This is a genomic window from Epilithonimonas sp. (genome assembly GCF_032055105.1).
Classification (GTDB): Bacteria; Bacteroidota; Bacteroidia; order Flavobacteriales; family Weeksellaceae; genus Epilithonimonas.
Window position 1 is genome coordinate 9,923 of sequence record NZ_DAMBRK010000021.1, and the last position, 42,713, is coordinate 52,635.

Sequence of the window (42,713 nt, forward strand, 5' to 3'; positions counted from 1 at the left end):
AATAATTATGATGAATAATTGTATGCTCAAAGTCAGGAGACTTTGCGCAGCGGGAAAAAGCTCATCATTTTATATATTCATCAGCAAGTAATTATGTAAACGGCAAAGGATTATTAGAAATTGAACTGGCTGATAATCCTATAATTGATGTAACAAAAAAGAACGAGTTTTGGAAATATAATAATTATGATGAATAATTGTATGCTCAAAGTCAGGAGACTTTGCGCAGCGGGATTTATATTATTGGTATAGAAAGGTTCTCGATACATTTTTCTTCCGCTTTACTACGAAAAAACTTGAACTGACGAGAGATTGCTTCGCTTTGCTCGCAATGACAGATTAATTCAAAAACTCAGAGGCAGGGATTCTGACACAATATTCACTGCCTAGAAATAAAGGATTGCCGTGTTTCTCGGACCAGAAGCCATCTAAGGTATTGGGGTTGATGAATCGATAGACTGCTACGCCTTTGTAAACTTTGCCTTCATCGCCTTCATAGTTGAAATTGATGACCAAGATATCATCTTTGAAGAAACCGGTTCCTTTCTGGATATGATCACCGATAGTCCATTTTGCTACAATTCGGTTGTTTTCATCAAGGTTTAGGGTTAGTACACCGTGATAACTGATTCCGTTCCCGTCTTGATTGCCACCTTCCACAGCGTAATTGCCCACCAAGTCTTGTATTGTCATTGTTTCGTCTTAAGTGCAACAAATTTATAAAATCTTAACGAGTCTTTTTTATAGGCTAACCTCATTGATGCTGAGTTGTTCCATTAGTTTCTGAAGATTCTCAATGTCCTTTAAAACCTTTTGATAAGAAGCTTTCGCATAATCTGCAAAATTGGCTTTGGAAGATGATTGTTGGTCTTCTGTGTCGAACGCGTTATTGATTTGTGGATTCTCTACAATATCGTCTTTGTAATTTTCTAAGCATTCTTTGATAGCGCGTTTTTTCTTTTTGCAAGTGATATTCTTCTTCAGTTTTTTTAAAGAACTTAGCATATACGGATTGTCATTGTAAGGCGTACTGAAACCAGCATCAGTGTTGTCTTCGTGGTAAACAAGATAGCGAATATCATTATTAGGCTTGAGGTGGTTTTTATCAAATATCATATTGCAGAAGGTATTAGAGTTAAATCAAAAAGAACATTATATTTAATTTCTAATATCAATTTTAAGACCAATAGATTACAGAGAAGTCGCTTCCGGAACTGTGTAATAGTTATCAAAACTTGTATAGACTCTGGTTTTCTTCACTTCGCCATTTTCGTAAATCTCAACTTTGGTGGTAGTTACAGACTTTTTATCAATATAACGGACTTCATCTAGCTGTTCTTTTCTGTTGTAGGATTCAGTTTTGACATTTCTGCCGTCTTCCATATAATGAACGCTGTTTAATTTGCCATTGTCTCTGTATCTGTAACTTTTAGAATTGTAGAAATTTCCTTGTTTGTAGACTTGACCTTCATAAGTATATTCGGAATCGTAGCGCCCTTCCATAAACAACTTTTCTTCGTTATCATAGATGTAGTAATATGCACCGTCAATTGGAGCTTTCAATTCATAAATCGTAATAGGTTCAGGTCTTTGTCCGGGATTGCCAGACATCACTTCTTTCTGAAGAAAAACTTTAGAATCATTTTGTGAAACCCAAAGTGTATCAATGATTTTTGAATTCGGTTGGTAATGAACTTTTGAGATGATGATATTCTTCTGCTCTGTTCCTTTTGTATCGCAGCTCATCAGAATCAGTATCAAGAAAAAGGGTAGAAGTAGAGTTTTCATTTTAGTTTTTTTAGAATTAATTTTGATCTTCAATCTGTATATGATTATTGTTAATCAGATGCTTGTTTTGTTTTAGATATTCAACTTCTTTGGAATCGCTTTTATGACAAATTATTTTAGATATTAAGGTTTTATCCTGATAAAGATAAACAGAGCATCTTCTGAAACGTCCAATATCCACACGTTTGATTTATAAAACAAATGATTGCTGGAATGACTTTTCCTCTAACAAAGAAAGAAACGAAAGGTAGAAGAATGGCTAATAACATTGATTTATTTTATAATTAAAGTAAAACTACTGATTAATTAATAAAACAAAAAAGTCGAAAGAATATTCCTCCGACTAAAGAAAAAAAATGAAAATATATGTGATCATTATTTATAATCAATAAAAAGGCGTTTGGTCTTAAAAAATAATAATTTAATCCATTATTAACTTTTAAAACAATATTTTAAGTTAAATTGAGTTTATAATTTATCTGTCTGTTAAATGCTAAAATCGTTTTGCTTTTGCGTATCAATTTTCTGTTTTTTTAAAATTGCAGCGCAAAATAATTTGAGCTATTCTAATGACATTTATAGCGGGATTAATTCAGCCACTTTATCTCCAACTCAGCCGTTTCTCAATTCAAATCCTTGGGATATTAATCTAATGTCTGCTGATGTTTTTCTACAGAATGATTATGCTTATATTTCTAAACAAAGCCTTCTGGGATTGACAAAGTCCAAGATTCAAACGGCTAATCCAAAGGAGAATATTACTGGAGAAAACACAGCCAATGTTCTGGATTTTTACAATAAAGATAATGCTAATCTTTTGCTGTTGACAGACGTTATGGGACCTTCGTTTTCTATGACAACCCATATCAAGGAGAAGAAGTATGTTTTTGGATTGTTCAGTAGACTTAGAACTCAAGCTTCTGTTTTAGATTTTGATAATTATCTCCGTTTTGGGAACGAAAGAATCCCTCAACCAAACGAATATCTCATGCATCCTTTTGCAACACAAGTTATGAATTGGAACGAGATAGGTCTCAACGCAGCAACAAGCATCTTTCCTTATTCAGGAAAAAAATGGATTTTTGGACTTAATTTGAAATATGAAATTGGTTTAGACGCTGCTAACATCGTGAATCACGATAATATGTTATTGACTACCACAAATGCTGGACAAAACCCTAACAAAAAAAACATCTACGCTTCCAATTATAATCTTACAGCAAGTTATGTTACCAATTATAATTTTGAAACCGACCGCTACGAATATAAACAAAACGGTTCGGGAATAGGGCTAGACCTTGGAATTACAATGTTGGATCAAGATCCAAGAGAAGATGAATATGATTCTAAGTTTTCCTTCAATGTTTTGGATTTGGGATATGTGAATTTCAAGAATGGAATCAACCATCAGTTTGTGAACGGAAATACAGTTAAGCTTCAGAATAATCCAAATTTAGATGATGTAGAATTTGAAAGTCCTGAACAATATCTGAAACTACTAAGCCAAGAAGCTTATGGCGATGAGAACAAATCGTTTGCCGGCAATGGTTTCAAAATCGGATTACCAACAAGCATTAATATCAATTATAGTCAAAGAGTTAAAGAACATCATTTTATCAATGTCAATTGGATCCAGCGTGTTCCGGTTTTTGAAAATTCTTTGAAACGAAATAATATCCTTAATGCCAATTATTCTATTCAGAAAGAAGCAATTGGTTATGGCGTTTCTACCACTTTGTCAGAATATAATAATCTTCAATTCGGAGGTTATGTGAGACTTGGACCTTTGATTTTGGGAAGTGAGAATGCTTTTCCACTTTTATTCAAACATAAAAAACTACACGCTGCGAATGTCTATTTGGCAATCAAACTTTATCCGTTTTGGGATAATGCTTTCAAACGCCATAGAAGAGAACAATGTGATTGTGAGAAGTAGAGCTTATGCAAACTCAATTATTTTTTTAATTTTATCTAAGAGACTATACTTGTAATTAGTGTAATTGATAAAGAAGTCAGATTGCCAAAGTTTGGTTTTTTCTGCTTGTTTATTATTGGGGAAATGCCAATCTGTATAGATTCTGAAACCTCGTTTTCCTGTTTTGATTTTGCTTGATATTAAGTTTTCTTTTTCTAAAACTGTTTTTGGAAAGATGAAAAATCCAGAATGATGATTTTCTTCGACAGCAATAATGTAGAAATCGAAGTTGTCATTAATATCAAAAGGAATGGTTTTTCCTTCAGCGTTTCTTTTCCATAAAGTTACAAATTGCCCCATCTTTTTAGGTGTCAGCTTAGATTTCCTAAACTTGAAATTGATTTGATTAATTTTAAAATTAAAACCAAAGTACTCTTCGCATTCAGAATCTTGAGTAATTTCTGAGAATGGCAAATCAAAGTGTTTTTGTAATACTTTTTCTACTTTTTCTATTTCCTTATTCATTGATAATATTCTTATTGAGCATTAGACTTATAAAAAAAAACTTTGTCAAAGTTCTGGACTCTGACAAAGTTAATTTCTTAAACTAATTAAAAGATTACTTTACAATCTTCATCTCGTTCAATAGCCATTTTGCATCCGCATATTTATCGATTACGAAAAGAATATATTTGGTATCAACCATAATATTTCTACATAATTTAGGATCATAATTGATATCACTCATTGTGCCTTCCCATTGTCTATCGAAGTTAAGCCCGATGAGGTTTCCATAAGCATCTAGGGCAGGACTTCCTGAGTTTCCACCAGTTGTGTGGTTGGTTGCTGTAAAGTTAACCGGAACGTCGCCAGATTTATCTTTGTAGATTCCGTAATCTTTGGTATTGTAAAGATTGATTAATTTTTTGGGTAGATCAAATTCATAATCTCCCGGAATATATTTTTCCAACACACCAGCAAGATGCGTCTGATAACCATAATTAACAGCGTCTCTTGGATTAGAACCTTTTACTTTTCCATAAGTCACACGAAGCGTAGAATTGGCATCTGGAAAGAATTTTCTGTCTTTATCCGTTTCCATTTGCTGAGCCATAAACAGCTTCTGTAATGCATCTATTTCGGTTTGATAAGATGTCACCTTCTCATGAGTCGTTTTCACATAAGTTCCCTTGATAGAGGCATAAAGCTGAACAATGGGATCGTTTTTAAGAGCTTGAATTAAAGCATTTTGATCTGCAAAAACTTTATTGATGTCAGAATAAACTGTAGCACCATTCACTTTTCCGCTTCCCATTACTACAGAATTTTTCGCCCAATTTTCTAAAGTTGCAACATTTTGATTCACATCTTTATATTTCTCAAAACCTGCTGGTAAAAATTGTTGAGGGGTTTTGTTGGCGTAAAGTGCAACTACTTTTGCTGTCACTTTAGCATCCAAACCACTTTCATAATCTTTGTACATCTCAGTCAATCTAGATTTCAGTTGATCCAAAGATTTCTGAGAAGATGTACCGTTTTCCACAGCTTCTACATAACTCCCAAATAAACTTCCGAGAGCCAATGTTTCTGAATTTCTAGGTAACTCGCTGTAGTAAGCTCTGTTCAATGCGTAAGGCGCTTGCTCGTTGTAAAGTTTGTTTAATCCATCAATGGTTGTTTTGATGGCTGGATTTTTTGAAATCAAAGATTGTTCATATTGTTGTTTCTTTCCAACAGCATTAGACTTTTTAAGACCTTCGATTTCGCCTTGCCATTTTTTCCAAGCATTGGATATTCTTGCATATTTAGAAGCATATTTGATTCTTGTCGCATTGTCCACTCTCATTTTTTCATCAAGAGTTTTCAATGTCACATCACGCACAGAAATCATCGCTGGATCAATCTCTGTCATGATTTTCTCAACCGCTACTGCGGGAAGATATTCGGTTGTTCTTCCTGGGAATCCAAAAACAAAAGTGAAGTCGTCTTCTTTTTTATCCTTGATAGAAATTGGCAAGAAATGTTTTGGTGTGTAAGGAATATTATCTTTGGAATATTCTGCAGGCTTGTTGTTTTTATCAGCATAAATTCTGAACATAGAGAAATCGCCTGTGTGTCTTGGCCAAACCCAGTTGTCTGTATCAGAACCATATTTTCCAATGGCCTGAGGCGGAGCACCAACCAAACGAATATCTTTGTAAGTTTCTATGACATAAGCATAATACTTATTACCATAATACATTGATCTTACAGAGATTTTCTGATAGCTTTCTGGTTTTTGAGAAGCAATGTATGCCTCTGTGTTTTGTTTGATTTTAGCATCCAAATCTTTTCCAGTCAAACCTGCTGTTCCTGCAAGAATGTCTTTAGTTACTTCTTTAATATCTGTGATAAAATCTACAGTTACGCCAGGATTTGGTAATTCTCCATTCATATCCTTTGCCCAGAATCCGTTGGTTAAAAGATCATTTTCTACAGTAGAATGAGATTGGATATTATCATAACCACAATGATGATTGGTTAGTAAAAGTCCGCTAGGAGAGATAACCTCAGCAGTACAACCACCATCAAACTGAACAACCGCATCTTTGATACTTGCTTTTTCAGGATTGAAAATATCTTTTGCAGAAATCTTCATTCCCAGTTCTTTCATTTCTTTTTCATTGACTTCTGTCGGAATCCACATTCCTCCGTATTGCTGAGCAAATGTCATCATCGTAGACAAAGCAAAAGCTGATAAGAGAATTTTTTTCATTTATAAATTTTAAGAGGCACTAATTTAAATAAAATTTTAAGAATGGAGTAAATTAGATTTTAGCATCAAAACAAAAAAAAGCTGTCTCTTTTTATTGCTAAGATTTATAATATTTAATATTAGCAGGTTATTACGAATCGCTACAGCAAAGTTTAGGTTCTTACGGACTGACAAGCTTTACGTTAAAAATAGTTTTATATTTATTGTAACCAATCAAAAGTAACAATCCTCAATTTTTTGTGACTAATAAAATGTTGCGTAAATTACGCCCCCAAAATAAAAATTAAGAAAAATTAAAAGTATAGTATGAAGAAAATTTTTATTTCAGTTTCACTATTATTTATGATGAATGCTATGGCACAGAAATTTGAAACACAATCTGCTACAGATAAACAAGGTTATACTTACGAAACCATAAAAAATGATCAATCAGGTGTTAGAGTTTACACCCTGAAAAACGGACTGAAAGTCTATCTCGCTAAAAATGATGATGCTCCAAGAATCCAAACTTATATCCCTGTAAGAACGGGTTCTAATAACGATCCTAGTGATAATACAGGATTAGCGCATTATCTGGAACACATGGTTTTCAAAGGAACTTCACATTTAGGAACCAGCGATTGGGCAAAAGAAAAAACATTACTAGCTCAGATTTCCGATTTATACGAGCAGCACAAAGCAGAAAAAGATCCTGCAAAGAAAAAAGCATTATACAAGAAAATAGATGAAGTCTCTCAGGAAGCTTCCAAATATGCGATTGCTAACGAGTACGACAAAGCGATTTCTTCTCTTGGTGCAACAGGAACCAATGCCCACACATGGTTAGACGAAACAGTTTATAAAAACAATATACCATCCAACGAATTGGAGAAATGGCTTAAAGTAGAACACGAGCGTTTCTCCGAATTGGTTTTGAGATTGTTCCATACAGAATTGGAAGCAGTTTATGAAGAGTACAATCGTGCTCAGGATAACGACGGAAGATTGGTGAATTATGCCATGATGGAAGCGCTTTTCCCAAAGCATCCAAATGGTCAGCAAACGACAATCGGTACTTCGGAGCATTTGAAAAGTCCCTCTATGGTAGCGATTCACAAGTATTTTGATACTTACTATGTGCCTAATAATATGGCGGTAGTTTTGGTTGGAGATTTGGATTTTGATAAAACGATCAAAATGGTAGATCAATACTTTGGAACGTTCAAGTACAAAGAATTGCCAATGAAGAAAATGGTTTCCGAAGAGCCAATGACAAGTATCGTTTCCAGAACCGTAAAAAGCCCTTCTACACCAAGAATGACAATGGCGTGGAGAACAGATTCTAACGGAACTCAGGAAGCTAGATTAGCAGATGTTGTCGCTGAAATATTAAGTAACAGCGGAGACGCAGGTTTAATTGACCTTAATATTAATCAAAAACAAAAAACACTTGGTGCAGGTGCTTACGAATCGCCTTTTAAAACTTATGGTGCTTTTGTTTTAAGCGTTGTTCCAAAAGATGGACAAAGCTTTGATGAGGCTAAGAAATTGTTATTAGACCAAATTGAATTGGTTAAAAAAGGACAATTCCCAGATTGGATGCTAAACGCAATCGTGAATGATTTGAAAGTTCAGAGAATGAAACGTTGGGAAACGGCTGACGGTTTGGCAACAACATTATATTCAACTTACATCGGGGAAAGAACTTGGGAGCAGGAATTAGATGAAGTAAACCAATACGAAGCGATCACTAAAGCGGATGTTGTGAAATTTGCTAACGATTTCTTCAAGGATAATTACGTAGTTGTTTACAAAGAAAAAGGTGTGAATGATAAATTGGTTCGTGTAGAAAACCCTGGAATCACACCAATTAAACTGAACAGAGAAGCGCAATCACCTTTCCTTAAAGATATTATTAATACAAAATCTTCTGACATCAAGCCAGAGTTTGTTGATTTCAAAACAGCAATTGCAACTTCAACGATCAAAGACAAGAAAGTAAGCTTCATTAAAAATAAATACAATGAAGTGGCTCAGGTGAACTATGTTTTCCCTTTCGGAACAGATAATGACAAAGAATTGGCACTTGGTGTAACAGTTCTACAATATCTAGGAACGGATAAATATACACCAGAACAATTGAAAGAAGAGTTCTACAAATTAGGAATTACGAATCAATTCAAAACGTCTAATGACCAAATGATTATTGCGCTTAGCGGATTGGAAAGCAATATGAAAAAAGGTGTAGAGCTATTGAATCATTGGATTAATAATGTGAAAGCAGATCAAGCAATCTATGACCAAACGGTGAATACAATCCTTGAGTCCAGAGAAGTTGCGAAGAAAGATAAGAATAGAATTATGGCGGCTTTAGCTAATTATGCTAAGTTTGGAAAAGATTCTAGATTCTCTGATGTGATTTCTAAAGATCGTTTGAAAAGCATCAACGTTTCTGAATTGATTTCTAAAATCAAAACGTTAAACGAATATCCTTACGAAGTTTTCCTTTACGGGGAAGATCAAAAAGGATTGGAAAAAGCAGTGAAGCCTTATATTGTTAATACAAAATTACAGCCTGCAACTGCGAAAGAATATGCAGAGCCTGCAACTGCCGGAAAAGTATATTTTACACCATACGATATGGTGCAAATGGAAATGTCTAAAGTGGCAAAAGCCGGCGATGTGAATGTGGCAAACTTCGGGAAAGCAAGTGTTTTCAACGAGTATTTTGGACGTGGATTGTCTTCAATCGTTTTTCAGGAAATCAGAGAAAGTAAGTCTTTGGCTTATTCAGCTTACGTTTCTTATGCTAATGCGACTGAGAAAAACCATCCGAATTATGTAACAACTTATATCGGAACTCAGGCGAACAAATTGCCTTTGGCTGTAGCTGCAATGACAGATTTGATGGCAGAACTTCCACAGATTCCGGCTCAATTCGAGAATGCAAAAGGTTCAGCGCTTAAGCAAATTGCTTCTAACAGAATCAACAGAACTGTGACTTATTACAATCAGTTATCTTTGAAAAAATTAGGAATTGATCACGATGTGAGAAAAGATATCTATGCAGAGATCCAATCTTTGACATTGCCTCAATTGACTAATTTCTACAACACCGAAATCAAACCATTGCAATACAACACAGCAATCATCGGTAAAAAAGAAAACCTGAATATGGAGTCTGTCAACAAAATGGGGGAGTTCCAAGAAGTAAGTCTTGAAGAGATTTTTGGATATTAATCTGAATTGATTTATAATAAAACCCTCTTGGAAATTTTCAAGAGGGTTTTGTTTTAGTATCCTGGATTCTGTTGCATATAAGCATAACAGTAGTTGTGCTTTGTGATATGGGTAATACTAGGCTTGGCTGCAATTGTTAGAGTTGCAACCGTTACTTCTCATCATATTTTTGTAACTTCTTCCTTCAGCTTCTTTGTACATAAGTAGGGGGAATTAGTATCTATCACTTTTCCAAAGTTCAGAACCATTGATTCCATCGTTGGTATTAAACATTATTTTGTTATTCTCAAAGAGAAGCATTGGAATTTATAATTAAAAAATACTATCATAAATCAATTATTTTCTGATATAAACAGAATACATTTGTAGTTTTAAAATTTAAACTAAAATGAAAATATTAGCATTTGCAGGAAGCAACTCTAGAGAGTCTATCAATAAAGTATTAGTAGAATACACAGCAAAACAATTTAACGGTGCAGAAGTAGAAGTTCTTGACTTGAATGATTACGAAATGCCAATCTTCAGTGTGGATAGAGAAAAACACGACGGAATCCCGACTTTAGCTTTGAGATTTGCAGAGAAAATTGATGATTCGGATTTGTTGATTATTTCTCTTGCAGAACATAACAGCACTTATTCTGTGGCTTTCAAAAATATCTTCGATTGGGTTTCCAGAATCAAAGACAGAAAACATTTTGGAGAAAAACCTGTATTCCTTTTAGCAACTGCGCCTGGTCCTGGAGGCGGGAAAAATGTTATCGCACATTTCGAGGCTAGAGCTCCTTTTAGTGGAGCAAATGTTCTACAGAGTTTTTCTTTACCTAAGTTTAAAGACTCTTTTGATATCGAAAAAGGGATTGTAGATGAAGAAAAGAATGCTGAGTTTCAGGAGAAATTGTCTGCTGTTAAGAACTTTTTTGGTTAACATTTTGGAATGTTGTGTTAAGAATGCTTAACTTTGCTACAAAGAAAAATGAAATTTAATCCGATGAAAATCCCACAACTTCATTTCCAGCAATCTATTAATTCTTGCAAAAAGAATTATACAATTGCCTCCGAACTTGTGAGCTAAAATAACGGCCGACTATCTTAATAAGATTGTCGGCTTTTTTATTGGAATAAAACTGAAAGTAAAGTTTGAAATAAATCTAATGAATTCCAAGATTCTTTCAGGTTTTCAAAAGCCTGAAAGAATCGAAAGAATCGCAATTCTGAAAATCTAAAAATGAGCAATACCTACAAATCAGCCGGCGTTGACAAAGAAGAAGGTTACAAAACCGTTGATAAAATCAAATCTGCCGTTGCAGAAACCCATAACAAAAATGTTCTGAACAATCTGGGAAGCTTCGGTGCGTTCTATGAGATTGCAGGCTATAAGAATCCGGTTTTGGTCTCTGGAACAGACGGCGTTGGGACCAAACTCAAAGTAGCTTTGGATTCCAAAAAATACGATTCTATCGGTATCGACTGTTTTGCAATGTGTGCTAACGACATCCTTTGTCACGGAGCAAAACCATTGTTTTTCTTAGATTATTTGGCTTGTGGAAAATTGGATTCAGACATCGCAGCAGAAATCGTTCTTGGAATGGTAAATGCTTGTAAGGATAACAATTGCGCTTTGATTGGTGGTGAAACTGCAGAAATGCCAGGGATGTATCAGCCGGGCGATTATGATGTTGCCGGATTTTGCGTAGGAATTGTAGAGAAAGACCAGATTATAGACGGTTCCAAAATCAGAAAAGGAAACAAAATCATTGCGATTCCAAGTTCTGGATTTCATTCCAACGGTTTTTCATTGGTGAGAAAGATTTTCCCAAATTTTGAAGAAGAATTTGAAGGAAAACCATTGTATGAGACTTTGCTTGTGCCAACAAGATTATATTACAAAGACATTCACAAAGTGTTGGAAGAAGCGCCGCTTTACGGGATTGCGCACATCACGGGAGGCGGATTGTACGAGAATGTTCCGAGAATCATTCCGGAAGGACTTTGTGCAAGTATCGATGAATCTAAAATCAAAGTTCCAACCGTGATGTTAGAACTAGAAAAACGAGGAAACATCGACAGAAAAGAGATGCACGGGACTTTCAATATGGGTGTGGGAATGGTTTTGGTAACCGATGAGAATCACGTTGACAAAATCCTTGACCTTTTGGAAGATGCTTATGTTGTTGGCGAAATAACAGAAGGAAGCGAGAAAATCGATTTAAAATTTTAGGAGCTTAATCCCGCTATCCGCTATATCTTTTTTGTTTTTTAGACGTTTTGTCATTCCGAACGAAGTGAGGAATCTAAAAAAACAAAAAAGGATGTCGCTACTATCGGGGCTAGGTAAATATTGTGATTAAAAGCTCTTTGCTAAGTAAAACGCCTTTGCGAACTTAAAAACATTGAGTATTAAAGAAAAGCTTTGCGGACTTTGCGTTTAAAAAGCATAGCATTAAAATGAAAAACTTAGTCATACTAATTTCAGGTTCAGGAACCAATCTTCAAAGAATCATTGACTGCATCAGCAACGGCGAAATCCGAAATGCAAAAGTGAATCTGGTGATTGCAGACAGAGAATGTTTCGGATTGGAAAGAGCAGAAAAACATAATATTCCGAATCAATTAATCAAAAGAGGAAAAGACTTTTCTGAGAACTTAGAAAAAGCAATTCCGGAAAATACAGATTTGATTATCTTGGCTGGTTTTCTATCCATTTTGAAACCTGAATTTTGCCAAAAATGGGAAGGTAAGATGATTAATATTCATCCAGCGTTGTTGCCAAAATTTGGAGGAAAAGGAATGTGGGGACATCACGTTCACAATGCAGTGATTGAAGCTGGAGAAAAAGAAAGTGGAGCAACCGTTCATTTTGTGACTTCAGGAATCGATGAAGGCGAGATTATTATGCAGGGTAAATTTGATGTTGAAGAAAATGATACAGCTGAAACATTAGCTCAAAAAGTACATCAGATTGAATATGATATTTTCCCAAAAGCCATTGATTTGGTTCTTAATAAATAGAATTTATTTAGTTAAAGCAAAAATGATATTTTAATTCATAAATTATTTTAATATAATGATTTATGGATTTTAATTAAAATTAACTTTAATTAATAAAAGATAAAATCTAAAGTAAATAAAAAGTAAATCCGGAGGTGAAAGAACCGGTAAATCACAGTTTGAATAAAACTGTAAAAAGTAAAATTTGAAAGAAAAAATGAGTAAAAAGAGAGCACTTATCAGCGTATCTGATAAAAGCGGTTTGGTAGATTTTGCCAAATTTTTGGAAGCTAACAATTACGAATTGATTTCCACAGGCGGTACTTTCAAACATCTGAAAGACGCTGGTCTTAATCCAATTCAGATTGATGAAGTAACCGACTTTCCAGAGATGCTGGACGGAAGAGTGAAAACGCTTCATCCAAAAGTTCACGGCGGATTGTTGGCAGTTCGTTCCAACGAAGAACATATGAAAACAGTTCAAGAGTACGAAATCGGGCTGATTGATATGGTGATTGTGAATCTTTATCCGTTTTTTGAAAACGTGAACAAGGATATTTCTCTTGACGAAAAAGTAGAATTCATCGATATTGGTGGTCCTTCTATGTTGCGTTCTGCAGCTAAAAATTTCAATTCAGTTACGGTTTTGACAGACGTTAATGATTATCAAATCGTTAAAATCGAAATGGAGCAAAACGGTGATACTTACATTGAAACCAGAAAAAAACTTGCTGGAAAAGTATTCAACTTGACTTCTGCTTATGACGCAGCGATTTCCAGTATGCTTTTGGATGAGGAATATCCAACTTACTTAAACGCTTCTTACAAAAAGGTTTCTGACCTTAGATATGGTGAAAATCCACATCAGTCGGCAGCTTATTACACTTCGACTTTCGAAAACGGCGCAATGAAAGATTTTGAGATTTTGGGAGGTAAAGAATTGTCTTTCAATAATCTTCGTGATATGGATTTGTGCTGGAAAGTGGTTAATGAGTTCAAAGAAGAATTGGCTTGTTGTGCCGTAAAACACTCTACGCCTTGTGGTGTTGCCGTTGGAACTACAGCTTTGGAAACTTATACCAAAACTTTTGAATGTGACCCGGTTTCAATTTTCGGTGGCATCATTGGAATGAATTATAAAGTAGATGCTGTAACAGCTGAGGAATTAAACAAAACATTCCTAGAGATTGTAATGGCGACAGATTTTGATGAAGATGCTTTGGAAATTCTTAGAAAAAAGAAAAACCTTAGAATCATCAAAATAAAAAATGCAGTTACCGACAAACAGGTTTGGGTAAAAATAGATGGCGGAATGCTGGTTCAGAATGCAGATGACCAATTCTCAGAAGACATCAAATTGATGACAGAAACTGCTCCTACAGAAGAACAAAAAAAAGCCTTATTATTCTCTCAAAGAGTTGTGAAATATGTGAAATCTAATGCGATTGTGGTTTCAAACGGCGTTCAGGCAATCGGAATCGGTGGCGGACAAGTGAACAGAATCTGGGCAACGCAGCAAGCAATTGAAAGAGCAAAAGAGAAATTCGATGGTGAATTGGTTTTAGCATCGGATGCATTTTTCCCTTTCAGAGATGTTGTTGATTTCTGTGCTCAGGAAGGTATTAAAGCAATCATTCAGCCTGGTGGAAGTATGAGAGACGACGATTCTATCGAAGCAGCTAATGAGCATAAAATCCCGATGCTGTTTACAGGAATGAGACATTTCTTGCATTGATAAATTAACCACAACGTCACAAAGATTTTAACACAAAGAGCACAAAGTTTTTTTATTCTTTGTGTTTTAGGTTCAAAAAGCTGAATTGTGGAATCCTTCGACTTCGCTCAGGATGACAGCGCTAGTACTGAAATTTTTATTATAAATATCAGGCTGAGCGGAGTCGAAGCCTTGAGATATAAATTTAACCCTTTCAGAGTTTCAAACTCTGAAAGGGTTTGTTCAATAATTAATAAAAACTATTTGTAAAAATTATCGTTAATTCTAATGATTTGAAGTTATAGGTTAAGAATCAATTTTTTGTTGAATTAATTTTATAATTCTGATAAAATTTAGCTTTAAAATTCATTCAAAAATCGAAATAATATTTACATTTGAGACCAAATTCTGGATATGAGTCTATTCAATAATACCAAGCTTGCATTTGCCGATAAAACAGATGCTCAGCTCAAAAAAGCCTATTGGATGTTCAAGGCGATTGAACAACCTGCATTGACCAATATTGGCGTTTCTCTTCTCAATTTTACAGTGAGGAACAATTTTCCGTTTGTAGACGGGATTGTGAAGCAAACTTTGTTTGAGCAGTTTTGCGGTGGCGAAACCCGAGAAGAAAGTATGAAAGTCGTAAAACAGATGTTCAAACGTGGCGTTGGAAGTATCTTCGATTACTCGATTGAAGGGAAAGAAGAAGAAGAGGTTTTTGATGCGGTTTGTAAAGAAATCAAAGATATTGTGAGATTTTCTGTAGGAAATCCTGCGATTCCGTTTATCGTTTTCAAACCAACGGCTTTTGGTAGAATTGATATTTATGAAGCGGTTGGAAAAGGAAAAGAGTTGACAACCAGCCAGAAAGAAGAATGGAATAGAGTAGTCACTCGTTTTGATGAAGTCTGTAAACTTTGTTTCGAAAGTGATAAAAAAGTAATGGTGGATGCTGAGGAAACTTGGATGCAGGATTCAGCTGACCAGCTTTGCGAAGAAATGATGGAGAAATACAACAAGGAAAAAGCCATTGTTTGGAACACAATTCAGATGTACAGAACTGGTCGTCTGGAATATATGAATGCTCATCTGGAAAGAGCCAGAGAAAAAGGTTATTTCATTGGTTATAAGATTGTTCGTGGCGCTTATATGGAGAAAGAAGCTGACCGCGCAAAAGCAATGAATTACCCTAATCCGATTCAGCCAAGCAAACAAGCAACGGATGATAATTACAATTCAGGAATTGATTTTGTGATGGAAAACTTAGACAAAGTCTCTGCGTTTTTCGGAACACACAACGAGATTTCGTCCGAATTGGTAATGGATAAAATGAAAGCCAAAGGTCTGGAACACGACAATCCGCATATCTATTTTGGACAGCTTTATGGGATGAGTGATAACATTACTTATTATTTGGCCGACCAACATTACAACGTAGCAAAATACCTTCCGTATGGACCTGTAAAAGATGTTGTTCCATATCTTACGAGAAGAGCGCAGGAAAATACTTCTGTTGCAGGACAAACCGGGAGAGAGCTCGGTTTGATAAGTAAGGAATTGAAGAGAAGAAAATAAAATAGATTTTAGATGTCAGATATTAGAAGTTAGACATTTTGTAATCTTAAAAAAAAATCGGCTGTGAGGCGGATTTTTTATTTAATCTTTTGCCATTTTGAATCTAATTTATTTATATCCACATCATATTCATTGAATTTTCTGAAAGGTCCAAAATCAGACACATTGTTTACTATAGTATCTTTAAGATTGTTTTTCCAATTTACATAATATTGTTTTTCAATCTTGTCGAATTTATTTTCCTTACTATAATAAAGAGTTTCGATGTCAAAGTATTGAACTTGCGGGTCGATTTTTAATAAATATAAGGGTAAATTTATTAGAGATATAAATAAAAAAAGTCCATTTAAAATTAAAATAGCATATTTTAAATAAACATTATCTAAAAGTTTAGTATTTTTAATGATGATTAAACAAGTATAAATAAAGAAAATATTAAAAAATACACCGAAAATTCTATTTAGCGTAGCAGTTTTGAATTCAATATTTGGAAATATATAATATATTAAACCAACTATTATTATAAAACTTAGTGAGATAATTAAATTTATTATTGAATTTTTATTTGACATTAATTATATAGAATTATAAATTATTTACAAGTTTTTCTATTTCTTCTTTTCCGCCTTCACAGCCTGTCTAGCCAACAATTTCCAGCCATTTTTGGTTTTCTGCCAAACGTACAAAATGTCAAGACTCACTTCTCCTTGTTCTTTTCCCAAATCGTGAGTTTGTGCGTACAAATGATTACGGACAATGGCTGTTTTATCAACAATTTGGATGGATTGATTGGTATTTTCAATCGTCAAAAAGTTAGATTTTTTAATGACTAATTTCTCTACAAATTCCTTAGCATCATCAATGTGACCTCCAGAATGTCCATAAGTCAATTCCGGCAAAATCAAGGATTCTAAAACGGCTTTGTCTCCGCTAATCATTGCTAATCTTAGTTTTTCAGAAGCTTCGGCAACAGATTGTTGGTCATTATTTTTTTGAGCAAACATCATTGATACGGTTAAAAAGCTAAAAGCTAATAATAATTTCTTTATCATAGTTACTTATATATTTGAATCAAAGATAATGAACTTGATGATAATAATTATTGAACTAATTTTTATCTTTATTTTCTAAAATTTCAAATTTGAATCCAATTCTTGATATTGTTGTTCGCTCACTTGCCGTTTACTTTTTTATGGTTATTGCGGTGCGCGTTTTTGGTAAGAATCAATTGTCACAGTTGAATGCAGGCGATGTGATTCTTTTACTTTTGATCAGTAATGCCGTTCAGAACGCAATGGTTGGTTCCAACAGTAGTTTACAAGGAGGAATTGTCGCTGCGTTGGTTTTGTTTGTAGCGAACTTTGTCGTGAAGAAATTTATTTTCAAAAATCAGAAAATCAAAGAACTGATAGAAGATCATCCTTACGTTTTGGTCAAAGATGGGGTAGTGTATTCAGAAACTCTAAAGAAAGTCTCCATTTCCGAAGACGAATTAGAAGAAGCAGTTCACGAACACGGCATCGAAAAAGTGTCTGAAGTGAAATTAGCCATTCTGGAAGTGGATGGAAATATCAGTGTTATTTCTACCGATAAAAACACAGAGCAAACGCATTATTCTAGACATAAAACTAAGATGAAAAGAAAGTTTAGGAATCAGTAAACACATCAAAAAAACACTTCGACTCCGCTCAGTGTGACAAAGTTTAATTAACAATGTCAGTCTGAGCGGAGTCGAAGACTTTAAAAAGTTTGAATTACGCTAAAATAGTAATTCCTTTCTCCGCTAAATCATAAATCGTGTTTCTTGCGCTGTCTGGTTTTACATTCACAGCTTTGGTTCCGTTGAAATGTAAACAAGTTATAAAACCTGCATTGAAAGCGTCAATCGCAGTTAATTTCACACAATAATCCAAAGCTAATCCAACAATCTCAACCAACTGAATATCGTGGTATTTTAAGAAATCTTCCAATCCGGTTTTCATAAAGTGATTGTTATCTTGAAATCCGCTGTAGCTGTCAATTTCTACATTTTTTCCTTTTTGAATGACGTGTGTTACTTTTTCACGATTCAAATCTTTATGAAACTCTGCCCCGAAAGTTCCCTGAACACAATGGTCTGGCCACATAAACTGTGGAACGCCATTTAGAGAAATAGTTTCGCCAACATTTTTACCATTATTAGAAGCGAAACTTTTATGATTTGCAGGATGCCAGTCTTGGGTTAAAACGATTTGGTCATATTCGTTTTCTTCCATCAGAAGATTGATATAAGGGATGATGCTGTTAGCTTCTGGAACGGCTAATGCGCCACCTTCGCAGAAATCATTTTGAACATCAACTATAATAAGCGCTTTTTTCATTGTCTGAGATTTGGGTTGTTAAAGTACAAAATGTCATTCTGAAAGAAACCTAACAAAGTGGTTCGACGTAGTCAATCTTACCAATAATGATTTTCTTCTCTCGGAATGACATATTGACATTAAAATCTAGGAATTACCCTAAATATGGATATTTATAATCTTTTGGAGAGACAAAAGTTTCCTTGATACTTCTTACAGAAACCCAACGCGTCAAGTTCATTTTAGAACCTGCTTTATCGTTTGTTCCAGACGCTCTAGAGCCTCCGAAAGGCTGTTGTCCTACAACTGCTCCGGTTGGTTTATCATTGATGTAGAAGTTTCCAGAAGCATTTTCCAAAGCTTTGTAAGCCTCATCAATCGCATATCTGTCTTGTGCAAAGATAGAACCAGTCAAAGAATATTGAGTGGAAGTATCAACCAATTTCAGAGTCTCATTCCAGTTTTCGTCTTCATAAACGTAAACCGTCAAGATTGGACCGAAGATTTCCTCAACAATACTTTCGTAATATGGATTAATAGTTTCGATAACAGTTGGATGCACGAACCAGCCTTTTTTATCATCATATTTACCACCGATTACAACTGTTGCATCATTTGCAGCCTCAGCTCTATCGATATAACCTTTACATTTTTCGAAAGAATTTTTATCAATTACCGCGTTTACGAAGTTTGAAGGGTCTTCTGGAGAACCAATTTTAATCGTTTTGATTTGAGCTTCCATCACCGCTTTTATTTCATTCCAAAGAGATTTAGGAACATAAGCTCTAGATGCTGCAGAACATTTCTGTCCTTGATATTCGAAAGCTCCTCTTACCAAACCAGTTGCCACTGCTTCAACATTAGCAGACGGATGAATCATTACGAAGTCTTTTCCGCCAGTTTCTCCAACAATTCTTGGGTAAGATTTGTAGTTATGGATATTATCTCCAATCATTTTCCACATTCCTTGGAAAACCTTTGTAGAACCTGTGAAATGAAGACCTGCAAAATCTGAATGCGCCAAAACTTTCTCAGCAGTCTCTTTGCCATCTGTGAAAATCATATTGATAACACCATCAGGAAGTCCTGCTTCTTTGAAAACGTCCATAATCACTTTAGCTGAATAAACCTGCTTATCAGACGGTTTCCAAACCACCACATTTCCCATCAAAGCCATACAAGCTGGCAAGTTTCCTGAGATAGCAGTAAAGTTGAAAGGCGTCACCGCGAAACAGAAACCTTCAAGTGGTCTATATTCTACACGGTTCCAGATTCCAGCATCAGAAATAGGTTGCTCCGCATAAAGTTCTGTCATAAATTCTACATTGAAACGCAAGAAATCTATGAACTCACAAGCCGCATCAATCTCAGCTTGATGAACATTTTTGGACTGTCCAATCATTGTTGCAGCATTGATAACATCTCTGTAAGGTCCAGCTAAAAGGTCAGCTGCTTTCAAGAAAATCGCAGCTCTATGTTCCCAACCAAGTGCATTCCATTTTGCTTTTGCAGCAAGCGCAGATTCGATAGCTTGGTCAACGTGTGACATATCACCTTCGTAATAGAAACCAAAGTCGTGCTGGTGGTCCTGAGGCGAACTTAGTTGTATTTTTTTGTCTGTTTTTACTTCTTTTCCACCGATTACCATTGGGATTTCGGTTTTTTCTTTCCACATTTTTTTGTAAGTAGAAATAAGGCTTTTTACCTCTTCAGAGCCTGGAGCATAAGAACTTACTGGTTCATTTTGTGCAAAAGGCACTTGAGAAATGGCTTTAGACATAATTTTATATTTTGATTTTTACAAATTTACAATAAGGATTTCAAAACAACAATTGAATCCAATTGTTTTATTTTATTAAAATTATTTTTGAGTTTAAATCACAATTAATCTGTGTTTTAAGTTTGCTGGATTGGAAGTTTAGATTTTAATTAAGATTAATTATTTTTCAAAAAATGTTTTTGTTTTTTACGAAATTTACATTCAGCTTCTTAACTTTGCAGAATCAAATTTCTAAAGGATGATAAATTTTGTGTTGATTATAGTTTGCGTAGTTGCAGGAATGATTTTCAAATCTACAAAATCGATACATCCAGATGCGCACAAGGGTATTAATACTTGGCTTCTTTACATTGCTTTACCTGCAGTTTCTTTCAAATATCTACCTAAAGTAGATTGGTCTTGGGAAATGCTTTTCCCTATTTTGAGTACAGTTTTAGCGGCAATTGGCGGTTGGGTTTTTATGCTGTTTTATAGCAGGATGAAAAACTATTCTGGAAGGTCCAGAAGTACGATGGAATTGGCGAGCGGTTATAGTAATACATCATTCATTGGATTTCCTTTAATCACTGCTTTTTATGGTGAAAAATATTTGAGTATTGCTATCATTTGCGATCAAACGATGTTTTTGATGCTCTCTACAATGGGTATTGTAGCGGCTTTGAAAGGTGGAAGTAAAAGTGGAAAAGTTGATCCCAAATTCATATTAAAAAGACTTGTTACTTTTCCCCCGTTTATTGGTTGTGTGAGTGCGTTGATTTTGTCACAGTTTATCAATCTTGATTTTGCAGAACCTATGTTTGATAAATTAGCTTCAACCGTCGCTCCTTTGGCTTTGTTCTCTGTTGGTTTACAATTAAAGTTTAATGGCTGGAGAAAGTTGATTCCGCAGATTTCCACATCAATGCTTTATAAATTGATTTTGATGCCATTAATGGTTTTAATCTTGGCACTGGCTTTAAGAATCAATGGTGATATTGCAAAAATTAGCATCTTCGAGGCGGCAATGCCAACAGTAATCACTTCAAGCATCATCGCAGAACAATACCGACTGAACACAAAGCTAATTAATCTGATTATCGGAATTAGTATTATTGTTGGTTTTGTGACAACGGGAATTTGGTACGAGATTATTGAGTTTTTATTTTAATATAAATTTTACGCAAAGTTTTTTTAAGAATTAAGAACCTGTTAAGAAGGCAAAGAATCAACAAGTTGATTTTATTAAAGGCGAATAAATAATCGTAAGCTTTATCAACATATCAATTAAAAATCTTTGCGATAAAGATTTTATTTAAAAACCACAAAAGTCACAAAAGATATTCTATAATTATATCTTTTGTGACTTTTGTGGTTTAATATTTTTTAGAATTTATGGCAAGATAAAAAAGAAAACTGCACAAAAGTGCATTATGCTTCCACCTAAAACAAATAAATGCCAAATAGGATGGTAAAAAGGTTTCTTATCCTTAGCATAAAAATAAATCCCAAAAGTATAGCACAATCCACCAAGAATAATCAGTGTTAATGCACCTGTGGAAAGATTTTCTATCATTGGCTTAATGGCAATAATGGCAGCCCAACCCATCAATGCGTAAAGAGAAAGTGAGATTTTTTCATTGTTTCTCATTGGAGAAAATTTAAATATAAAACCAATCAAAGCCATTCCCCAGATGACACCAAACATACTCCAGCCCCAAGCGCCTTTCAGCCCAAGTAAAGCAATAGGTGTGTATGTTCCGGCAATCAAAATATAGATACTCAGATGGTCAATCCTTTGGCAGATTTTTTTCCATTTCAGTTTATAAACAGCGTGATAAATGGTGGAAGCGGAGTAGAGTGTAATGAGACTCAGTCCAAAAATCAACGATGAGGCAATTGCAATAGCGCTTCCGCTGATAGCAGAATAAACAATCATCAGAACCAAAGCCACAACGGACAGAATTGCTCCGAAACCGTGTGTAATCACATTGTAAAGCTCTTCTTTTTTTCTATTCTTTTTCGGCATAATGTTGATTTTGAAGTAAAGTTAGTTATTAAACTTTTTCAAAGTTGCGATTATTGTCAGAAGATGTTTGTTTTAACAGAGTTTAATTACTATTAACATCATTTAAAATTCTTAGTTTTGATAAAAATTCAGAAATGAAGAATCTTTTCATTGTACCTTTATTAATTTCACAAATCATTTTCTCGCAGTCTGTAGCAGATAATTTGGACAAATCTGTGAAAGAAATGCTGTCAACTTCAAATGCTTTGTCTGCAAACCTTTCTTTCTATGTTTCGGATGAGAATGGAAATCTTGTTTATGAATACAATGGGAACAAAGGACTTTCCACGGCGAGCACGCAAAAGATTTTCACATCTGCTGCTGCTTTGGAAACTTTGGGAAAGAATTATCAATTCAAAACCACAGCTTCATATTCTGGAAAGATATCGAATGGTATTTTAGAAGGCGATTTTTACATCACTTCCAATGGCGACCCTACTTTGGGAACTTGGCGTTGGGAAAATTACAAACCTGAAAACTTCAAACAACAGTTATTAGATGCTATCAAGAAATCCGGAATCAAGAAAATATCAGGTAATCTTATTATCGATGATTCTTATTTCGATTTTCAAAGTACGCCTGGAGGTTGGCCTTGGAATGATTTAGGGAATTATTACGGTGCAGGAACTTTTGGAGTGAACTGGAGAGAGAATCAGTTTGATATTAATATTAATGGAAATCAGTTTAAGAGTTTTTCTTATGATTTGAATCAAGTGAATTGGATTAATGAACTGAAAACCGGAGGAAACTCTGATAAAAGTCTAATTTTCACTGCGCCACATTCCGAAACTGCAATGATTAATGGAACTTTGCCTGCTGGAAAAGTAACGACTGTTTCCGGTGCAACGCCCAATCCACCAATACAATTAGCTGTCGAAATCAAAAAGCTATTAGAAGAAAACGGAATTACTATTTCGGGGGAAACAACCACTTATTATAATGAAAAGATTGCCGGGAAATCTATTTCCAAAGCTCCAACTCAGAATCAGATTTTCGAATATAAATCGCCAACGTTGGACAAAATAGTCTATTGGTTCTTGAGAAAAAGTATCAATCTCTATGGAGAAACATTAATCAAAACAATGGCGAAAGAAAAACGAAATAACCCGAGTTTTGAAACTGGTGTTGACTTTTTAAAAGACTTTTGGAAATCAAAAGGAATTAATCCAATGATGATTAATTTTGCAGATGGAAGCGGACTTTCTCCACAGAATTATGTTTCGGCAAAAGCGCAAGTTCAGGCATTGTTGTATGCGAAAAAACAAAACTGGTTTGATGCTTTTTACGAAGGTTTCCCAACTCAAAATGGCATCAAAATGAAAAGCGGGACTATCAAAGATAGTAAGTCTTTTGCAGGTTATCAGACTTCCAAAAATGGTAAGAATTTTGTGTTTTCCATCATTATGAATAATTATCAAGGCGGAAGTATCAGTAATGCTTTGTATAAGGTTTTGGATAATTTGAAATAAAATAGAATGCAGAAACACTTCGACTTCGCTCAGTGTGACATCTTTCTTATCTGTTTTGTTAATCTGAGGCTCTCGAAGGCATTAAAATAAAGTATTAGAATTTTAACGCAAAGGCACAAAAGATTAATATCTATAATGTTTTCAAGGCACAAAGATTTTAACTTTGTTAAAATTTTAAAATCGAAGATTTTACTTTTGCGACTTTTACTAAATCAATTTTAAATATTTTTGCGACTTTGCGATAAAACAAAATGAACAGAATCAATTCTTTTCCACCAATTGTAGATGAACATTCAGAAATTCTGATTCTCGGTTCTGTTCCTGGAGTTAAGTCTTTGCAGATGCAACAATATTATGCACATCCGCAAAATCAGTTTTGGAAATTGATGTTTTATATTTTTGATTCAGGATTTTCAACGGATTATAACACAAGACTAGAATTACTGAAAATCAATAAAGTCGCACTTTGGGATGTCATCGAAAGTTGCGAAAGAAAGGGAAGTCTAGATACAGAAATCAAAGATGAAATTGATAATGATATCTTTGAATTAATCCAAAATCATCCCAATATCAAAACTATTTTTTGCAACGGACAAAAGTCTTATAAAAACCTTTTGAAGATTCTAGGCAAGAATTTTAAAATCCCGATTGTAGTTTTGCCTTCTACAAGTCCGCTTCATACGGTGAAGTTTGAGGAGAAATTGCTATCTTGGTTGAAAATAAAAACTAAACAATGAAAACTTTTCTATTATCACTATTAGTAATGATTTCAGTTAATTGTTTTGGGCAAAATCCTGAATCAAAAACTTTTAATTTTGACTATCAAATTAGTTACACTATAAAAAATGAGAAAAGAATAATTGATAAATCTGTATTCATTAACTCTGAAGATTCAAGTTACTATATGTTATTATCTAAAATAGATAATGAAATTCTTGCTGAAGTTATTTTAGTGAAAGATAAAAAGAAAAATGTATTTGTATTGAATCAAAAAAATGATAATTTTGATTTTAGATATTCGACAAAAATTAACAATTACTCTGGACATTCGCATTATTATAGTATGAATATTTTGGATAATGGAACTGTTGAGTTACTTCAATTTAGAAATAAAAAGAAAACAAAATTAGAAGAATCACAAGTTTTGACTTTTACTACATCAGAAAAACCTTTATTCTTTGCTTATATTTATGCTATTTATAATGCGCAAAATGTGATGGAAATTAATTTTTCTTATCCTGAAAATATTACAGTTAAAGAAGCTGATGTTGATTGCGGAAATGGCTCAATGGCAAAAATTACTCTTAAGGAGGTGAAAAAGATTAACCTTAAGTTGTAGAATTTTATTTATCCATTCCAAATCTCCCAAGCTCTTTCCGCCTGTTGTTCCAACATATAAAAGCCATTAAGTGTTGTTGCTCCCTTTTCTGCAGATTTTTTAAGAAAAGCAGTTTCTGAAGGATTGTAAATCAAATCAATCACATAATGTTTATCTGTAATGGCTTCAAATGGAAACTGAACAGAATCATTTACATTCGGGAAAGTTCCAACAGGTGTTGTCTGGATAATCAGCAAAGAATCTTTTACCAAGTCTTCCGAGAGATTTTCAAAAGTGATTTCAGATTTTCTGGAAATCGTCTGATGTTCGATATTATGTTTATCAAGAATATATCTTACCGCTTTTGCAGCGCCGCCATCTCCAAGAATCAAAGCTTTTTTATGGTAGTCTTTTTTATTAATAAGTAAAGTTTTTTCGAATCCAAAAGCATCTGTATTATAACCGATTTTTTTTCCGTTTTGGAAACTCACACAATTGACAGCACCGATTTGTTGCGCTTCATCACTCAATCCGTCAAGGAAAGGGATAATCGCTTGTTTGTAAGGAATAGTGACATTCATTCCGATGAGATTCGGGTTTTCTAAGAAAGGCGTAACATTTTCGATTTCAGAGATATCGAAGAAATTATATGAATGATTTTTTAGAAATAATTTTTTGAATTTTTCCTCGAAATATTTTTTTGAAAATGAGTAAGAGATATTCTTCCCAAGTAATCCGAATTCCTGTTTTTCCATAGTCCAAATTTAGGAAATATCAACACAAGATTCATCATAATTTTTTGATTCTTCCATCAGCTGAATTATTTTAAAATCTCTTTCTATTGGCGTAATTTTGGCTTTCGAAAAAATCAAATTATTTTAAAATGAAAAATGTTATTCTCAATAATGGGACAGAAATTCCTGAAATAGGTTTTGGAACTTGGCAGACAACAGAAGGTGTTCAGAAAACCGTAAAAGAAGCTTTGAAAGCAGGTTACAAACATATTGATACAGCCGATATCTACGGAAACGAAGCGGAAATAGGAGAGGCGATTGAAGAATCTGGAATTGATAGAAAAGATTTGTATCTCACAACCAAAATCTGGAATTCCAACAGAAGTACAGAAGGTGTAAAATATTCTGTGGAGCAATCTCTCAAAAAACTGAAAACCAATTATCTGGATTTGCTTCTCATCCATTGGCCTGCGAATGCTAAACAATTTGATAACTGGAAAGAAATCAATGCGGAAACGTGGAAAGCGATGGAAGAAGTTTACAAATCTGGCGTTGTAAAAGCAATTGGAGTGAGTAATTTTATGCTACCACAAATCGAAGCACTTTTGGAAACTGCAGAAGTGATTCCTGTAGTCAATCAAATTGAGTTTCATCCGGGATACACGCAACCGCAAGTTATAGATTTTTGTAAAGAAAAAGGAATTGCAATAGAAGCTTGGAGTCCGATTGGTTCTGGAAGATTGCTAAAAGATGAGGATTTGAAAAATATTGCTGACAGTTATGGTGTTTCTCCTGCGATTCTTTGTATTCAGTTTTGTCTGCAGTCCGGTGTGATTGTTTTACCAAAATCTGAGAATCCGACTAATATTTACAACAATTTACATTTTGAAAGATTCAAGATTTCTGAAAGTGATATGAAAGCTTTGAAGACATTGGAAGAAACAGGTTTTTCTGGATTGAATCCTGAAACAGTAGACTTTTAAATTTTAGTAAGAACAAGTAAAATCCGTTTTAAAAAGTTTTAAAACGGATTTTTTATATAATTAATTCGCTATTGTGTGTTCTTAACGTTGAATCCTTATCAACCTGACTTGACCAGACTCTTCGAGAGCCTCAGAGTAACAATTGTGAATGAAAGGCGGACTAAGTTGCCCCAAAATTACTCACCAGAACTAGAGTAATATCTAATTTTCTCAACAATTTCTCCAAGGTCAAATGGTTTTGGAATGAAATCTATCGCGCCACTTTCTATTGCAGAATCTCCTAAACCTCGGCTGGCTGACATAATCACCACCGGAATGTTCTTAAAGTCCTGATGTGCCTTTATCATTTTGCAGATGTCTCGTCCGTCTTCTCCGGAAAGCCACATATCCATCAGAATCACATCAGGTTTGGTGGAAGAAGTCTGAAGAGAGTTGAACATCTCAGACCCTTTTTCATAATTATCTACATCATAACCTTCCATATTGAGCATCAATTTGACTGAGTCTAGAATGGCAGGGCTATCATCTACAACATATATTTTTTTTGAAGTTGACATTTTCTTAAAGTAATTAATTAATGGTTGTAATTTTGGGGAATTTCAAAACAGAAGTCTGAACCTTTCCCTTCAACAGAATTTACAAAAATCCTGCCACCGCTTCTTTTTATAATTTCGGATGAGATATAAAGTCCCAGACCAAGTCCTGGAAACGTATGTTCTTTGCTTCCGCTGACTCTGTAATATTGCTCGAAAACTCGATCTTGCTTATCCTCAGGAATGCCGATTCCAAAGTCTCTCACAGAGAAATGGACATAGTCTTGTTCTGTTAATTTTGTTGTGATTTGTATCTTGTCGGAGTCGGGAGAATATTTTATCGCATTGCTTATGAGATTAGTCATGACTTGCGAAATTCTATTTTTGTCGCCATAGATATTTCCAATTCTTTCGTTTTCCAGATAGATTCTGTGGCTTGTGCTCATCTGTTGTTCCGCAATCACTTCGTCCACGAGTTCATCAAAATCAAACTTGATAGTATTTAGAAGTATTTTGCCGTTTTGCATTTTTGTAACATCTAGCAAATCATTAATCAAGCTGGTTAATTTGTTGATTTGATCATCCATTTTCTGGGCAACATCGGCATTTTTATGATCATCCTGTTTTCTCAGGTTTTTTTCTAAAAATTGTGAATAGAGTTTAAGACTGGTGAGTGGGGTTTTGAGCTCGTGACTAGCAATTCCAAGAAAATTATCTTTCTGCTGTTGGAATTGTTTAAATTCATCAATATCTGTACAGGTGCCAATCCATTGCGTGGTGATGCCTTCTTCATTTTTGACAGGTACCGCTCTTCCCAGAAACCATTTGTAAGAATCTGGTTTTGATTTATCTCTGAAGCGGTATTCTATTTCATAAGGTGTATCGTTTTTTTGGCTTTCTGTCCATACATTTATCGCTCTTTCTACATCATCCGGATGCAGGATTTTGCGGCTTGCACTTTCTCTGGAATCTACACCTTCAAAACCTGTGAAATCATACCATCTTTTGTTGTAATAATTGATATTATTATCTTGATCCGTGGTCCAAACAATCGTAGGAATAGAATCTGTAAGATTGCGGAAACGCGCTTCGTTTTCGGCTACTTTTTGTTTTGCCAGAACAAGATCTGTTACATTCACCGCCACATTCAGGATGGCATAAGCTTCATTTTTACTGTTGAAAAGCGGTTTATAAGAGAAATTGTAGTAGAAAGTCTCTAGTTTTCCATTGATTTCCAGCATGACTTTATCTTCGGATGCGGAGTAAGTTTTACCTGTTCTTAAAACATTTTTCAGGATTTCAATAAACGGTTGACCTTCCAATTCCGGGAGTGCTTCCTCTAATTTTTTTCCGATAACATCAGCACTTTTTCCCCAGGTTTCCAGCATTTTATCATTAGCAATATCAATAATCAAATTTTCTCCTTTGTACACAGCAACAGAATAATCGGATTGTTTAATGAGGTTCTCGAATTTGACCTCGGTTTCCTGCAATTTGATTTCAGAGAGAACTTGTTCGGTGCTTTCTGTGGCTACAATGCTTACACCAATTACTTCTGTTTCTTCATCATTATAAATCGGAGAATAAACAAAATCAAAGTAACATTCTTCGGTTTTCCCATTTCTTACGAGATATGCTTTTTCTTTGTAACCTTTGTAAGCAACGCCTGTTTTCAAAACATTAAGAAGGATACCTATAAAAGGCTGACCTTCTAGTTCCGGGATGGCATCAATGATTTTTTTTCCGATGACATTGGGAGATTTTCCCCATAATTCTAAAATCTGAGGATTAGCAGCCTGGATAACGAGTTCTTCCCCCATTAGCATTGAAAGGGCAACAGGCGCCTGAATCAGAAGCTGCGCTAGCGACTCGTGGGAGATATCAGTTTTTAAAAATTTCTTCATTGTTTTGATGAATCATTAATTTTTTTCAGGAGATAAAGGCGTGTACAATTTTTGTTTTACAATGATTAGTTCAAAAAACATTTGAAAATCTGCAATCAAATTCCAAACGGGATATCGGAAAGTTAATGGTGTGTTTTTTTCGAAAATAGCGTGGCTTAACCATCCTAAACCAAATCCGAAAATAGGACAGTACCAAAGAAATCGTTCTTTCCCGGATTGTAACACATAAGATATAACCACAAATACCAGTAAAATGCCTATAAAATGAAATAACCTTGTGAGAGGTTTAGAATGTTCTGATAAATAAAATTGATAAAATTCTTTATACGTTTTGATTTTTTGAGTTTCCATTGTTTAACATATTTAGCTTGCTGTTCTTATATCCGTATAAGAAATATATAACCAGACCTATAGCAAACCAAAGACCAAACCAAAACCAGTTCTCGTGGCTCATTCCCGTCAATAGATAAAGGCAAGAACTTAGACCAATCAATGGGATTAATGAAAGATTTTTAATAAATGTAAGACCGCACAGGATAAAATTTGCAATCAAATAAAAAATAATTGCTAGTCTGAATTCGCCTTCTTTCGGGTCATTAATATTAGTTAAATTGTGGAAGAATTCTGGCTGAAAAAAGTAGAAAAATACCAATCCACCAATGAAAATTGTAGGAAAAATAATCTTCCCATTAATATAAGGCAAATGAAATCTGCCTTTGATTTTTTCTTTTGGAGGCAACATTAAAACACCACCACATACTAAAACAAATGCAAAGATAGTTCCGATACTTGTGAAATCTAGAATGAAAGTTTTATCGGTGAATAGGATAGGGATACCTACTACGATTCCTGTAACGATGGTTGCAAAAGAAGGAACTTTGTTCTTGCTGTGAACTTCTTGGAATTTCTTTGGTAAAAGTCCGTCTCTCGACATTGCCATCCAGATTCTCGGTTGCCCCATTTGGAACACCAAAAGAACTGTTGTAATCGCAACAATTGCAATCAAAGCGACTACAAATTCCATCCAAGGAAGGTTGAGATTGCTCTTGTCAAAAACAAATGACAACGGGTCTCCAATCCCATCAAATCTTTTATAATCTACTAATCCTGTTAAAACTAAAGTCAGAATAATATAAATCACAGTACAAAGTCCAAGAGAAATAAGCATTCCTTTCGGAAGGTCTTTTTGAGGATTTTTGGTCTCTTCTGACAGAACAGAAATGGCATCAAATCCGATATAAGCAAAGAAAACACCTGAAACTGCGGACATTACTCCCGCAAATCCATTAGGCATAAAAGAACCTGATGTTGCTGTATCATTGGTCGGGAACCAGTTTCCTGTATTCACATAACCTACACCAACTGCGATTACCAAAAGAATGACAAACAACTTCAGAATTACAAAAAAGTTGTTGAAGTTCTTACTTTCCTTGATTCCTTGATAACAAAGCCAAGTGATTAATCCATTAATAACCAAAGCAGGAATATCAACAATGATTTTCAATCCGCCTATAATTGGTGCAGATTTCCAAGCGTTGATGAGTTCTCCGTTTGTTGAATTATTGAGGAAAGCTTTTTTAGCTTCGGTATAACTACAGGTAAAATAATCAGGAATATGAACCCCGATTCTTTCTATAAAACTGGTGAAATAATCTGACCACGAGAATGCTACATAAATATTTCCGAAAGAATATTCCATAATCAGAGCCCAACCGATAACCCAAGCAATCAACTCTCCGAAACTGGCATAAGCATAGGTGTAAGCACTTCCTGCAGTAGGGATTCTGCTTGCAAATTCGGCATAACATAAGGCTGTAAAAGCGCAGGCAAAACCACAAATCAGATATAAAACAATAACGCCGGGTCCTCCACGGAAAATAGCTTCTCCCAAACTGCTGAAACTTCCTGCTCCAATAATGGCGGCAATCCCAAAAAATACAATGTCCCAAGTTCCAAGAACTCTATTAAGTTGTCCCGAATCTGCATTCTCTGCGTAGTGTTTTCTTCTGAAAAGTGAACTCATCTAAGTTATTAATTTTGGTCAAAGAAACAAATGTAATGAAAATTTGATGGTTTTGTTAAAAAAATGTTAATCACAATGCTATTTTTTAATATTGTAATAAGTTATAGTCACGAAGAATAATGGTCTTATATTTTGTGTTTTTGGTATAATTAAGAAAAATGGATTGTAACATTAATATGAAAAGAATTATTTACATCATTAGTATTTTATTCATATGATTATTAGATGCTCAGACTCATAGATTTTTTATGAATTGGAGTACAAATCAGATTCCTTGAAAGGAGATTTGCTGTTTTTGAGTTAGAAAATAAACTTAAGAATATCAAGTTTAACATTAGATTATTACTTCAAAAATACTGAATTAAGAAAACATGCAATTTATAATGGTCTAGAAAAAAGACCGCTTCTATGTAAAACAGCTCTTCCTTCTGTTGCATTAATTTTATCGCCTGCGAACATCTTTTCAATAGCTTCCTGAAGTTTCATTTCATTTGCTAATTCAAGCAATAAATCAAATGTTTCTTTTGTGATTCTGTTCTTTGAATAATTGAACAAAATATCATTCCATAAGATAGAAAAGAAGAAAATCGTTGTGGATCTTTTGAAAATAAATCCTTAATCTGCACATCTTTTGTGTCCTCGAAATGTGATGCAAGATTCTGAAATGCTTGCGTATTTTTTAATTGAACTGATGGTAACATATATTTTTAATTTGTAATACAAACCCACCTCTAATCATAGGCGTTTATGCTACCAAGTTAAGTCTATGTATTATACATTTGTACCAATTGTTGTTGCAGATTTGTTGGGGTTTCATCCAATTTTGCACGCACAAACTTATTCAACGCTGCTGGCGAATTGAATCCAAGTTCAAAAGCAATTTCTTTATGAGAATAACTGGATAGTAACAGCAATTGTTTGATCTCGTTCATTATTCTTGCGTGAATGGTTTCAATAGAAGTTAAACCTGCAGCTTTCTTCGTTATTTCATTTAATTTCTTTGGTGAAATAAGTAGTTTTTCAGCGTACCAACTAACCATTCGTTCCGTTTTATAATGGCGTTCCAACAATTCAAGAAATTTTCCATAAAGTCTGGTATTCTCATTTGTTACTTTATCTTTATCCCATTTTGTATGTGCAAACTCCACTAATTTCAACAATGTTATCTTGATAAAAAATCGTGCTTGCTCTTTTTTGACAGAGGTTAGGTCATCATACAACTTTTCAATTTGTTCCAATAACATTTGTACTTCATTTGTTTCGGCAACGGGTAATTCAATATGGTTTAGCTTAACGGATATATTGTGATTGTAAATACTTAACTCATTTTTTAAAATATCTGAACAGAATAATACTTCATCAAATAAAATCATTTTTCCATCAAAATCATCACTGATTTGTTCTTTTGAGGATAATTGACCAGGAAATATAATGCTTATGCAATTTTCACTGACATCATAACGACGATCTTCTACTTGCATTTTCATACTTCCTTTTTTAACAAACAGAAGACAAAAATGGTCTTTTGTATGAGGATTTCGATATTGCTCCATATCCTCTTTATCCAAATCAAAAATATGAAAAGGCGAGATTGGCCTTTCAGAATTATGCTGTATATCTTTAAGATAATGTGTAAACATATTGTAGTTTTTCTTTTTGCTAATCAATCGTTATTGCTCAAATATTTTGCCGCTTTTTCGTCCACTAAAAACAAAAGTTCTCCTATTGTGGGTTTTAATAATTGCGATGGATAGAGGGACGGATTATAATCTCCTTCCAACACTTCTTTCAAGGCATCAGCCTTAGCATCGCCAAAAGTTAACACGATTATTTTTTTTGCTTTGTTTAAAAAAGGAGCTGTAAGAGTGATCCTATACATTTGCTGTGCATCTAAATAATAAGCAGCAACCCATTTTTCTTTTTCCTCAAGAACGGCAGTTCCAGGAAATAATGAAGCAGTGTGTCCATCACTTCCCATCCCCAAAAGAATAAAATCCATTATTCCATCATCTCCAAGTTTTTCATGTAAAAGTGTATTGTAAGTTGATGCAAAATCTTCGGGCTTTACACCATCTGCATACATTGGAAAAACATTAGATGACAGTACAGGAACATTTTGTAAAAGTGTTTCTTGTGACATTTTAGCATTGCTTAGCTCATTATCTAAAGGAACCCATCTTTCATCTCCCCAAAAAACAAGAACTTTAGTCCAGTCAATTTGATTTTTGTATTGATCCTCGGACAAAAGTTTGTATAGCCCTTCTGGCGAAGATCCTCCCGTTAAAGCAACTGTAAAAAAGCCTTTTTGATCTATTGCATCACAAGCGGCAGCTACAAATAATTGTGCTGCCGTTTTAAATATTTCTTCCGTTGATGATTGTATATTAAGCACCTTTTTTGGTTTTCAATGTTTCATTAGAATTACTCAGCCAAGTATGTCCTTGTCTCTTCAACAATTCATCTGCTGCTTCTGGCCCTGAGCTTCCAGCAGGATAAGTTACCATTTTTGACACGCTTCCATTTTCCCATGCTGTTTGAATATTCGCAATAACATCCCAAGCTTCTTCCACTTGATCAGAACGCATAAAAAGTGTTGAATCTCCATCTAGAGCGTCCAACAATAACGTCTCGTAAGCTTCCGGTGTATCTGGTGCACATTCAAAATAATCGAATACCATTTCAGCAGGTTTCAGTTTCATGTCAAGCCCTGGCTTTTTCGTCATAAATGATAAATTGATATCCATTTCAGGTTGAATATTGATGGTTAATTTATTGGGTTGCATTTTTTTTATTCCATCCTGAAAAGTAGAACAAGGTACTTCTTTAAAACTGATTACAATAGAAGATTCTTTTTTGGACATACGTTTTCCTGTGCGCATATAGAACGGAACACCTTTCCAACGCTCATTATCAACATAAAATTTCATGGCAACATAAGTTTCTGTATTTGAGTTTGGATTAACTCCTGGCTCTGTCAAATAGCCTAATTTCTTTTTACCATCAATCTCGCCTTCTGTATATTGTGCTCTAACCGTATAATGGTTGATGTCTTCTAAATTGATTCTTCTCACACTTTTTAAGACATCTACTTTTCGGTTTCTGATTTCTGTAGATTCAAATGCAGTTGGTGGTTCCATAGCTACCATACAAAGAATCTGCATTAAATGGTTTTGGATCATATCTCGCAATGCTCCCGAACCGTCATAATAACCTCCACGATCTTCAACACCTACGGTTTCCGCCACAGTAATCTGCACAGAATCGATATATTTATTATTCCAAAGTGGTTCGAAAATAGTGTTACCAAAACGGAACGCTAAAATGTTCTGTACATTTTCTTTACCCAAATAATGGTCAATTCTGTAGATTTGCTCTTCTTTGAACGTTTTTGCTAACATTGCATTAAGCGCCACAGCCGAATCTTTATCGTATCCAAAAGGCTTTTCGATAATCATGCGATCTTGATTCATATTATTAGCCAAGCCATTTTCTTTAAGGCTTTTTGAAACTTTTTCAATAAAGCTTGGCGCTACCGAAAGGTAAAAAAGACGGTTGGCTCTGGCACCTAATTTAGCATCTATGCCGTCAAGTTGATTTTTCAACTGAATGAAAGATTCTTCTTGTGTAATATCGAATCTGACAAATTTGATTTTTTCTTTGAATTGATTCCATTTCTCTTCAGAAAAGTTCTTGATTCTCGAAAAATCGTTGATATTTTCTAAAATATAATTTCTGAATTCTTCCTGAGTATGTTCTGTTCTTCCTAAAGAAAGAAGTTCAAAATCTTCTGGCATCCAACCGTCCAAAAACAGATTAAAAAATGCAGGAAATAATTTTCTTTTTGCTAAATCTCCCGTTGCGCCAAAAATGACAATAGAAGTTGGTTTTTTATCATTATTTTTCATTTGATTTATTTTTTACGATTCCCAACGGGTGTGGAATATTCCATCTTTGTCAATTCTTTCATACGTGTGTGCTCCAAAGAAATCACGTTGCGCTTGAATAAGATTGGTTGGCAATTTTTCAGAACGATAAGCATCAAAATAAGATAATGCGTTCATCCATGCAGAAGCTGGAGTTCCATTTTGAATAGTGTTTTTCAAAACATTACGAATACTGCTTTGTGTTGTAATCAGTTTTTCTGCAATGTGCTTATCGAGCATTACGTTTGGTAAATCGGATTCTGTTGCAAATGCTTGTCTAAAATCTTCTAATAAAATGGCTCTAATAATACATCCTCCTCTCCAAATTTTACATATTGTTTCTAAATTCAAATCGTATCCATAGATTTCAGAAGCAATTTTAAGTTGAGCTAATCCTTGTGCATAAGTGGTTATAATGGCAAAGTACAGTCCTTTTTTCAAATCATCTAAATTTGCATTACTGATATTTTCTTCATTATTCCATTTTAATAAAGCTGAAGCCTGTATTCTTTCGAGTTTGTATATAGACATATCTCTCATATTTACAGCAGCATCAATAACTGGAACCGGAACCTGTAAATCCATTGCATTTTGTGAAGTCCATTTTCCTGTTCCTTTAGACTTAGCCCAGTCTGAAATTAAATCAACCAAATGTTCATCACCTTCTTTTTGCTTCAAAATATCAGCTGTAATTTCAATAAGGAAAGAGTTTAATTCTTCTTTATTCCATTGTTCAAATAATTGTTGAATGGTTTCATGATCCAAATGATAAACATTTTTCATCATATCATAGGTTTCTGCAATAAGCTGCATAATTCCATATTCTATACCGTTATGCACCATTTTTACATAATTTCCAGCAGATCCGTTGCCTAAAAATTCTACACAAGGTTCACCATCTACTTTTGCAGCTATGGCTTCGAAGATTGGACGTAAACGTTCGTAAGCTATCTTATCTCCTCCGGGCATCATGCTTGGGCCTCTTCTTGCCCCACTTTCTCCGCCAGAAATACCCATTCCGAAAAAATGGATTCCTTTTGAAGAAAGCTCTTTATATCTTCTGTCTGTATCTGTAAAATACGTGTTTCCTCCGTCAATAATAATATCGCCTTCGTCCAAAAATGGAAGCAATGTTTTAATTGCTCCATCTACTGGAGCACCAGCCGGAACTAATAGCATTATAGCTCTTGGTTGTTCTAAGGACTTTACAAAGTCTTCTGGTTTAACAGTTGCAAAAACAGAATGACCTTCCTGAGCTTCTGCCTGTAATGAATCTGCTTTTTCTTGATCCAAATCTAAACCTGCTACAGCAAACCCATGGTCAGCCATATTGAGCAATAGATTTCTGCCCATAACACCTAAACCAACTATACCGAAATTATATGTGATCATTTTCTAAGTTTTTTATTAATATCAATTACTAACAAACTAATTGAAATATTAACCATTCTGAATTTAAAATCCCACACTAAAATTAATCCTTATTTTAATATGCAGAGATTGAAAAAAGAGAATTTATATCATCAAAAGCATAGAACAAGGTCTTCCCTACAATAATAGAGAAGACTTTGATGGTGAGTTAATAGCAAATTATGCCATTATTGCTTCTTTTAAAGCTTTTGCAGCTGCGGCAGGATTTTCTGCACCATAGATTGCTCCACCAGCTACTGCTACTGCAGCACCAGCAGCTACGACATCTTTTATTGTGTTGATGTTAACACCCCCAGCGATTGAGAAAGGAACTTGAGCTTCTCTACCTTCGCTGATTAATTTTTGTACATTATAACCTGGTAATGCTTGTTCATCTAAACCAGCGTGTAATTCCACAAACTCTACTCCAAAAGCAGTTACTTCTTTAGCACGTTGTACACGATTCTTAACACCGATTGTATCTACTACTACTTTTTTACCCGCTTTTTTCGCAGCTTCTATAGCGCCAATAATTGTTGCATCATCTACAGCACCCATTACGGTTACTAAGTCTGCTCCAGCATTGAATGCCATTTCTGCTTCTAATGCACCTGTATCAGCAGTTTTAAGGTCTGCGAATACCAGTTTATTTGGATGAGCGGCCTTCATTGCTGTGATTACTTTAAGACCTTCTGCCTTGATTAATGGAGTACCTAACTCAATGATATCTACATAAGGTGCTACTTTTTCTGCCAATTCTAAGGCTGCTTCAGTAGTTAATAAGTCAATTGCTACTTGTAATTTAGTCATGATATAAAATTTAAAAATTTAAAAATTTAATTGTATTTTAATTATTCGAGATTGGCATGTTTCGGCCAAAGATTTTCTTTTGTTAATCCTGATTTCTGCCATAGCGTCATAAAGACTGCGTCTAAAATCAACAAAACAGATTGTTCAAATAAGCTACCTGCATATTGCTCAGAAGCAGATGTACCGAAATCGGTTTTTACAGCTGCTTTAATGGCTATTATTTGATCTGATAGAGTTGCGATTTTACTATGTTCATCTGCTGTAATTGCAATTACTGTGGCATTTTGTTTTTTAGCTTTTTCTGTAGCAAGCACAAGGGTTGATGTTGTGCCAGAACCGGAACCGACTATAAGCAGATCATTTTCTAAAATAGCCGGTGTTGTAGTTTCTCCCACTACATGCACTTCAAATCCAAGGTGCATAAACCTCATAGCTGCCATTTTTAATGCTAATCCAGTACGTCCAGCTCCTATAAAAAATATACGTTTTGCTTGCTTAATATGATTTTCAAGCAACGATAGAGATTCTGGATTCAGAAGAGTTGAGATTTCTTCATTTTCAATCAGGATCTTTTTTAAATTGTCGATTGTAGTATTCACTTGTTCCATTTTTAGCTTTTAGAAGAACTTTAATAATTATTTCTTCTAATTTGATAATGCAAAGTTATACTTCCCAATTCTCCTGATATTATACAAATAATATTATATAATATACATTTGCGACCATCTAACATTTACCTATTGGATAACGTACAACAACTTCCAACTAAGTATTGCTCTTTTATAAACCGCTGTATAGTAACAGTTTTAACCGTTTTACTTATTTTTGCTTTATCTAATATTTTTTTTGAAAAATTTTTATTTCAACTGGGAGACAATTTTAATGGATGGTATACTTATATAGGTTCGTTAAAATTCCATTTTCCTAAGCTTACCAATTTCAATGCAATCATCGCTGTGATAGTTTTGGCTAAAGAATTAACAATAAAATTAGAGTTGTGTGAGATATTAGTTCCTTCAGAGTTTACATTTGGAGTCAATAATTCTTTTGTTTGCAATTTAGGATGATAAAAATATGAGTGAGATTTTAAGACGTCAAATTGAGAAAATTACACCATTAACTGACCAGGAGTTCGAGTATATCCTGTCTCATTTTACCTTGAAAAAATTTAAAAAGCATCAGATTTTAATTCAAGAAGGAGATACCGTACAAAATGATTATTTTGTGATGAATGGTTTGTTAAAAGCTTCTTACCTGAATAAAGAAGGGAAAGAGCACATCATGCAATTTGCAATGGAAGATTGGTGGATTACCGATTATCAAGCATATTTTAATCAAACGGAAGCTACTTTTACCATTGATGCATTAGAATCTACCGAAGTACTTACTTTGTCTCTCTATAACCGAGAAAAACTCTGTGCAGATATGCATAAAATAGAACATTTTTTCAGGAAAAGGTCTAATAATGGTTATATCGCGCTCCAAAGAAGGATTTTGTCTCTGCTGAATAGCAATGCCAAAGAACGCTACGAACAATTTATTTCTCAATATCCTACACTTTTACAACGATTGGCCAAAACTTTAATTGCTTCATATTTAGGTGTTTCCAGAGAAACTTTGAGTCGGCTTTCGGTGTAATGTGATGTAGGTCACAAAAAAGTTGTGAGGTAGGTCCTGTTGTTTGTGTGGAGCTGCATTTACCTTTGCACTATCAAATAATTAAAAATCAATAGTAAAATGAATCACAAAAAGTTTTTATCCAAGATTATTTTCTTTACGGGTTGTATTCTTTTTTTAGGGATTAATATGATCAATGCACAAACAATTAAATCTAACAAAATGAGTAAAAAAGTATTATTGGTGGTAACGAGCCACGGCGAATTAGGAAACACTGGTGAATCTACCGGTTATTATTTAGGTGAAGTTACGCATCCTTGGGCTGTATTAGTAGATGCTGGTTACGAAATAGATTTCGTGAGTCCAAAAGGTGGAAAACCGCCGTATTACGGAAATACTCCAGATGATAAGGTTAATGAAAGATTTTTGGCAGATGAATATTATCAAAATAAAATTCAGAACACCATGACGCCTTCAGAAGTAAATCCTGATAAATATGTAGGGATTCTTTATGCTGGAGGTCACGGTACGATGTGGGATTTTGCAGATAATGAAGAATTGGCAGTAATCGCACAAAAAATCTACGAAAAAAATGGAATCGTAAGTGCGGTTTGTCACGGTCCTGCCGGATTGGTGAACATTAAACTCAGCAATGGAAAATACTTGGTAGATGGCAAAAAAATCAATGCTTTCACCAACGAAGAAGAAGCTGCTGTGAAATTAGATGAAGTGGTTCCATTTAGATTAGAATCTAAATTAATAGAACGCGGAGCCAAGTTTGAAAAATCTGGTTTATGGCAAACTCACGTTACCGTAGACGAAAGAGTGGTAACAGGACAAAATCCTCAATCTGCTCATGCAGTTGGCGAAGCTGTTTTAGAAGAACTTAAAAAACTATAATAGTTAACAATACAAAAGAGACTGTTTTTTCAGTCTCTTTTTTTTGTGCTAAATTGAAATTTTATTCGAATAATCAAGATAAATCTTGTATACATAGCAAAGGTTCAACCTCTCACAAAACTATATAAAAAAAATGGAGCAGGGGAGATGCCTGGCTACATTTAACGGTATTAAAAATTGGTGTTCGATTGCTTACTTTACTGCTAGTAGATCTACCATTTCAAGTACAGGTTCTTTAGCAAGTAATTCAGAAGCATTGGCCATTAAAGCCTTTGCAATCTCACCATTCAAGTGAGCATCTCTTGCATCTGTAGTTTCGAACGTATCGAATATACCAAAAGTAGAAGGGCCAATTTGTAAAGCATACCATCTTACGGTTCCTGGCTCACCTTCGGCAAGCGGTAACGCAGACTTTAGGAATTCCAATACGTCATTTTCTTTACCCGGTTTTGCTTCTACTCTTGCTAATATTGCAAACTTTTCCATAATATAAAATTTTTGGTGTTATTAAGAGTATTCTTCAACTCTTTATAACAAAAATAAGTTTTCCTTATCAAAATAAAAATTCAAAAGATGTTAAATAACGTTAATGTTAATCATCGAAAATTAGCAAATTTTCTAATGTTCTCTCTCATTAGAATTTATTCATCATAAATATTTCATCCGATTGCTTGGAGAGTTTAACGTTATTTTAGAAAGTTACTAAAAATAAAACGACCCAAAAAAGAGATTTTTCTAGAAGTCTTCTGTAAATCTCTAAAATCCTTCGTCGATAAACCCATAATACTGAAAAAGCTCCCGAAGCTGCAGCCTATCCTGAGCGAAACCGAAGGGTTCAACAGGGTTTTCATGGTTCGTGCTTTCTAATTCATTCCCAGTTTTTCCTCCTGTAAATCGAGCATTTTTAAATGTTTACGTATAATTTCTTCATCCAGCAGAATTTCCTCACGGTTTTTGGAGATCAGCCATTCGCGCTGCTGGTTTATGATATCCAGGTAAATTTCACGGTATTCCGGAAAATTCAGAATAACTTCCGAACTGTTCACACGGTTTTCCCAGATTTGCAACTGATCCTGTAACGCCGGGAATTTTTCAAGTTTTTCAAAATGGGTATCCCGGATTCTCTTCACTCCTATTTTTGCAAGTTCGTTCCGGATTTCATTATCGATTTCCTTTTCAGAGCGGGTAAAATCAGGATCCTGAACTTTGAATTTTTTGATGAGAAAAGGCAGCGTCAATCCCTGAACCACCAAAGTAAGCAGGATGACCACGAAAGTGATAAATAAAATCAAGTTCCTGTGCGGAAAGGGTGTTCCATCCTGCAATGTCAGCGGAATTGAAAGTGCAGCAGCCAGTGAAACCACGCCGCGCATTCCCGTCCAACCAATTAAAGCAGGTACTTTCCAGCCTGGATTTTGTCGGTCGGCAACAGTGATGAAGTTACGCATAATCATCGTGATCAATACGGCGCCATAAGCCGCAACGATTCTTGTTATCATCAGAATAACTGTAATCAAAACGCCATAACCGAATGCTGTGAACCAGTCTGTTTCAAGCCCTGAAACAATCTGTGGAAGGTCGAGACCAATCATCATAAAAACAATACCATTCAGCAAAAAAACCAAACTGCTCCAGACATTCAGTGTCCCCAAACGCGATGAGGTAGCCAGAAACGAATGACTTCTGTTAGAAAGCAACAAACCACCAGAAACTACAGCCAGAACACCGGACGCGTGAAGCTCTTCCGCTACCAGATACATGAAGAACGGCGCCACGAGTGTGAGCACGATATCGATATTGGCGTCAGTTGGCAACAAGCGGTGCATCTTCATAAAGAAAAATCCTAAAAGGATTCCGATTCCAGCACCACCGATACACATCCACACGAAACTAAGGGCAGCTTCATGCCAGATGAATTGTCCTGTCGCAACGGCAATCATTGCAAAGCGGAAAATAATCAATGATGAAGCATCGTTCAGCAAACTTTCACCTTCAAGAATCGAAGAATACCGTTTCGGAATTTTTACAAATTTCAAAATCGCACCAGCACTTACGGCATCCGGCGGCGAAACTATTCCACCCAAAAGAAAACCCAGCGCCAGCGAAAAACCAGGAATAAAATGATTGGCGACAAAAGCTACAACCAAAGAGGTGATAAACACCACCACAAAAGCAAAACTGACCACAATCCTGCGCCAGCGCCACAATTCTTTCCACGAAGTCGCCCAGGCAGCTTCATACAAAAGTGGCGGCAGGAATATAAAAAATATCAGTTCAGGTTCTATATGAATTATAGGCGTGCCGGGAATAAAACTGATGCCCAGACCGGCCAGGACCAGCAAAACCGGATATGCAACTTTTATTTTTTTGGAAAGCATCACCAGCAAAACGATGATGATCACCAGGATCAGGTAAAATGTGAGATTCTCCAGCATTTAGTTTTTAGATTTTATGATTAAAGAAGTTTCTCGAAAGCTTTTCTTTCACTGCCTGCCAGGTAAACCTCGCCACAATAAGTATAGCCTAGTTTTTTGAGTATTTGAAGCATGGCTGCGTTATCAAAATTCGTGTCCACTTTTTGCTGACTATTTACAAACCCATCTGCTCCGATTTTATTTTTTAGTTCTTCTTCTCGGATGTTTTTATAATTCATAGTGCTTATTTGCCTAATTATGTTTTTTTTGTAAGACAAAAATAATTTTTTAAAACTAATGAAATGTGAATAATGTGCTTTTTAAAAATGAAAAAACGTCACTTTGTGAAACTTGATATTTTTTATGCGGTTTGTTTGAAAGGGTGTCGCCTAACGTAAAAAGTATTAGCGAAGTGCGGGATTTCGAAGAACTAAAAGTTCTATGAAAATCAAACGTAGCGAATGCTTTTTCAATCGAACTAAATTAATAAAAAATACCCTTTGTGCATTTAGCATAAATTAATTTTTATTTTGTTTAAACTTCTTTTGAATATAA

41 protein-coding genes are annotated in these 42,713 nt (G+C 34.7%); 15 read left to right on the forward strand and 26 right to left on the reverse strand.

The features are described from left to right. Positions 1-339 precede the first annotated feature (339 nt). The 3 genes from RTY06_RS14700 to RTY06_RS14710 form a co-directional block, all read right to left on the reverse strand. The gene (locus tag RTY06_RS14700; protein WP_312825727.1) at positions 340-693 is read right to left on the reverse strand and encodes a hypothetical protein; all 354 of its coding nucleotides are present in this window, start codon (positions 691-693) and stop codon (positions 340-342) included. A gap of 48 nt (positions 694-741) precedes the next feature. Next, on the reverse strand, positions 742-1,116 hold the full coding sequence (locus tag RTY06_RS14705; RefSeq protein WP_312825728.1) for a hypothetical protein: 375 nt from the start codon (positions 1,114-1,116) through the stop codon (positions 742-744). Between the two features lie 75 nt (positions 1,117-1,191). Continuing rightward, positions 1,192-1,788, reverse strand: coding sequence for a hypothetical protein (locus RTY06_RS14710; protein WP_312825729.1), 597 nt, complete (start codon positions 1,786-1,788; stop codon positions 1,192-1,194). 556 nt (positions 1,789-2,344) lie between these two features. Between RTY06_RS14710 and RTY06_RS14715 the strand changes: the two genes are divergently transcribed. After that, on the forward strand, positions 2,345-3,724 hold the full coding sequence (locus RTY06_RS14715; protein ID WP_312825730.1) for a hypothetical protein: 1,380 nt from the start codon (positions 2,345-2,347) through the stop codon (positions 3,722-3,724). Between the two features lie 3 nt (positions 3,725-3,727). Here RTY06_RS14715 and RTY06_RS14720 read toward each other — a convergent pair whose 3' ends face one another. Together RTY06_RS14720 and RTY06_RS14725 are read right to left on the reverse strand one after the other, a co-directional pair. Further along, positions 3,728-4,228, reverse strand: coding sequence for a MepB family protein (locus RTY06_RS14720; RefSeq protein WP_312825731.1), 501 nt, complete (start codon positions 4,226-4,228; stop codon positions 3,728-3,730). Between the two features lie 94 nt (positions 4,229-4,322). Continuing rightward, a complete protein-coding gene (locus RTY06_RS14725) occupies positions 4,323-6,458 on the reverse strand; it encodes a S46 family peptidase (protein ID WP_312825732.1) in 2,136 nt (711 codons plus the stop codon). A gap of 306 nt (positions 6,459-6,764) precedes the next feature. Between RTY06_RS14725 and RTY06_RS14730 the strand changes: the two genes are divergently transcribed. The 6 genes from RTY06_RS14730 to RTY06_RS14755 all read left to right on the forward strand — a co-directional run bounded on the left by RTY06_RS14730 (position 6,765) and on the right by RTY06_RS14755 (position 15,957). Next, complete coding sequence (locus RTY06_RS14730; protein ID WP_312825733.1) at positions 6,765-9,677, forward strand: insulinase family protein; 2,913 nt, start codon at positions 6,765-6,767, stop codon at positions 9,675-9,677. Positions 9,678-10,065: 388 nt separating this feature from the next. After that, positions 10,066-10,602 carry an NAD(P)H-dependent oxidoreductase gene (locus RTY06_RS14735; protein WP_312825734.1) on the forward strand — a complete coding sequence of 179 codons (537 nt, stop codon included), beginning with the start codon at positions 10,066-10,068 and terminating at the stop codon, positions 10,600-10,602. A gap of 300 nt (positions 10,603-10,902) precedes the next feature. Beyond that, positions 10,903-11,895: a phosphoribosylformylglycinamidine cyclo-ligase gene (gene purM / locus RTY06_RS14740; protein ID WP_312825735.1), complete on the forward strand. Its 993-nt coding sequence runs from the start codon at positions 10,903-10,905 to the stop codon at positions 11,893-11,895. A gap of 227 nt (positions 11,896-12,122) precedes the next feature. Beyond that, positions 12,123-12,686, forward strand: coding sequence for a phosphoribosylglycinamide formyltransferase (gene purN / locus RTY06_RS14745; protein WP_312825736.1), 564 nt, complete (start codon positions 12,123-12,125; stop codon positions 12,684-12,686). Positions 12,687-12,882: 196 nt separating this feature from the next. Further along, a complete protein-coding gene (purH, locus tag RTY06_RS14750) occupies positions 12,883-14,400 on the forward strand; it encodes a bifunctional phosphoribosylaminoimidazolecarboxamide formyltransferase/IMP cyclohydrolase (RefSeq protein ID WP_312825737.1) in 1,518 nt (505 codons plus the stop codon). A gap of 393 nt (positions 14,401-14,793) precedes the next feature. Next, complete coding sequence (locus RTY06_RS14755) at positions 14,794-15,957, forward strand: proline dehydrogenase family protein (protein WP_312825738.1); 1,164 nt, start codon at positions 14,794-14,796, stop codon at positions 15,955-15,957. A 77-nt stretch (positions 15,958-16,034) separates the two neighbouring features. Here RTY06_RS14755 and RTY06_RS14760 read toward each other — a convergent pair whose 3' ends face one another. Further along, positions 16,035-16,529 (reverse strand): hypothetical protein, encoded by a 495-nt coding sequence (locus RTY06_RS14760; RefSeq protein WP_312825739.1) that lies wholly within the window; start codon positions 16,527-16,529, stop codon positions 16,035-16,037. 36 nt (positions 16,530-16,565) lie between these two features. Beyond that, entirely contained in the window at positions 16,566-17,009 is a 444-nt protein-coding gene (locus RTY06_RS14765) for a nuclear transport factor 2 family protein (protein WP_312825740.1), read from the reverse strand. A gap of 89 nt (positions 17,010-17,098) precedes the next feature. Between RTY06_RS14765 and RTY06_RS14770 the strand changes: the two genes are divergently transcribed. After that, entirely contained in the window at positions 17,099-17,617 is a 519-nt protein-coding gene (locus RTY06_RS14770; protein ID WP_312825741.1) for a YetF domain-containing protein, read from the forward strand. A gap of 94 nt (positions 17,618-17,711) precedes the next feature. Here the strand turns inward: RTY06_RS14770 and pncA are convergent, their stop codons facing one another. Beyond that, complete coding sequence (gene pncA, locus RTY06_RS14775; protein WP_312825742.1) at positions 17,712-18,317, reverse strand: bifunctional nicotinamidase/pyrazinamidase; 606 nt, start codon at positions 18,315-18,317, stop codon at positions 17,712-17,714. Between the two features lie 133 nt (positions 18,318-18,450). After that, the gene (gene pruA / locus RTY06_RS14780; RefSeq protein WP_312825743.1) at positions 18,451-20,076 is read right to left on the reverse strand and encodes an L-glutamate gamma-semialdehyde dehydrogenase; all 1,626 of its coding nucleotides are present in this window, start codon (positions 20,074-20,076) and stop codon (positions 18,451-18,453) included. A 238-nt stretch (positions 20,077-20,314) separates the two neighbouring features. Here pruA and RTY06_RS14785 point away from each other — a divergent pair, with 238 nt between their 5' ends. Beyond that, positions 20,315-21,223 carry an AEC family transporter gene (locus RTY06_RS14785; RefSeq protein ID WP_312825744.1) on the forward strand — a complete coding sequence of 303 codons (909 nt, stop codon included), beginning with the start codon at positions 20,315-20,317 and terminating at the stop codon, positions 21,221-21,223. Between the two features lie 222 nt (positions 21,224-21,445). Here the strand turns inward: RTY06_RS14785 and trhA are convergent, their stop codons facing one another. Continuing rightward, the gene (gene trhA, locus RTY06_RS14790; protein WP_312825745.1) at positions 21,446-22,081 is read right to left on the reverse strand and encodes a PAQR family membrane homeostasis protein TrhA; all 636 of its coding nucleotides are present in this window, start codon (positions 22,079-22,081) and stop codon (positions 21,446-21,448) included. Between the two features lie 134 nt (positions 22,082-22,215). Between trhA and dacB the strand changes: the two genes are divergently transcribed. The 3 genes from dacB to RTY06_RS14805 all read left to right on the forward strand — a co-directional run bounded on the left by dacB (position 22,216) and on the right by RTY06_RS14805 (position 24,928). After that, on the forward strand, positions 22,216-23,589 hold the full coding sequence (gene dacB, locus RTY06_RS14795; RefSeq protein WP_312825746.1) for a D-alanyl-D-alanine carboxypeptidase/D-alanyl-D-alanine-endopeptidase: 1,374 nt from the start codon (positions 22,216-22,218) through the stop codon (positions 23,587-23,589). 251 nt (positions 23,590-23,840) lie between these two features. Next, positions 23,841-24,326, forward strand: coding sequence for a DNA-deoxyinosine glycosylase (locus RTY06_RS14800; protein ID WP_312825747.1), 486 nt, complete (start codon positions 23,841-23,843; stop codon positions 24,324-24,326). Further along, the gene (locus RTY06_RS14805; protein ID WP_312825748.1) at positions 24,323-24,928 is read left to right on the forward strand and encodes a hypothetical protein; all 606 of its coding nucleotides are present in this window, start codon (positions 24,323-24,325) and stop codon (positions 24,926-24,928) included. Before RTY06_RS14800 ends, RTY06_RS14805 begins: the two co-directional genes overlap by 4 nt. Positions 24,929-24,936: 8 nt before the next feature. On the opposite strand, the gene RTY06_RS14810 is transcribed toward RTY06_RS14805, so the two are convergent. Further along, positions 24,937-25,662, reverse strand: a complete 726-nt coding sequence (locus RTY06_RS14810; RefSeq protein ID WP_312825749.1) for a shikimate dehydrogenase — start codon at positions 25,660-25,662, stop codon at positions 24,937-24,939. A 128-nt stretch (positions 25,663-25,790) separates the two neighbouring features. On the opposite strand from RTY06_RS14810, the gene RTY06_RS14815 reads away from it, so the two are divergent. Continuing rightward, a complete protein-coding gene (locus tag RTY06_RS14815) occupies positions 25,791-26,624 on the forward strand; it encodes an aldo/keto reductase (protein ID WP_312825750.1) in 834 nt (277 codons plus the stop codon). Positions 26,625-26,800: 176 nt separating this feature from the next. On the opposite strand, the gene RTY06_RS14820 is transcribed toward RTY06_RS14815, so the two are convergent. From RTY06_RS14820 to RTY06_RS14875, 12 genes are all read right to left on the reverse strand, one after another. Then, complete coding sequence (locus tag RTY06_RS14820) at positions 26,801-27,181, reverse strand: response regulator (RefSeq protein WP_312825751.1); 381 nt, start codon at positions 27,179-27,181, stop codon at positions 26,801-26,803. Positions 27,182-27,198: 17 nt separating this feature from the next. Next, positions 27,199-29,061, reverse strand: coding sequence for an ATP-binding protein (locus RTY06_RS14825; protein WP_312825752.1), 1,863 nt, complete (start codon positions 29,059-29,061; stop codon positions 27,199-27,201). A 15-nt stretch (positions 29,062-29,076) separates the two neighbouring features. After that, on the reverse strand, positions 29,077-29,412 hold the full coding sequence (locus RTY06_RS14830) for a DUF962 domain-containing protein (RefSeq protein WP_312825753.1): 336 nt from the start codon (positions 29,410-29,412) through the stop codon (positions 29,077-29,079). Next, the gene (locus RTY06_RS14835; RefSeq protein ID WP_312825754.1) at positions 29,384-31,084 is read right to left on the reverse strand and encodes an amino acid permease; all 1,701 of its coding nucleotides are present in this window, start codon (positions 31,082-31,084) and stop codon (positions 29,384-29,386) included. The genes RTY06_RS14830 and RTY06_RS14835 overlap by 29 nt, the downstream gene beginning before the upstream one ends. A 378-nt stretch (positions 31,085-31,462) precedes the next feature. After that, the gene (locus RTY06_RS14840) at positions 31,463-31,639 is read right to left on the reverse strand and encodes a hypothetical protein (RefSeq protein WP_312825755.1); all 177 of its coding nucleotides are present in this window, start codon (positions 31,637-31,639) and stop codon (positions 31,463-31,465) included. Between the two features lie 209 nt (positions 31,640-31,848). After that, entirely contained in the window at positions 31,849-32,724 is an 876-nt protein-coding gene (locus RTY06_RS14845) for a helix-turn-helix transcriptional regulator (RefSeq protein ID WP_312825756.1), read from the reverse strand. Positions 32,725-32,747: 23 nt separating this feature from the next. Then, on the reverse strand, positions 32,748-33,476 hold the full coding sequence (pgl, locus tag RTY06_RS14850) for a 6-phosphogluconolactonase (protein WP_312825757.1): 729 nt from the start codon (positions 33,474-33,476) through the stop codon (positions 32,748-32,750). Continuing rightward, positions 33,469-34,989 carry a glucose-6-phosphate dehydrogenase gene (zwf, locus tag RTY06_RS14855; RefSeq protein WP_312825758.1) on the reverse strand — a complete coding sequence of 507 codons (1,521 nt, stop codon included), beginning with the start codon at positions 34,987-34,989 and terminating at the stop codon, positions 33,469-33,471. Before zwf ends, pgl begins: the two co-directional genes overlap by 8 nt. 12 nt (positions 34,990-35,001) lie before the next feature. Beyond that, entirely contained in the window at positions 35,002-36,399 is a 1,398-nt protein-coding gene (gene gndA, locus RTY06_RS14860; protein ID WP_312825759.1) for an NADP-dependent phosphogluconate dehydrogenase, read from the reverse strand. 198 nt (positions 36,400-36,597) lie between these two features. Further along, positions 36,598-37,227 carry a 3-hexulose-6-phosphate synthase gene (gene hxlA, locus RTY06_RS14865; RefSeq protein ID WP_312825760.1) on the reverse strand — a complete coding sequence of 210 codons (630 nt, stop codon included), beginning with the start codon at positions 37,225-37,227 and terminating at the stop codon, positions 36,598-36,600. A 41-nt stretch (positions 37,228-37,268) separates the two neighbouring features. Beyond that, the gene (hxlB, locus tag RTY06_RS14870) at positions 37,269-37,835 is read right to left on the reverse strand and encodes a 6-phospho-3-hexuloisomerase (RefSeq protein ID WP_312825761.1); all 567 of its coding nucleotides are present in this window, start codon (positions 37,833-37,835) and stop codon (positions 37,269-37,271) included. 287 nt (positions 37,836-38,122) lie between these two features. Further along, positions 38,123-38,284 carry a hypothetical protein gene (locus RTY06_RS14875; protein ID WP_312825762.1) on the reverse strand — a complete coding sequence of 54 codons (162 nt, stop codon included), beginning with the start codon at positions 38,282-38,284 and terminating at the stop codon, positions 38,123-38,125. 17 nt (positions 38,285-38,301) lie between these two features. On the opposite strand from RTY06_RS14875, the gene RTY06_RS14880 reads away from it, so the two are divergent. Both RTY06_RS14880 and RTY06_RS14885 read left to right on the forward strand, forming a co-directional pair. Next, positions 38,302-38,865: a Crp/Fnr family transcriptional regulator gene (locus RTY06_RS14880; protein ID WP_312825763.1), complete on the forward strand. Its 564-nt coding sequence runs from the start codon at positions 38,302-38,304 to the stop codon at positions 38,863-38,865. Between the two features lie 201 nt (positions 38,866-39,066). Further along, a complete protein-coding gene (locus RTY06_RS14885; protein WP_312825764.1) occupies positions 39,067-39,744 on the forward strand; it encodes a type 1 glutamine amidotransferase domain-containing protein in 678 nt (225 codons plus the stop codon). 192 nt (positions 39,745-39,936) lie between these two features. On the opposite strand, the gene RTY06_RS14890 is transcribed toward RTY06_RS14885, so the two are convergent. The 3 genes from RTY06_RS14890 to RTY06_RS16230 form a co-directional block, all read right to left on the reverse strand. Continuing rightward, on the reverse strand, positions 39,937-40,230 hold the full coding sequence (locus RTY06_RS14890; protein WP_078797893.1) for a putative quinol monooxygenase: 294 nt from the start codon (positions 40,228-40,230) through the stop codon (positions 39,937-39,939). A gap of 377 nt (positions 40,231-40,607) precedes the next feature. Beyond that, the gene (locus RTY06_RS14895; RefSeq protein ID WP_312825765.1) at positions 40,608-42,179 is read right to left on the reverse strand and encodes a Na+/H+ antiporter; all 1,572 of its coding nucleotides are present in this window, start codon (positions 42,177-42,179) and stop codon (positions 40,608-40,610) included. Between the two features lie 20 nt (positions 42,180-42,199). Next, positions 42,200-42,397, reverse strand: a complete 198-nt coding sequence (locus RTY06_RS16230) for a hypothetical protein (RefSeq protein ID WP_409450858.1) — start codon at positions 42,395-42,397, stop codon at positions 42,200-42,202. Between the last annotated feature and the right edge of the window lie 316 nt (positions 42,398-42,713).

Excerpts from the sequence above, each read along its gene's own strand:
- RTY06_RS14700 (WP_312825727.1), bottom strand. The coding sequence starts at position 693 with ATGACAATACAAGACTTGGTGGGCAATTACGCTGTGGAAGGTGGCAAT.
- RTY06_RS14705 (WP_312825728.1), bottom strand. The coding sequence starts at position 1,116 with ATGATATTTGATAAAAACCACCTCAAGCCTAATAATGATATTCGCTAT.
- RTY06_RS14710 (WP_312825729.1), bottom strand. The coding sequence starts at position 1,788 with ATGAAAACTCTACTTCTACCCTTTTTCTTGATACTGATTCTGATGAGC.
- RTY06_RS14720 (WP_312825731.1), bottom strand. The coding sequence starts at position 4,228 with ATGAATAAGGAAATAGAAAAAGTAGAAAAAGTATTACAAAAACACTTT.
- RTY06_RS14725 (WP_312825732.1), bottom strand. The coding sequence starts at position 6,458 with ATGAAAAAAATTCTCTTATCAGCTTTTGCTTTGTCTACGATGATGACA.
- RTY06_RS14730 (WP_312825733.1), top strand. The coding sequence starts at position 6,765 with ATGAAGAAAATTTTTATTTCAGTTTCACTATTATTTATGATGAATGCT.
- RTY06_RS14735 (WP_312825734.1), top strand. The coding sequence starts at position 10,066 with ATGAAAATATTAGCATTTGCAGGAAGCAACTCTAGAGAGTCTATCAAT.
- purM (WP_312825735.1), top strand. The coding sequence starts at position 10,903 with ATGAGCAATACCTACAAATCAGCCGGCGTTGACAAAGAAGAAGGTTAC.
- purN (WP_312825736.1), top strand. The coding sequence starts at position 12,123 with ATGAAAAACTTAGTCATACTAATTTCAGGTTCAGGAACCAATCTTCAA.
- purH (WP_312825737.1), top strand. The coding sequence starts at position 12,883 with ATGAGTAAAAAGAGAGCACTTATCAGCGTATCTGATAAAAGCGGTTTG.
- RTY06_RS14755 (WP_312825738.1), top strand. The coding sequence starts at position 14,794 with ATGAGTCTATTCAATAATACCAAGCTTGCATTTGCCGATAAAACAGAT.
- RTY06_RS14760 (WP_312825739.1), bottom strand. The coding sequence starts at position 16,529 with ATGTCAAATAAAAATTCAATAATAAATTTAATTATCTCACTAAGTTTT.
- RTY06_RS14765 (WP_312825740.1), bottom strand. The coding sequence starts at position 17,009 with ATGATAAAGAAATTATTATTAGCTTTTAGCTTTTTAACCGTATCAATG.
- pncA (WP_312825742.1), bottom strand. The coding sequence starts at position 18,317 with ATGAAAAAAGCGCTTATTATAGTTGATGTTCAAAATGATTTCTGCGAA.
- pruA (WP_312825743.1), bottom strand. The coding sequence starts at position 20,076 with ATGTCTAAAGCCATTTCTCAAGTGCCTTTTGCACAAAATGAACCAGTA.
- RTY06_RS14785 (WP_312825744.1), top strand. The coding sequence starts at position 20,315 with ATGATAAATTTTGTGTTGATTATAGTTTGCGTAGTTGCAGGAATGATT.
- trhA (WP_312825745.1), bottom strand. The coding sequence starts at position 22,081 with ATGCCGAAAAAGAATAGAAAAAAAGAAGAGCTTTACAATGTGATTACA.
- dacB (WP_312825746.1), top strand. The coding sequence starts at position 22,216 with ATGAAGAATCTTTTCATTGTACCTTTATTAATTTCACAAATCATTTTC.
- RTY06_RS14800 (WP_312825747.1), top strand. The coding sequence starts at position 23,841 with ATGAACAGAATCAATTCTTTTCCACCAATTGTAGATGAACATTCAGAA.
- RTY06_RS14805 (WP_312825748.1), top strand. The coding sequence starts at position 24,323 with ATGAAAACTTTTCTATTATCACTATTAGTAATGATTTCAGTTAATTGT.
- RTY06_RS14810 (WP_312825749.1), bottom strand. The coding sequence starts at position 25,662 with ATGGAAAAACAGGAATTCGGATTACTTGGGAAGAATATCTCTTACTCA.
- RTY06_RS14815 (WP_312825750.1), top strand. The coding sequence starts at position 25,791 with ATGAAAAATGTTATTCTCAATAATGGGACAGAAATTCCTGAAATAGGT.
- RTY06_RS14820 (WP_312825751.1), bottom strand. The coding sequence starts at position 27,181 with ATGTCAACTTCAAAAAAAATATATGTTGTAGATGATAGCCCTGCCATT.
- RTY06_RS14825 (WP_312825752.1), bottom strand. The coding sequence starts at position 29,061 with ATGAAGAAATTTTTAAAAACTGATATCTCCCACGAGTCGCTAGCGCAG.
- RTY06_RS14830 (WP_312825753.1), bottom strand. The coding sequence starts at position 29,412 with ATGGAAACTCAAAAAATCAAAACGTATAAAGAATTTTATCAATTTTAT.
- RTY06_RS14835 (WP_312825754.1), bottom strand. The coding sequence starts at position 31,084 with ATGAGTTCACTTTTCAGAAGAAAACACTACGCAGAGAATGCAGATTCG.
- RTY06_RS14845 (WP_312825756.1), bottom strand. The coding sequence starts at position 32,724 with ATGTTTACACATTATCTTAAAGATATACAGCATAATTCTGAAAGGCCA.
- zwf (WP_312825758.1), bottom strand. The coding sequence starts at position 34,989 with ATGAAAAATAATGATAAAAAACCAACTTCTATTGTCATTTTTGGCGCA.
- gndA (WP_312825759.1), bottom strand. The coding sequence starts at position 36,399 with ATGATCACATATAATTTCGGTATAGTTGGTTTAGGTGTTATGGGCAGA.
- hxlA (WP_312825760.1), bottom strand. The coding sequence starts at position 37,227 with ATGACTAAATTACAAGTAGCAATTGACTTATTAACTACTGAAGCAGCC.
- hxlB (WP_312825761.1), bottom strand. The coding sequence starts at position 37,835 with ATGGAACAAGTGAATACTACAATCGACAATTTAAAAAAGATCCTGATT.
- RTY06_RS14880 (WP_312825763.1), top strand. The coding sequence starts at position 38,302 with ATGAGTGAGATTTTAAGACGTCAAATTGAGAAAATTACACCATTAACT.
- RTY06_RS14885 (WP_312825764.1), top strand. The coding sequence starts at position 39,067 with ATGAGTAAAAAAGTATTATTGGTGGTAACGAGCCACGGCGAATTAGGA.
- RTY06_RS14890 (WP_078797893.1), bottom strand. The coding sequence starts at position 40,230 with ATGGAAAAGTTTGCAATATTAGCAAGAGTAGAAGCAAAACCGGGTAAA.
- RTY06_RS14895 (WP_312825765.1), bottom strand. The coding sequence starts at position 42,179 with ATGCTGGAGAATCTCACATTTTACCTGATCCTGGTGATCATCATCGTT.
- RTY06_RS16230 (WP_409450858.1), bottom strand. The coding sequence starts at position 42,397 with ATGAATTATAAAAACATCCGAGAAGAAGAACTAAAAAATAAAATCGGA.